The following is a 57245-nucleotide window of genomic DNA, read 5'->3' as shown; positions in this document are numbered from 1 at the left end:
ACCACCCCGGCGGCGGCCTCGAAGTAGATGTTCCCCGAACCGTCACCCCCGGACAGGGTGAACTCGAAGCCGTGCCGCATGCCCGGCATGCCCGCCGTGCCGAAGAACAGGGCCCAGAGCGACCAGGAGAAGGCGGCGATCGTCCCCAGCGAGACCAGCGTGTCCATGGTCGCGGCGCCGTGCCGCAGGTTGGTCCAGGCCGCCCGGTGGAAGGGCCACCCGCCGTAGACCACGACGGGACCGGCCAGGGCGAGGGAGAGCCACTGCCAGTGGTCGAACTGCAGCGCCGGGATCATCGCCATCGCGACGACCGGCACCGACAGCACGGCCGAGGTGATCAGGCGCTGCCTGAGGGGAACGAGCCCGCGCTCTCCCTCCTCCCCCTCCTCCTCGTCCGTCCCGTCCCGCTCGGCGGACACCGGCGGGGCGGGCGGCTCGGCGGTGTATCCGGCCTTCTCCACCTCCGCGACCAGATCGTCGGGGGTGACGCCGGCGGGGTAGGTGATCTTCGCCTTCTCGGTGGCGTAGTTGACGGTCGCGGTCACGCCGTCCAGCTTGTTGAGCTTGCGCTCGATGCGGGCCGCGCAGGAGGCACAGGTCATGCCGCCGATGGCGAGCTCGATCCCGCCGTGGACGGGCGCCTCGCCGGTGGTCGTGGTCGTGGACGTCACGGCATCTCCTCGTACCTTCTCCGTCGTCGTGTGCGGCCCGGCATCGGCCGGCGGGTCAGGACCGGGAACCTCGCCGCCGCCAGGGAACGGGCCCGTCCCTCGACCCGGCACGGGCCGTCGCCCCCGCGGTGGGTGTGTCCAGGCACGTGTCTCTCCTCGCTATCAGAACGCCTAACCCCTACGGGGTATTTCACGGCTGGTGGCTGTGCCCGTGGCCGTCTCCGGACGGTGCCGTGGCCCCGCCCCCCTCAGGGTCCGGGCTCGTGGCGGCGGTGAACACGGCGGTACGCACGGTCCCGGCGTGTTTGAAGTCCAGGTAGAGCCCGTAGGTTCCCGCGCTCGGCACCTCGGCGTAGAAGGTGATGTCCGGGCCGGGCGCGCTGCGCCCGTCACCGGGCGCGCCGTCGGGGTGCACGTGCAGGTAGGCCAGGTCGCCGTCGCGCAGCGCGACCAGGTGCCCGTACGCGGCCAGGTAGGGCTGCAGGTCGGTGACCGGCTCGCCGTCCTTGGCGATCGAGAGCGTGAGCATGCTCGTACGGCCGGGGATGAGATCACCCTTGAGGGTGACGGTGTAGTCGCCCACCTTGGCGGTCCCGGCCGGGACGGCGGGCGGCTCGGGCCGGTAGTCTCCGGCCACCGACAGGTCCATGCCGAGCGTCAGGGGCTGCGCCCCCTCGGGGGCGAAGTCGGCGAACGCGCGGTACTCCCCGGCGTCGGGGAGTTCGAGCGGGACCGACCAGACCCCGCCGCCCAGCTGGGTGGGATGCAGGTGCTGGAAGCCCGTCAGGTCGCGGCGGACCACGATGAAGTGCAGCTTCTTGTCGTGCTGGGTGGTGAACCCGGTGACGGGCGAGCCGTCGGGGCCGATCACCGTGAAGCGGAAGTCGGTCCGCTTGCCCGCCTTGACCTCGTCGGTCTCCGGCATGAGCATGTATCCGCCCTGGGAGACCTGGAGCCCCGCGGGAACGGCCGGCGCCTTCGCGGCCGCCGTCTCCCGCCCCGCCCCCTGCCCGGTCTCCTGATGTCCGCCGTGGTCCGCACCCGCCCCGGCGTCCTGATCCGCGCCCCGCTCGGTGCCGGTGCCGGGAGATCTCTCGGCCGCCGCGCTTCCCACCGGACCGGCCAGCCGGCCCGCCCCCAGGGCTCCGCCGAACAGCACGGCCAGCCCCAGCGCGTACGCACCCACCTTGATCGCGCCGTTCATCTCGACCATCCCTTCTCAATACCCATAGGGGGTATCCGTTCGCTCGACCACAGTGCCACACCACCACCTTTCCAGCAACCCCAGGGGGGTATATCTGACGCCGGTCTCCAGATCACAGGATGGCCGATATGCACGTCCGTGACGGGACCTATGGGAAATCAGGGACGGGTGCCGGCCTCTCACCACCGGGCCCGCAAAGGACCGCAAGAGGCCGCGAAGGGCCCTGAAGAGCCGCAAAAGGCCGCAAAGAGTCGCAAAAGGCCGCGAAACCAGGCGAAACCCAGCTGGCCGGTGGGGCCAGCGCCCGCCGGGACGGTCAGGACGGCAGGCGCCGGACCCGTTCCGAGGACGGGTCGTAGAGGGGTTCCGCGGTGACGACGGCGCCCGCCCAGGTGCCGGTGACGCCGACCTCCACGCGGTCGCCGGGGGCGGTGTCCCCGGGCAGGTAGGCGTAGGCGATCGAGCGGTCGACACGGTGGCCGTACCCGCCGCTGGTCACCCGCGAGGCGGGCAGGCCGCCGGCGCGGACCGGCTCCCCGCCGAGGCAGACCTGGCGGGGGTCGTCCAGGACCAGGCAGAACAGACGCCGTGCCGGCGCTCCGGCACCCGCGCCGGCCTCCAGGGCGGCGCGGCCGAGGAAGTCCTTGTCGCGGGCGACCGCGAAGCCCAGGCCGGCCTCGTGGGGGGTGGTCTCCGGGGTGATGTCCATGCCCCAGACGCGGTACCCCTTCTCCAGGCGCATCGAGTCGATCGCACGGTACCCGGCCGGGCGCATGCCGTGCGGCGTTCCCGCCTCCGTGAGCGTGTCCCACAGCGTCAGCCCGTACTCCGACGGGCAGTACAGCTCCCAGCCGAACTCGCCGACGAACGTCACCCGCTGGGCCAGTACCGGGACGTTCCCGACGCTGATCTCCCTGGCCTTCATGTAGCCGAAGGTGAGGTCGTCGCCGGAGACGGAACCGAGGATGTCGAGCGCCCTGGGACCCCACAGGCAGTAGCAGGCGTGCGCCGAGGTGACGTCGCGGACGTCGAGGCCCCGGCCGCGCAGCCAGGCGGCGTCGTGGACGCCGAAGGCGGTGCCGGTGACCAGGCGGAAGCGGTCCTCCGCCAGGCGGGTGACGGTCAGGTCGGCCTCGATGCCGCCGCGCTCGTTGAGGAGCTGGGTGTAGACGATCGAGCCCACCGGCCGGTCGAGCCGCCCGGCGCACGCCCGCTGCAGCCCCTCCAGGGCCCCGGGCCCCGACACCTCCAGCTTGGAGAACGAGGTCTGGTCGAAGAGACCGGCGGCGTCGCGGGTGGCCAGGCACTCCTCGCGCACGGCGGGCGACCAGATCCGGCCCGCCCAGCCGTCCGGGCGGGGGCTCCGGTCGTCCGGGGGAAGATCACGGCCGGGCTCGTACCAGTTGACCCGTTCCCAGCCGGACTTCTCGCCGAACGACGCTCCCAGCTCCACGTGCCGCACCCAGGCCGGGGAGCGGCGGAGCGGCCGGGCGGCGGTGCGCTCCTCGCCGGGGTAGACGATGTCGTAGTACTTCGAGTACGAGTCGAGGGCCTTGGCCCGGGTCCACGACGCGGAACGGGCATGGGCCCCGAAGCGCCGCAGATCCATGCCGAACATGTCGTACTCGGGCGAGCCATCCACGATCCACTCGGCCATGACCTTGCCCACGCCCCCGGCCGCGGCCAGGCCGTGGACGCAGAAGCCGGCCGCCGCCCACAGCCCGCGGACCGGGGTCTCGCCGAGGAGGAACTCGCCGTCGGGGGTGAACGCCTCGGGGCCGTGCACGACCTTCGTGATCTCGGTACGGCCCAGCTCGGGAACCCGTCGCACCGCCGATTCCCACGATTCCCGAAATTTCGGCATATCTGGGGGAAAGACGGTTCGCGGCTCGTCCAATGGAGCAACCGTGTCCCAGATTTCTGGATCGCGAATATATCCGCCCACCAGAATCCCGCCGTTTTCTTCCCGGAAATAGACAATGTTGTCCGGATCCCGCACCGTGGGCATGGACGACGGGACCCCGAATGATTCGGTGGTGACATATTGATGCTTGATTGGCACGACCGGAATATCGACACCGGCCAGCCGTCCGACCCGCCCGCTGGCCGCCCCCGCCGCGACGACCACGGTCTCCGCCTGGACCGACCACTCCTCGAAGCCGTCGGAGCCCCCGGCCCCCGACGCGAGCCGTACCCCGGTGATCGCGCCTCCCGCCACGTCGAGTCCCGTCACGCGGGTCCCGGTGTGAATCCGCACGCCCAGCTTCCGCGCCCCGGCCGCCAGCGCCCTGGCCAGCAGCGCCGGGTCCAGCCAGCCGTCCCCGGGCAACCAGAGCGCGGCCCGCACGTCGTCGGCGTGCAGCAGCGGGAGCATCTCCTTGGCCTCGGCGCCGGAGACGACCTCAAGGCCCAGGCCGTAGGTCTCCCCGGCCCCGGCCAGCCGCAGCGACTCCTCCACCCGCTCGGGCGTGGTCGCCAGGCGGAGGCCGCCCACCCCGCGCCATCCCGGGTCCAGCCCGGTGAGCTCGGCCAGCTCGGGGTAGAGGCCGGCCGAATACATGATCATCTTGGTCTGGGTGACCGTGGAGCGGAGCTGGCCCACGAATCCGGCCGAGTGCCAGGTGGTCCCCTCGGTGAGTTCGTGCTGCTCGACGAGGATCACCTCGGTCCAGCCGAGCCTCGCCAGGTGGTAGGCGACGCTGCAACCGGCCACCCCGCCGCCGATCACGACGGCCCGCGCGGAACTGGGAAGTTTCAAGGCGCGCAACCCCTCTGTAACACCTAGTCCACAGAATTGGATCAATGGTATGAAGGTAGGCCAAAGGAGGGCGGCATGCCAGATCCTCTAGCGGACGTCCGTAAATGGGCTGACCAGCCCGTGACCGAGACTCTGATCAAGGGTGGTCTCAGCCACCGGATCTCCCGGCTCACCACGGCCGACGGGCAGCGATGGCTGCTGCGCGTGCTGGATCCCCGGGTCTCGGAGGCCGGCCTGGGCATACCGCTCGACCAGGAGATCGCCAACACGCTCCACGCGGCGGACGCGGGAGTCGGCCCCAGGGTGCTGCACCGGCTGCCGGGCGCGCTGGTCCTGGAGTATCTCGACGGCGCCACCCTGGACGCCCACGCCGTACGGACGATTCCGGGCCCCATCGCGGCGGCCTGCCGCCGGCTGCACGCCGGACCCAGGTTCGTCAACGACTTCTCCATCTTCCGCAAGCTCGACGAGTTCCTCGCCCTCTGCCGTACCCACGAACTGAGCACACCCGACGGCTACGAGGACCGTCTTCCCACGGCGGCGGAGATCGAACGGGCGCTGGCCGCCGATCCGCTGCCCACGGTGCCGTGCCACAACGACCTGCTGCCGGAGAACTTCATCCGCTGCGGCGCCGAGGTCAGGATCGTCGACTACCAGCTCTCCGGGAACAACGACCCGGCCTTCGAGCTGGGCGACATCGCGGCCGAGGCGGACTACGACCCCGACCTGACCGCCCGGCTGGCCCGCGCCTACTTCGGCACCGACGACCGGCGCCTCACCTCCAGGGTCCGGCTCAACCTGATCATGTCCAACCTGACCTGGACGCTCTGGTTCGCCGTGCACCACGGGCTGCTCAAGGAGCAGGCGGCCGACGCCGACTTCGACTACAAGGCGGAGGCGGCCGACAAGTTCTCGCAAGCCGTACGGGACCTGGACGACCCCGGGTTCGGACGGCTCGTCGACGACGTCCGGGGCGCGAGCGCCGGATCTCCCCACCCCCCGCACCACCACGCAAGGAGGCTTGAGTGACCAAGCCAACATCGGTCGGCTCCGTCGACGAGGACGCGAAGCGCCTCGCGGAACTCGGTTACAAGCAGGAGCTCTCCAGAACCTGGAGCGGCTTCTCCAACTTCGCCATCTCCTTCTCGATCATCTCCATCCTGGCCGGCTGCTTCACCACGTTCGGCCAGGCCTGGAACAACGGTGGCCCCGTCGCCATCGCGTGGGGGTGGCCGCTGATCTCGATCTTCATTCTGATCATCGGGCTGTGCATGTCGGAACTGGTCTCGGCCTATCCGACCGCCGGCGGCATCTACTGGTGGGCCGCGAAGATGGGCAAGCCGATCCACGGCTGGTTCACCGGGTGGTTCAACCTCATCGGCCTGATCGCCGTGACGGCCTCGGTCGACTACGGCTGCGCCACCTTCCTGAACATCACCCTCAGCCGGTTCTTCGCCGGCTGGGACCCCAGCCTGACCAACGCGTTCATCCTGTTCGCGGTCATCCTCGTGCTGCACGCCCTGATCAACATCTTCAGCCACCGGCTGATCTCGACGCTGCAGAACGTCTCGGTGTGGTGGCACGTGTTCGGCGCGGCGGTGGTCGTGCTGATCCTGGTCTTCGGCCCCGACTCGCACCAGTCGATGTCGTTCGTCTTCACCGAGACGATCAACAACTCCGGCTTCTCCGACTCGTCGTACTGGTTCTACGTGCTGCCGCTCGGCTTCCTGCTGACCCAGTACACGATCACCGGGTTCGACGCGTGCGCGCACGTGTCGGAGGAGACCCAGGGCGCCTCCACCGCCGCCGCCAGGGGACTGTGGCAGTCGATCTTCTACTCGGCGATCGGCGGCTGGATCCTGCTGCTCGCCTTCCTGTTCGCGGCCACCGACGTGGACGCGGTCAACGAGGCGGGCGGCTTCGTCGGCGCCATCTTCGACAGCGCGCTCCCCGGCAACCTGGCCACGGCGATCTTCGCGATCTCCACCATCGGCCAGTTCTTCTGCGGGATGAGCTGCGTGACCTCGATGTCCCGGATGACCTACGCCTTCTCCCGGGACGGCGCCATCCCCGGCTGGCGCCTGTGGTCGAGGGTGGACGCCAACCGGACCCCCGTCAACGCGATCGTCTTCGGCTGCGCGTCCGCGCTGATCCTCACCCTGCCCGCGTTGTACGAGGCCCCCGGCGGCCTGCCGCTGGCCTTCTACGCGGTCGTGTCGGTGGCGGTCATCGGCCTCTACATCGCCTTCGCGATCCCGATCTGGCTCCGGCTGCGGATGGGCGACCGGTTCCAGCCGGGGCCCTGGACGCTGGGGCCGAAGTACAAGGTCATGTGCTGGATCGCCATCGTCGAGATCTTCATCGTCTCGATCTACTTCATCATGCCGCTGGTCCCGGCCGCCGTGCCGTTCAGCGACGACTTCACCTGGACCGCGGTCAACTACGCGCCGATCGTGGTCGGCGTGATGGTGCTGGCCGTGGGCCTGTGGTGGACGCTGTCGGCCAGGCACTGGTTCACCGGCCCGCGCCGCACGATCGACATGGCCGAGGCGTTCGACCCGACCGGCACGGCCGCCGACACGGCCGGCAAGGAGCCGATCGGCTGACCTAGGTCCCGAGATCCCAGAGGGCCCCCGAGAGCACGAGGTGACCGGCCCGCTCCCCGAGACCGGGCCGGTCAGCTCGCCTCGAAGGCCTCCGCCACCGCCGCGCGGACCCGGTCCATGGCCGCGGCGGCGGGGGCCTCCCGCCCCATGGAGGTCATGTCGACGTCGGGCATGCCACAGGCCACCGCCCAGCCCCACGGGGTCAGGTCGCCGTCGACGTTGAGGGCGAACCCGTGACTGGTGACGCCGCGGCTCTGCCGCATGCCGATCGAGACGATCTTGCGTCCCGTCTCGGCCGTCCACACACCGGTCAGCAGCTCCGAGCCCGGCGGGGTGTCGCGGCGCTCGGCCGGGACGCCCAGCGCGCCGAGCGCGCCGACGAGCCTCAGCTCGACCTCGCGGACGTAGTCGACGATCCCCTCGTCCTCATCGAGCTTGACGACCAGGTAGCCGACCAGCTGGCCGGGACCGTGGTAGGTGAGCTGCCCGCCACGACCCGTGCTCACGACCGGGATGCCGTGAGCGGGGTCGGGCAGGTGCTGCTCAGGGGTTCGCCTGCCCACGGTGTACACCTGCGGGTGGCTGAGCAGCCAGAGCGTGTCGGGGCGCTCGTCGCGCTGCCGCTGACCGACCAGGTCGGTCATCCGCTCCATCGCCTTCTCGTAGTCGACCAGGTCGTCCTGGACCAGGGACAGTGGGCGTCGCCTCATGCCCCCAGCTTATTTTCAGTAGCGGACTGCCGGCGCCTTGGGGACGAAGATCCACATGAGCACGTAGGCGACCCACAGAGGTCCCGGGATGAGCGAGAGCAGCAGCCAGAACACCCGGACAAGGGTGGGCGGCATGTTGAGGGTCTCCGCGATCCCGCCGCAGACTCCGGCGATTATCTTGTGGTTTCTCGAACGGTGCACGATACCTCTCCCCGAATCGGTGTTCTTCGTCTCTTCAAACGAACGACCGGAACTCACCCGTTCCCGAGACATCCCTGAGAAAACCCTGTCAGGGTCGGCTTGATAACTTTTCGTGCACCTGAGCGTCAGCGCATCTAGGCGAAACCAGCTGATCACGGTACGTTCCGCCATGTACGTAATAGGGGATCCCCCTCCGTTCCACCCCGAGGAGCGCTATGCGCCTGAGGTTACGACGCAGCATGGTCCAGGCCGCCACCCTGGTCACGGCCATCGCTCTCCCCCTCGCCTTCACCGTCCCGGCGAGCGCGACCATCGCGACCACGTCCCCCGGCGTCACCGACGTCCTCGCCAACGTGTTCGCGACGCAGATCAAGGGCGGCAACGTCAAGAAGCACCTGGACAAGTTCCAGGAGATCGCGACCGCCAACGGCGGCAACCGCGCCGCGGGCACGCCCGGTTACGACGCCTCCCTCGCCTACGTGCAGGACAAGCTGCGCAAGGCCGGGTACAAGACCTCCACGACCGACGTCGAGTTCCCGCTGGGCTGGGAGGAGGCGAGCCCCTCCGTCCTGCAGCAGACGGCCCCCGAGGCGAAGACCTACGCCAACCCGGCCGACTTCGTGACCGTGGTCTCCTCCAGCGGAGGCGACGTCACCGCGCAGGTACAGGTCGTCGACGCCGTCATCCCGCCGGCGCCGACCCCGAACACCTCGACGGCGGGTTGTGAGACCTCTGACTTCGCCGGGTTCGTCCCCGGCCGGATCGCGCTGATCCAGCGCGGCACCTGCCCGTTCGTCGACAAGGCCACCAACGCCAAGGCGGCCGGCGCGGCCGGTGTGATCTTCTTCAACGAGGGCCAGCCCGGCCGTACCGACCCGCTCGTCTTCGACATCATCGAGTGGCGCTTCGGCTTCCCCATCGTGATGGCGAGCACGGCCGTCGGCCTTGACCTGGCCGACAGCCCGAACACCACCGTCCGCCTGAAGGTCGACGCCGAGACCACGGTCGGCCGCACCAAGAACCTGATCGCCGACACCCGCTGGGGCAAGTCCGGCGAGATCGTCGCGGTCGGCGCCCACCTGGACAGCGTGCCCGAGGGCGCCGGCATCAACGACAACGGCTCCGGCAGCGCCGCCGTCCTGGAGACCGCGCTGAAGCTGGCCCACGTGCCGACCAAGTACAAGGTGCGCTTCGCCTGGTGGGGCGCCGAGGAGCTGGGCCTGCTCGGCTCCGACCAGTACGTCGCGGGCCTGTCGCAGGCCGAGAAGGACAAGATCAGGCTCTACCTGAACTTCGACATGATCGCCTCGCCGAACGACGGCACCTTCCTGTACGACGGTGACGACTCCGACGCCGAGGGCGCCCCCGCGGGCCCGGCCGGATCGCCGGAGATCGAGAAGCGCCTCGAGGCGTTCTACGCCAAGCGCAACCTGCCGTTCGAGGGCACCGACTTCACCGGCCGCTCCGACTACGGCGCGTTCATCGCCAACGGCATCCCGGCCGGCGGCATCTTCACCGGCGCCGAGGGCATCAAGACGCCCGAGCAGGCCGCCAAGTTCGGCGGGACCGCGGGCATCGCCTACGACCCCTGCTACCACTCCGCCTGCGACGGCATCGACAACATCAACGCCGCCGCGCTCGAGCGCAACTCCAAGGCCGTGGGCTACGCCACCGCGTACTTCGCCTACGACCTGACCGGCATTCCCGACCGCAACGCCGCGGTGGCCAAGTCCGCGGCGAGGACCGCGGCGGCACACGAGGGCGCCGCCCGCTAGGGACCGCTCCGCAAGCGCACCACCACGCTGTACGGCGCGCACCCGCCACGGGTGCGCGCCGCTCGGGGGACCCACACACCCTCAAACCCGAGGAGCATGATGCGCAGTCTGTGGACCATGGGCATGGCGGCGATCCTGGCCATCCCGTTGGCGTTCACCGCACCGTCGGCGTCGGCCGCCGTCCCACCGGACATCTCGCTGACCGCCCTGAAGGCACACCTCACCCAGCTCCAGTCCATCGCCACCGCCAACGGCGGCAACCGCGCCCACGGCCGCCCCGGCTACCTGGCCTCGGCCAACTACATCAGGGGCCTGCTGGACGGGGCGGGATTCACCACCTCCCTGCAGTCGTTCACCTACAACGGCGCGACCGGCTACAACGTCATCGCCGACTGGCCGGGCGGCGACCCGAACGACATCCTGATGGTCGGCGCCCACCTCGACAGCGTGACCGCCGGACCGGGCATCAACGACAACGGCTCCGGCAGCGCCGCCATCCTGGAGACCGCCCTGGAGGTCTCCCGCCAGTCGCTGGCACCCACCAAGCACCTCCGCTTCGCCTGGTGGGGCGCGGAGGAGCTGGGCCTGCGCGGCTCCCAGTACTACGTGAACAACCTCCCGGCCGCCGAGCGGGCCAAGGTCAAGGGCTACTACAACTTCGACATGGTCGGCTCGCCCAACGCCGGATACTTCGTCTACGACGGCGACAACTCCGACGGCGTCGGCTCGGGCCCCGGCCCGGCGGGTTCGGCGCAGCTGGAGTCGACGCTCCAGGCGTACTTCACCTCGATCGGCGTGGCCACCCGGGGCACCGACTTCGACGGCCGCTCCGACTACGGGCCGTTCATCGCCGTCGGCATCCCCGCGGGCGGTACCTTCACCGGCGCCGAGGGCATCAAGTCCAGCGCCCAGGCCACCCTGTGGGGCGGTACGGCGGGGCAGGCGTTCGATCCCTGCTACCACCGGGCGTGCGACACCACGTCCAACATCAGCGACACCGCGCTGAACCGCAACGCCGACGCCATCGCCTACGCGGTGTGGACGACCGCGACCGCCGTGCCTCCGACGGTCGTCTGGCAGGACACCTTCGAGACCTCGACCGGCTGGACGACCAACCCGTCCGGCACCGACACCGCCACCTCCGGCCTGTGGGAGCGCGGCGACCCCGAGGCCACCGCCTCCAGCGGCGCCAAGCAGCTCGGCACCACCGTCAGCGGCACCAACGACCTGGTCACCGGCAGGCTCGCGGGCACCGCCGCGGGCGACCACGACATCGACGGAGGCATCACCAGCGTCCGGTCGCCGGCGGTCACCCTGCCGTCGACGGGCACGCTCAAGCTGGCGTTCTCCTGGTATCTGGCGCACGGTTCCAACGCCTCCAGCGCCGACTTCCTGCGGGTGAAGGTCGTCGGCTCCACCACCACCCAGGTGTTCCAGCAACTCGGCGCGGCCTCCAACCGCAACGGTGCCTGGGGCGCGGCCAACGTCGACGTCTCCGCCTTCGCGGGGCAGAGCGTCCGGATCCTGGTCGAGGCCGGTGACGCCTCCGGCGCCTCCCTGGTCGAGGCAGGGGTGGACGACGTCAAGCTGACCCGCCAGTGAGCGGGACGGTGACCCGGCTGCGGTGAGCGAGACCGGGTGCGGCCCGCGCCTTCCCCTCCACGGGCCGTCCGGACCCCTCCGGACGGCCCGGCACGCGGGTCGCACCCCTCGCGGAAGAACCGCCTTCGAAAAGGACCGCTCGCGGAAGGCCCCTCCGGGGCCCGCGGTCCGTCAGCTCAGCTCGGATCGTCGAGCCGGGGCTCCTCGTGCGGGGCTCCCTTGAGCTCGTGGAACCCCGGGGTCGCGGCCACCAGCAGCGTCCCGTCCCACAGGCGGCCCGCCTGCTCGCCCACGGGAGTCCGGGAGATCACCGGGCCGAAGAACACCACGCGCTCGCCACCGGTGGCGGGGCCGGTGGCGGCGACCACCGGGGTGCCGACGTGCTCACCGATCAGGCCGATGCCCTCCGCGTGCGAGGCGCGCACCGCCTCGTCGTAGGCCGTCGACGTCCCGGCCTCGGCGAGTTCCGGCGGCAGGCCGGCGGCGACGAGGGAGTCGTGCAGGGAACCGGCCCAGTCATCCCCGCGAGCGCGCCCGACGGTCCACATCGCGGCGTGGAGCCTCCCGAGCGCCTCCTGGCCGTACTCCTGCCGCACGGCCATGCAGACGCGCACGGGCACCCACAGGTACCCCTCCGTGTCCCCCTCGGGATCCTCGTCGCGGCCCTCGTTGAGCACCGACAGGCTCATCACGTGCCGGCGCACCTCGACGGGCCGCACCCGTTCCACCTCCGCCAGCCACCGGGAGGTGATCCAGGTGTAGGGGCAGGAGGGGTCGAACCAGAAGTCCGCGATCGTCCTGTCCGTCATTTCCCGTTCTCCGATCGTCGCCCTCCGGACCGCGCCCAGGCAATATGCCACCTTCGCCGGGCCGCGCGCCACAACCGGCCCGCTTGCCTCCCCGTTCCCCGTCGTGACCCGTCCCTGTCGCCAAGAAAAATAAACCGGGTTTGCTTTTGAACTCGGTTCGCCTTTACCGTACTCGCATGGCAGGACTACGGGAGCGGAAGAAGGAGCAGACCCGACGGCGGATCGCCGCGGTGGCGCTGCGGCTGTTCGCCGAGCGCGGCTTCGACGCGGTGACCGTCAACGAGATCGCCGAGGCCGCCGAGGTGGCGAAGGTGACGCTGTTCAAGTACTTCCCGACCAAGGAGTCACTCGTCCTGCGGGGAGTGGGTCAGGAGGACCTGGCCGGGATCGTCGCCGCGCGGCCTCCCGGGCAGTCACCGCTGGAGGCATTGCGGGCGTACTACCGCGGATTCGCCACCGAGCCCGCGGAGGCCGTGGACAGGGACACGCTGATCGTCCAGATGCGAGTGATCTTCTCCAGCCCCGCGCTCAGCAGCGGGGCGAACGACCTGCTCCACGGTCAGCGCCTGGCGCTGGCGCGGGTGCTCGCCGAAGAGCGCGACGAGCTGACGGCCGCTCTGATGGCCGCCCAGATCACCGCTTCGGTGCTGACCCTGCAGGAGAGGTTCTTCCGCCACCTGGTCTCCGGCGCCTCGCTGGACGAGGCGGGCAGCCGCCTCTGCGGGGACGTCGAGCTCGCCTTCGACCTACTGGAACACGGTCTCGACCAACCGGGAGAGTAATGCGCGCGAAAGGGATCAACTATGACACCGGGTTCCTCCCCGGCCAGGACAACACCCGCAAGGTGTTCGACCCCGGCGCCGTCCGGCACGACATGGACGTCATCGCCGGCGAACTGCACTGCGACGCCGTACGGATCTCCGGTGGCGACCCCGCGCGGCTGAGCGTCGCCGCCGAGCACGCCGCCGCGGCGGGGCTCGAGATCTGGTTCGCCCCCTTCCCGGTCGATCTCCCGGCCGAGGCGATGCTCTCGACCTTCGCCGACGCCGCGGAGCGGGCCGAGGCCGTACGGCGCGGCGGGGCCGAGGTGGTGTTCGTGGCCGGGTGCGAGATCAGCGCGTTCGGCCCCGGGTTCATCCCCGGCGCCACGTACCGCGACCGCATGCGGACGATAGACGAGGCCGACCTGGAGTGGTGGTCCTCGCTCGGCCCCGTCCTGGAACGGCTCAACGGCTTCCTGGCCGAGAGCGCGGCCGTCGTCAGGCCCCGCTTCGGCGGCCGGATCACCTACGCGGCGGCCCCATGGGAGTTCGTCGACTGGGGCCCGTTCGACATCGTCGGCGCCGACAGCTACCGGGCCGCCTACAACGCCGGCACCTTCAGGGAGGAGCTGCGCGAGAAGTTCAAGCACGGCAAGCCGGTCGCGGTGACCGAGTTCGGCACCTGCGCCTGGCGGGGCGCGGGCGAGCGCGGCGGCATGGCCTGGCTGCCGCCCGAGGACGCCGTACGGGACGAGGGCGAGCAGGTGCGCTACTTCACCGAGCTGCTGGACGTCTTCGAGGAGGAAGGGGTGGACACCGCGCTCTGGTTCACCTTCGCGGGCTTCGGCCGCGTCGGGGACGGTGACCTCGCCTCCTACGGCGTGGTCAGGATGCTCGACCGGGAGCGCTGGGCGCCGAAGGAGGTGTTCCACACGATGGCGGCCAGGTACGCTCGCGGCCGAGCCGTCTGACGGGAGTCGTCCCGAGGGCCGGGGGATCGGGTCAGGAGGACGGGCGGTCGTAGACGCCGATCGCCCAGCGGCCGGGCCTGCTGCCCACATTCGCCAGCACCCGCTCGAGCACCCGCGTGTCCATCCGCGGGCCTATCAGGGCCCAGATCATGTAATGCCCGCGGCACATCCCCGTCCTCTCCACTTCCTTCTCCGGGCACTTCAGCTTTTTGAGCGCTTCACGGGAGATACGCGGCCTGGGGGGAAGCACCCAGACCGTGGCACTCTGCTCGCGCGACGTCCAGCCGGGGGGCACCGACCTCTCGTCGTGCTGCGAGATCAGCCCCGGCCAGCCGCTGCCGCATTCGCCGGCGGAGCCCGATCTGTGTTTCCCCGTCCCGATCACCTTGACCACCACTGCCCTCGGGTCCTCGCAGACGACCCGGAATCCGGTGAAGACACTGGTCGGGGTGAACTTCACGGTGCGTTTCACGCCCAAGGTATTCGACCGGTACGCGTGGATCAGCCGCATTTCATGACGGTTCCGCAGGTCGTTGACGGTCGCGGGAAGGTCCTTACCGGGGACGGCGGTGGGAACGGGCGGAGGAACGGGCGTGGGGTCGGCGGCGACGGCCACGATCGGCGCCTCCGCCCCGCCTCCGGCGGACAGCGACGGCGCCACCACGGCGACCGCGAGCGCCCCGGCGGTGACGACCGCCGCGGCCGTGGCCGCCGTCCGCCGCCGCCGGATCGCCCGGCCCCTGGCGAGGATCGCCTCCAGCCGGGCCGTGTCTCCACCGTCTCCACCGTCTCCACCGTCTCCACCGTCTCTGCCGCCTCTGCCGCTCCCGCCGCCTCTGCCGCTGCCCGCGCCGCGCTCCTCCAGGAGCGCCCTGAGGTCGTTCTCGGTGTTGCTCATCTGCGTACTCCCGTCGTCGCCTGGATCCCCTGATCCACCCTGAGCCGGGTGAGAGCCCTGTTGAGCTGGCTCTTCACCGTCCCGACCGAGCATCCGAGCACCCCGGCCACCTGGGTCAGCGGCATGTGCTCGAAGTAGTGCAGGACGACCACCGCGCGCTGGCGCCCCGACAGGGTGCCGATCGCCGTCCACAGCGCGTCCCTGTCGCCGACGTCGCTCGCGAAGTCCCGCCCGTCCGGCCGGTCGGGCAGTTCCCCCGTCGGGACCTCCCGCCGCCAGCGCCGCCGCCACCAGGAGGCGTGGGTGTTGGTGATGATCCGGTAGACGTACGGGTCGGGATCGCCGTCGATCCGCTGCCAGGCGAGCCAGGCCCTGGCCAGCGCGGTCTGCACCAGGTCCTCGGCGATCGCCCAGTCTCTGGTGAGGAGGTACGCCGCTCGCAGTAGCCGCTCGTGGCGCTGCTCGACGTACTCCGCGAACTCGGTCATCGTGCCTCCGCCTCGGTGTTCCGATGATGACTACCGTCTGGCGGGCGGGTTCGGTTTACGGCCGATCACGAAAGAAGCGCGGTCGGCATCGGCCGTACGGCCGGGTCACAGTTGCTCCGCCGCTCCGCTAGCCTCGCGTAGGTTACGCACGCGCTGGTACGGAAGGTGCTGAAGTGATCGGCTGGTTCGAAGCGGTGGTCCTCGGGCTGATTCAGGGATTGACGGAGTTTCTGCCGATCTCCTCCAGTGCCCACATCAGGGTCGTGTCGGCGTTCTTCGGCTGGCCGGACCCGGGGGCCGCGTTCACCGCGGTCGTCCAGCTCGGCACCGAGGCCGCGGTGGTCATCTACTTCCGCAAGGAGATCTGGGAGATCATCTCCACCTGGACCCGCTCCCTGTGGACCCCCGACCTGCGCGGCCACTACGCCGCCCGGATGGGCTGGTACGTCATCGTCGGCACCATCCCGATCGTGGTGCTCGGCCTGCTCTTCAAGGACTCCATCGAGGGCGCCTTCCGCGACCTGCGCCTGATCGGCACGACGCTGATCGTCTTCGGACTGATCCTGTGGTTCGCCGACCACACCGCCCGCAACAGGCTCACCCTGGAGCGGCACCTCAGCTTCACCCACGCCCTGATCTACGGCTTCGCCCAGTCGCTCGCCCTGATCCCCGGCGTGTCCCGCTCCGGCGGCACCATCAGCGCCGGGCTGCTGCTGGACTACCGCCGCGAGGAGGCCGCGAAGTACTCCTTCCTGCTCGCCATCCCGGCCGTGCTGGGCGCGGGCTTCCTGGAGCTGTTCAAGATCGGCGAGGGTGCGGCGCCCGAATGGGGCCCCACGATCCTGTCCACCGTGATCTCGTTCATCGTGGGCTACCTGGCGGTCTCGTGGTTCCTGAAGTACATCAGCACCCACCGCTTCACCGGCTTCGTGATCTACCGGATCGCCCTCGGGATCATCATCATCGCCCTGGTGAGCTTCGGGGTCCTCGACCCCTCGGCCTAGAGCCTGTCCGCCAAATGATCACGGCTGGTCCGGAGGGGCCGGCCGTCACCGCGCCCTTCTTGGCCATCTCCTCGCCCGGGAAAAGAATTTCGCTCGTCAAGTGAACGGTCTTGGTGAAAAGCGGGAAGAAACAGGGCAGAGCCCCTCCGCCCCCCGCCCGCCCGAACCACCCGGGCCACCCGAACCGCCTGGCTCGCCGCGAACTCCACGATCCTTCCCGGGGGAGGGACGAGGTGCCCATTGAGTACGCGACCGATCAACGACTACGCCCTGCTGTCGGACTGCCGATCCGCCGCGCTGGTCACCTCCGACGGCTCGGTGGACTGGCTGTGCCTGCCGCGATTCGACAGTCCGGCGCTCTTCGCCCGGCTGCTCGACGAGGACGCCGGATACTGGTCGATCCGCCCCACCGGCCCCACCGAGGTCACCCGCCGGTATCTGGAGCACACCCTGGTGCTCGAGACCACCTTCCGCGGCCGGGACGGAACCGTGGTGCTCCTCGATGCGCTCGCCCTGGGCAGCCGGGAACGCGGGCACTCGCTGGGCGCGTCCTCGCCCGGCCTGCTCCTGCGTCAGGTGACCTGCGTCGAAGGTCGCGTGCCCGTGGAGATGGCGTACGTGCCGCGACCCGAGTTCGGGCTCGTCCACCCCCTGATGCAGCCTGTCCGAGGCGGCCTGATCTCGCGTGGCGGGGCCAACGTCCTCGCCCTGTCCAGCCCCGTCGAGCTGCGGGTGAGCGGCTCGGTCGCGGACACCGCCGTCACCCTGCGCGCCGGACAGAGCCTGGGGTTCGCCCTGCAGGCCGGCTGGGCGTGGGCGCCCGACCCGTTGTGCCGCACTCCCCCGTACATCGCGCGCCGGGCGAAGGACACCGTCTCGGGCTGGCGCTCCTGGTCACGGCATCACGCCGACTACGAAGGCCCGTGGCGTGAACAGGTGAACCAGAGTGGCCGGGTGCTGCGTGCGATGACGTACTCCCCCACCGGGGCCATCGTGGCCGCGGCCACCACCTCCCTGCCCGAGAGCATCGGCGGGGAGCGGAACTGGGACTACCGCTACACCTGGATCCGGGACGCCAGCTTCACCCTGCAGGCCCTGTCCACCGCCACCTGCGAGATCGAGGAGACCGCCTTTTTCACTTTCCTCGCCAACGCCTGTGCCACCCAGCTCGACCGGGGCGTCGACCTGCAGATCATGTACGGCGTGGGCGGCGAGCGCGATCTGAGCGAACGGCACCTGCCGCACCTGCGCGGCTGGCGGGGCAGCGCGCCGGTGCGGGTCGGCAACGACGCCTGGCGCCAACGCCAGATCGACGTTTACGGGGAGCTGCTCGACGCGGCCCATCAGGTCTACTGCGACACCGGCCCTCTCGACCCGTTCACCTGCGCTTTTCTGGTCGGGGTGGCTGAGACCGCCGCCCGTCGCTGGCGAGAGCCGGACCAGAGCCTGTGGGAGATCCGCGGGTCCGGCCGCCACTTCACGCACTCCAAGCTGATGTGCTGGGTGGGACTGGACCGGGCCATCGCGCTGGCCCCGATGCTGGGGGCCGACGCCCGGATCGCCGACTGGACGAGCACTCGCGAGGAGATCCGCGCCGCGATCCTGGCTCAGGGCTGGAACGAGCGCGCGGGTGCCTTCACCCAGACGTTCGACGGCACCGACCTCGACGCCGCCGTGCTGGTGATGCCCATGGTCGGGTTCCTCTCCCCGGACGATCCGCGGGTGCGGTCCACCGTGCACGCCATCGCCACCCACCTGACCGACGATCGAGGCCTGGTGCACCGCTACCACGCCGCCGACGGGCTCCCCGGCCAGGAGGGCACGTTCCTGCTGTGCACCTTCTGGCTCGCGCAGGCCCTGGCCCTCATGGGGCAGGGCGCCGCGGCCAGGAGGGCGTTCGAGACCGCCGCGTCGTACGCCAACGACGTCGGTCTGCTCGCCGAGGAGGTCGACTCGGCCACCGGGGAGCCCCTCGGCAACTTCCCGCAGGCTTTCAGCCACATCGGCCTGATCAACGCCGCCCGCGCCATCGGCGACACCATCTGACTCCCGACGCCGGTGACGAGCCGGGTGTGCCGGCAGGTGCCGGCACACCGGAACGATCGAGATGACGGAGCGCTCCATCGGCTCGTGGGCCGATGCCCCCGCACTCCCCGGCCGGCATGCGGTCCTGCCCGGCGCCGCTGAATACAGCCCGGCGTAGACTGGGCACACGCAGGACATTCGCGACGCACCATGCGAGGGGATACCTGTATGAGAACGCGACCCACGACCGCCTGCAATCTCCAGATCGCGGGGGCCTCGACGCTTCGTTTCGGGCTGGCGCTCAACCTGGTGGTGATCGGGCGGCTCAAGTTCGAAGACTACGAGGTCGAGAACATCCGCCCCTTGATCACCTCGAGTCCGCCGTTCTCGCGACTTGCCACCAAGCTCGGTGAACAGCGGCTGGCCAGGCTCATCGGCGTGGCGGAGATCGTCATCGGATCGCTGATCGCAGCGAAGTCGTTCGCCCCCAGGGCCTCGGCGCTCGGCAGCCTGGCGGCGGCGGGGATGTTCACCACCACGCTCAGCTTCCTGATCACCACGCCGGAGGCCTGGCAGGAAAGGCGCGGGGAGCCGAAGCTCTCCCTCGCGGGCCAGTTCCTGCTGAAGGACGTCGTCCTTCTGGGAGCCTCCCTGTTCACCGCCGCCGAGTCCCTGCGATACGCCTCGCGCCCGTAGCCCTCGATTCCGGCCGGGGTCGATGATCGCGGATGGTTTCGTCCTCGATCGGCGCGGGATGGTCGCACGCGCCGTGGATACACCGAGGCGCATCGGCCGGTGCGCGCCCGCGACGCGGGCGATGTCGCGAACGAACGCGACCGGCCGGCTGATCGACCGGTCGGTCGCGTTCGGGTTCCCGCCGTCCGCGGGCTCGCTAGCACTCGCTGTCGGCGACGACCCAGTGGTTGGGACCGGTCTGCTTGAGACCGTGCGTGATGAGGGTGTTCCACAGGCCCATGGCGTTGTTGGACCCGTTGGCGTAGGTGTAGCCGCCGGACTGGTAGGCCCGTCCGGCGACGGTGTGGGCGTAGTTGCTCGCCCTGACGCAGGTCTGGGGCACCGTCGGGGTGGGGGTCGGGGTCGGGGTCGGCGTGACGGTCGGGTTCGGGGTCGGCTGCGTGCCACCGGTCAGGCCGAAGAACTGCGCGTCGTGGTAGGCCGAGCAGATGGTGTCGAGGAAGTACGCCGCCGCGCTGCCGCACTGGTCGGCGGCGCCGCCGGGATCGATCGGCAGGCCGTGTCCCATGCCGGCGATCTCGTACACGCGCACCACGTCGTTCCCGTACACCTTCAGCGAGGTGCCGCCGGTGAGGCTCCGCGTGGAGGTGGGGCTCTGCGAGACGCCCCGCACGTTCGTCCACTGGTCGCGCAGCTGGGCGGCGTTGACCGGGACGACGGTGGGGTCGGCCGTTCCCTGCCAGATCGCGACGCGCGGGTACGGTCCCGAGTAGCCGGAGTGGGCGCCGCGTACCAGGTCGCCCCACTGCTGCGGGGTCTTGCTGACCGGACCGCGCTGGCAGGGGGAGGCCTGGAGGATGCTGGTGGCGCACCGGTACGCCAGCCCGGCCCCGATCGAACCGCCCGCGAAGACGTCCGGGTACGTGGCGAGCATGACGGCCGACATGGCCCCGCCCGCCGACAGGCCGGAGACGTAGACGCGCGCCGGGTCGGTCCCGTAGGTGGAGACCGCGTAGGCGACCATCGCGCGGATCGAGGCGGCCTCGCCCTGGCCCCGGGTGGTATCGGCGGTCTCGAACCAGTTGAAGCAGCTCAACCCGTTGTTCGCGCTACTGGTCTGCGCCAGGACGAGGGTGAATCCCGACTGGTCGGCGTACTTGCGCCATCCCGAGTTGGCGAAGTAGCCGCTCGCGTTCTGCTGGCAGCCGTGCAGCAGGACGACCAGCGGGCGCCCGGCGGTCGATCCGTCGGGACGGTAGCTGAACATGGTGAGGTTGCCCGGGTTGCTGCCGAACGAGCCGACCTGGACGAGTGACGCGGCTCGCGCGGGAGACGTCGTCGCGGTCGCCGCGCCGAGCAGTCCGAGCAGTCCGAGCAGTCCGAGCGACAGGGTGAGAAGGATGCGGAGTAGACCCGCGGGAAGGGATGCGGTCATGACGTGCTCCTTTGTGGCCCTGTGACCCGTATCACCGGCCCTTACCAGCGCACGTTAAAACCGTCGTAACCCATTTGACATGTTCCCGAGACACACTCTTCGCCTCCGCGTTATGGATCACACGGTGGCGGGCGGGGCTCCCCGGTCCCGGACCTCACGAACTTTCCCGGCTTTCCCGGCTTTCCCTGCCTTCACGGGCTCCTGACCTTCACGGGCTCCACGGACTTCACGGACGCCCTCCGCGGGCGGCCCTGCGGCCCCCCTCGGCGACCGCCGCGAGGCGCCACTCCCCGAAGCAAGCCCGGCTCCGGCGGGAGGCTGCCGGTCGTCCGCCCGCAGCCGGGCGGCGTGTTGGTAGGCGGTCACAGCGGTGAGGAACATAGCGGTCAGACCGATCACAGAGGGATCATTCCCCCGCCCAGCACGACGAACACCACCGCAGGCGCGAACCCCCGGCCGTGTCCCCCGTCACCGTTAGCCGCCGCTCCCGCTCACGGTCCGATCTGTGTGAGCAGGGCGATGAGTTGGAGCATGCCGTAGGCGGCTGTCATGGTCTCGGCGGTGAAGACAACGGTGCGCCCGCTTCTGGTGACGCCGGGAATGAGGGCGGAAAGGTCTGCCGAGCGTGGCTGATGTAGATCGACCTCGACCTGCAGCGGTTGAGAAACCAGGGTCGGCGGATTGTCGGCATGGAGTTGCATCGCCTGGCCGGCGCCTTGACGCAAGCGGTCTTGTGCCTCCTGTGGGTGAAGAGTGTCGGCCGCGTGCTGGCCGAGGCCTCGTTTGACCGGCACGGTGACGGCCCGGGGCGCCAGCGCGCTGAACTCGTCGCATGCGGCCTCATCTCCGCTGGCCAGCACGACGGGTACGCCGTATGAGCCCGCCAACAGGGCGTTGATTCCGATCTCGCCGTACGAGCGGCCGTTGATGCGGACGTCAAGGATGGCATCGGCGATGGTGTGAGCGAGTACGGCGCCACTGGCACCCGCGCGGGCGTGGTACCCCACGAACATCGCTACCTGGGCTCCCACTTCCAAGCCCGCCAGCATGCCCATTTCACGAGGTTTGCCACGGATCAGCCGGGCTCGCTGGTCGAGTTCCTCGGGCAGGATGTTGCGGTAGGAGCCGTGGGAGTCGGCCACCAGCACCTCGGCTGTCGGCTCGGCACCAATCAGCCCCGCCACCACGGCGTTGGCCGCTGCCGTCATCAATCGCCGACCACGTTCATAGTCGTAGCGTTCCGGGGTGGTCTCCGCAGGGTGAACGATCCCGGCGATGCCCTCCATGTCCACCGAGATCAATACCTTGATTCCCATGGCTTGTTCCAGCACGCGAGCAAGGCGATGCCACGGCCACCGAAGAACGTTTCGAACACGTCGACGGGCAGGCTCGCCCGGCGAGCGCCGGGCGTGTGGCCGGAGGGATTATGCAGGTGAATCAGCCCATGGTCGTGGCCGGTGAGCAGGACCAGGTGGCCGCCCCGGCCGGGCGCGGGCAGATCGGGGCGGCGGATCTCCTTGTGAACCGAGGCCATCACCAAGCACCCGGCCGCCAGTAAGCCGGGGATCTCCTGCATGGTCAGGTGCGGATGGACGGTCGCGTCCAGGCTGTGCTCAGCGCGGACGTAGTCGGCGAACGGCTGGTAGTACAGGCCCTTGATCCGGCCCTGGCCGTCTTCGACGTAGCCGCCGTAGGGCAGCACCCCGCGCAGCAGCTCCATCATCGGCGGCGCGTAGCCGTCACGGTGGTCGAGGATCATCTGGAGGTCAGCCATCCCGCAGCAGTGCTGAGCCCACCGGGCGTACTCCTCGTGGGTAGCGGCGCCGGACTCCGCCCAGCGCGGATCGTCAGCGGGGTCGGCGCCCCGGTAGGCGATCGCCTCGATGAGATCGGGCGTCATGTACTGGGTGTAGATCCCGACGTCGTCATGAAGCGTCTGCTCGGGGTTGGCGGCCGTCGTCGGCCTGCAAGTCATGCAACCCATCGTTTCCGGGGATCGAACCACCCTTGGAGTTACGCTGACAACGGAGGTACATGCAGTGCCCGAGGCCCAGCTTCCGAGCATCGCCGAAGATCTCACAACCCTGGTATCCACGCTGATCAGTGAGATTCGCCCTCAGCTCATCGGCGCTGCCCTCTCGGGCAAGCACGCCGACCGCACGAACGCCCGGCACACCGGCAACTTCCTGTCCGACTACGACCTGCTCCTCCACGACCGCTATCGGGAACTGCTCTCAGAGATCTTCCCGTCCTTCGTCTACGCCAGCGAAGAGGCCGACCCGCAGGTCATAGGCGACGACCCTGACCCCGACCTGTGCGTCCTCGTGGATCCGCTGGACACGAGCGAGATGGCTGTTCGTTCCCTCTACGGCTACACGCACGTCATGGTCTACTCGCGAAGCCTCGCACGTCCGATCGCGGCCGTGGTGGGTGACATCTTCCACCACCTCCAGATCTACACCGCGGCCCGTGACGAGGCCGGCCAGGATCACGCGTTCCTGCGTGAGCAGAACGGCGTCACTCATCCCCTCCGGCCGAGGCAAGCCGTGCCCGTACAGGAAGCCCTCATCACCAACTTCCTGATGAAGCCCGACCGCTTTCAGGCACTGGCCCAGCAGAACCGCCTGATCGAGAAACTGAACCAGCCTGCCGGCAACGGGAACAGCCGTGGCCGTATCGGTGTGGACTTCGGCTCCGTCAGCTTGTGCCATGTCGCTGCCGGCTTCACGGACGCGACGATCGAGTTCTCAAAGGGCTTCGCAATATGGGACCTGGCCCCAGGCCACTACATCCTCAGCGCGGCCGGCGGGACCGTCATCGACCTCCAGGGCAAGCCCATCTCACTGAACTACCAGCTCGATACCTTGGGCGATATCGCCGAGGCGATGGATCGGCGCCAGATGTTCATCGCAGCCACCAACCCAGCGCTTGCCGACGAGATTGCTCATGTGCTGACAGAGCAATGAGAGCGCCGACTGTTCGGCCGAGCCGCCGGCCACGTCGTGGCACGCGCCCAGGAACGCCCCAAACGTGGAGTGTCCGATCGGCGCGGCCAGGTCGAGGACCCCGCGAGGTTCCGTTCAGCAACGTCCGGCGCGCAGGCCGCGACGTCGCGGACGTCGATCGGCTGGATGGGCCACTCGGGGCGGCCGGGCGCCAGAACCTCGCCGCCGGCATGGATCCGCGACAGCCACCAGGGGATGCGGCCGACGTACTCGTGCGGACCGAGGATGACGCTGGGCCGCGGCAGCGTGGTGCATTCCCCGAAGACGCTCGTGACGGCCTGCTCGCATCCGGCCTTGAGGCCCCCGCACTCGTCGGCGTCGCTTTCCCACTCAACGGGACGAGGCCGGGAATCGGCCGTCCCGGGCGGCGTCCCACCCGGTACCGGACTCGGGGACACTGGACGGGTGCGTTCCGACTGGTCCGGCCTGCCCGTACGTCACGTTCTGCCCGAGTTGCTCGCGGCGCTGGACGGGCGGGGCGTCGCCGTGCTCACCGCTCCCCCCGGCACCGGCAAGACCACGCTCGTCCCGCTCGCGCTGGCCGGGCTCCTCGACGGCTCGGCGCCCAGGCGGGTGATCGTGGCCGAGCCGAGGCGGATGGCGGTACGGGCGGCGGCGAGGCGGATGGCGTGGCTGCTGGAGTCCGAGGTGGGGGCGGAGGTCGGGTTCTCGATACGCGGCGAGCGCAGGGTGGGTCCGAGAACGGTCGTCGAGGTCGTCACCACGGGAGTCCTCCTGCAGCGGCTCCAGCGCGACCCCGAGCTCGAAGGCGTGGACGCGGTCCTGCTCGACGAGTGCCACGAGCGCCACCTGGACGCCGACACCGCGCTGGCGTTCCTCCTCGACGTCCGCGCCGCGCTCCGCCCCGACCTGCGGATCGTCGCCACCTCCGCCACCGCCGACGCCGCCCCCTGGGCCCGTCTCCTCGGCTCCCCCGGCGACGCCGTCCCCTCCGATGCCTCCGGTGAACCCGGTGAACCCGGTGAACCCGGTGAACCCGGTGAACCCGGTGAACCCGCGCCGATCGTGCACGCCTCCGGCACCATGCACCCGGTCACGCCCGTCTGGGCACCGCCCGCCGGGACCATCGCACCGCCCCACGGCATGCGGGTGGACCCGGCGTTCCTGGCCCACGTCGCCGGTGTCGTACGGCGCGCGCTGGCCGAGCACGAGGGGGACGTGCTCTGCTTCCTGCCGGGCGTCGGCGAGATCGGCCGGGTGGCCGCGATGCTCCCCGGCGTCGAGGTCCTCCAGGTGCACGGCCAGGCCCCGGCCCGCGTCCAGGACGCGGTCCTTTCCCCGGGCGACGGGAGGAGGGTGGTGCTCGCCACCTCGGTCGCCGAGTCGAGCCTGACCGTGCCGGGCGTGCGGATCGTGGTCGACTCCGGCCTGGCCAGGGAGCCCCGTACCGACCACGCGCGCGGTCTCGGTTCGCTCACCACCGTCCGCGCGTCCAGGGCCTCGGCCACCCAGCGGGCGGGGCGGGCGGGCCGCGAGGCGCCGGGCGTGGTCTACCGGTGCTGGTCGCGGGCCGAGCACGACCGGCTGCCCGAGCACGCGCGACCCGAGATCGCGCTCGCCGACCTGACCGGCTTCGCCCTCCAGGTCGCCTGCTGGGGCGATCCGGCCGCCACCGGCCTGGCCCTGCTCGACGCGCCGCCGGCCGCCGCGATGGACGCCGCCCGCCGCACCCTGTACGCCCTGGGCGCGTTGGACTCTCCCGGCACGCCGCGGCCACCGGGCGCGCCGGAGCACTCGCCGGGCCTTCCCCCCGTGGGCCGGGTGACCGACCGGGGACGGCGGATGGCCGGGGTCGGGGTCCATCCGCGCCTGGCGCGGGCCCTGATCGACGCCGGCACGGACGGGATCGGCGCAGGGTCCCGGGCCGCCGAGGTGGTGGCGCTGCTGTCGGAGCAACTGCCCAGGGACGCGGGCGACGACCTGGTGGCGGTCTGGCGCTCCGCGCGCCGGGGCGGTGACGGTTTCTCCGCCCGCTGGCGCCAGGAGGCGGGACGCCTGGCGCGGGCCGTGCCCGGCACCGCCCGGCGTACGGGCCGGACGGCGGGCGGTGCCGTCCGGCCGGGGAACGGCGAGACGGCCGGGAGCGACGACGCCGTGGCCGGGACGGTCGTGGCGCTGGCCTACCCGGAGCGGGTGGCGCGGCGGCGCGGCGGCTCGTACCTGATGGCCTCGGGAACGGCCGCGGAGCTGCCGCGCGGGTCGCGGCTGGAGACGGCGGAGTGGCTGGCCGTCGCGGTCGCCGACCGGCCCACCGGAGCGGCGTCCGCCAGGATCAGGCAGGCGGTGGTGATCGACGAGGAGATCGCCAGGTTCGCCGCGGCCTCCCTGTACGGCTCCGGTGAGGAGATCACCTGGCACATCCCGCCGGGAGGGCGGCGCGGCGACGTGTCGGCGCGGCGGGTGGAGCGGCTGGGCGCGATCGAGCTGTCCAGCGGCGCGCTCCGCGGCGCCGACGTGCGGCCCGCCGTCCTGGAGGGCCTGCGCGCGGAGGGCCTGTCGATCCTGCGCTGGACGCCCGAGGCCGTGGCCCTGCGCGAGCGGCTGGCCTTCTGCCGCCGCACGCTCGGCGACCCGTGGCCCGCGACCGACGACGACGCGCTGATCGGCGCGGCCGACCGCTGGCTGGAGCCCGAGCTGTCGCGAGCCCGCCGCCGGTCGGACCTGGAGCGCCTCGACGTGGTCTCCGCGCTGCACCGCCTGGTCCCGTGGAACGCCCGGCTGGCCGAGGTGGCCCCGGAACGGGTCGAGGTGCCGAGCGGGTCGCGTGTCAGGATCGACTACTCGGGCGAGCGGCCGGTGCTGGCGGCCAAGGTGCAGGAGCTGTTCGGCTGGGCCGAGGCCCCGCGCGTCGCCGGGGTCCCGCTGGTGATCCACCTGCTCTCCCCCGCGGGCCGCCCGGCCGCCGTCACCGCCGACCTGGCCTCCTTCTGGCGCGAGGGCTACCGCGCGGTCCGCGCCGAGCTCCGCGGGCGCTATCCCCGGCATCCCTGGCCCGACGATCCCCTGTCGGCCACCGCCACCCGCCGTACCAACCCCCGCCGCTGACTCCGGCGGGCCGGAAGCCCGGTCACGCCGGGCGAAATAACGCCGATGAGCCGGACAAGTCATCTGATTGAGACGTGGGGCGCTTCCCCTTACGCATTCGCCAGACCACACTCGGTGCATGTCGTGGGTGGGAAGTTCCGCAGTGGAGATCGCGGAGGCCGTGCGACGGGGGAAGGTCACGGCACCCGTGGTGGTCGCCGAGCACCTCGACGCCATCGCCGAGCGCGACGGGCGGGTCGGGGCGTTCCGCGTGGTCCTCGCCGAGCGGGCGCTGGCCGACGCGCGGGCCCTGCAGGAGCGGGAGGACCTGTCCGGGCTGCCGCTCGCCGGGGTGCCGATCGCGATCAAGGACAATGTCGCGACCCGCGGGGAGGCGTCGCGCAACGGTTCGGCGGCGACGTCCGACGTGCCCGCGGACGAGGATCACCCCGTGGTCGCCAGGCTGAGGGCGGCGGGCGCGGTGGTCGTCGGCATCACCAACGTGCCGGAGCTGTGCCTGGCCGGATTCTCCGACAGCGTGTACGGCGTCACCCGCAACCCGTGGGATCCGAGCCGCACCCCCGGCGGCTCCTCGGGCGGGAGCGCGGCGGCCGTGGCGGCGGGGATGGTACCGCTGGCCCACGGCAACGACGGGCTGGGCTCGCTGCGCATCCCCGCCGCCTGCTGCGGCCTGCTCTCGATCAAGCCGGGACACGGGCTGGTCCCGCCGCCGGAGCACGACTGGTACGGGATGTCGGAGAACGGGCCGCTGGCCACCACCGTGGCCGACCTCGCCCTCGCCCTCGCCGTCATGGCGGGCGACATGTCGCTGGCGACGCCCGGGGAGAGCGAGGCCCTGGGCGTGGGCCGCGCCATCGACGACTATCCGGGCGGGCTCACCCTGTCGGAGCCGCTGAGGCTGCGGGTCGCGGTCGCGCCGATGCCGCTGCCGCCGGGACTCTCGGTGGACGCCGAGTTCCAGCGGGCGGTGACCGGGGCGGCGGAGGCGCTGGGCGCGGCGGGGCACACCGTGGTGGACCACGCCGAGCGGATGTCCCTCCGGGTCGGCGCCGCCGCCGTGGCCACCTGGTTCGCGTGCGCCAGGGGCGACGTCGAGGGCCTCGACCCGCGCGGGCTGGAACGGCGCACCAGGTCCCTGGCGAGGATGGGCCGGCTGCTCGCCAGGTTCGGGGCGGACGGCGCGGCGGGCCGCGACCGCTGGCGCGCGTACGGCGCCGACCAGTGGTTCGGGAACGCCGACGTGCTCGTCACCCCGACGCTCGCCGCCGTGCCGCCGCCCGCCGAGCGCTGGGGCCGCCGGGGGCTGCTGGCCAACGTCCGCGTCAACCTGGCGTACGCACCCGCCACCGCCGCGTGGAACATGGCCGGCTGGCCGGCCATGAACGTCCCGTACGGCAGGCACTCCAACGGCATGCCGATCGGGGTCCAGCTCGTCGCGGCACCGGGCGGCGAGGCACAGCTCCTGGCTCTGGCCGGCCAGCTCGAGGCCGCCCACCCCTGGACCCGTCACGCCCCGCTCACCTGACCACCGGCCCCACCAGGCCCGGCGGGGCCGGACGTGGCAGGCCGGGCGTGGCGACGCCTGGCGCGCCGGACCCGGCGGACCAGGCGTCATGGACCGGACGCCGTGGAGCCCGGCGCGCCGGAGCCCGCGGGGCGGGCCTGGCGGGGCCCGGCGCGCGGCAGGCCGGGCGCGTCAGACGCCGGTGGGGTGCCAGACGGTCTTGGTCTCCAGGAAGGCCGTCAGGCGCCTGGTGCCGGGGTCTGCGGACCAGTCGGTCGCCGCGGGGCGGAAGACGCGCTTGAGGTTCTCCGCCGCCGCCTCCTCGCACGCGACCGCCAGGCCCTCGTCGGCGACCCCGGTGAGGTCGAGGGCGTTGACGTCCATGTGCGCGGCCAGCCAGGGGGCGATCTCGGCGACCGAGCCGGTGAGGATGTTCACCACCCCGCCGGGCAGGTCCGAGGTGGCGAGCACCTCGGCCAGGGTGATCGAGGGCAGCGGGGCCCGCTCGCTCGCGATCACGACGCAGGTGTTGCCCGTGACGATCACCGGGGCGATCACCGAGACGAGCCCCAGCAGCGGCTCGTCGGGGGCGACCACCGCGACCACGCCGGTCGGCTCCGGCGAGGAGATGTTGAAATAGGGCCCGGCGACCGGGTTGGAGGATCCGGCGACGGCGGCGATCTTGTCGGACCACCCGGCGTACCAGACCAGCCGGTCGACGGCCGCGTCCACGACCTCCCCGGCCTTCCTCGTCCCGGCCTCCGCCAGCTCGGCGACGAACTGGGCCCGGCGGCCCTCCAGCATCTCGGCGACGCGGTAGAGGATCTGCCCCCGGTTGTACGCGGTGGCGCCCGACCAGCCGCCGAAGGCCTTGCGCGCGGCCGTCACCGCGTCGCGGGCGTCCTTGCGGGAGGCCTTGGACGCGTTGGCGAGGAAGTCGCCCCTGGAGGAGGCCACGGCGTAGGACCTTCCGCTCTCGGAGCGCGGGAACGCCCCGCCGATGTACAGCTTGTACGTCTTGCGCACGGCGAGCCGCGCGGGCCCGCGGCTTGCCTCGTCCTCGCCGGTACGGTTCCCGGCGCCCTCGCCCGTACCGTCCGCCGCGGGGGCACCCGCCTGCTTGCCCGCCCGCGCCCGGCCCGGCCGCTCCGCCTTACTCATTTCCCAGCCCTCTCCACGAGCTCTCCTGCTGCGCCAGCCGGGCCGGCACGAAGATCTGACCGCAGCGGCTCACGCCGCACCGGTGGGCGAACCAGCCCCGCAGCACCGGCCGTCCGGCGCGGGCGAAGCCGTGGCCCCGGGTGCTCTGGGCACGGCGGGGACGGCGTCTGGCCCTGTGATGCTCACACATCGAGATACGCCTCCAGCCCGTGCCGTCCGCCCTCGCGCCCGTATCCGGACTCCTTGTAGCCGCCGAACGGCGAGGTGGGGTCGAACCGGTTGAAGGTGTTGGCCCAGACGACGCCGGCGCGGAGCTTGTCCGCCATCCACAGGATCCGCGAGCCCTTCTCCGTCCACACGCCCGCCGACAGGCCGAACGGGGTGTTGTTGGCCTTCTCCACCGCCTCGGCCGGGGTGCGGAAGGTCAGCACGGACAGGACCGGGCCGAAGACCTCCTCGCGGGCGATCCGGTGCGACTGGGCGACGCCGGTGAAAATGGTCGGCGGGAACCAGAAGCCCTTGTCGGGCAGCGAGCAGGCCGGGGACCAGCGCTCGGCGCCCTCGGCCTCCCCCAGGTCGGACAGCTCGCGGATCTTGGCGAGCTGGGCCGCGGAGTTGATCGCGCCGATGTCGGTGTTCTTGTCCAGCGGGTCGCCCAGCCGGAGGGTGCCGAGCCGCCGCTTCAGCGCGTCGAGCAGCTCCGTCTCGATCGACTCCTGCACCAGCAGCCGGGAGCCCGCGCAGCAGACGTGGCCCTGGTTGAAGAAGATCCCGTTGACGATGCCCTCGACGGCCTGGTCGAGCGCGGCGTCCTCGAAGACGATGTTCGCGGCCTTGCCGCCGAGTTCCAGGGTGACCTTCTTGCCGGTGCCCGCGACCGACCTGGCGATCTGGCGGCCGACCTCGGTGGAGCCGGTGAAGGCCACCTTGTTCACGTCGGGGTGGTTCACCAGGGCGGCGCCGGTCTCGCCCGCGCCGGTCACGATGTTGACCACGCCGGGCGGCAGGTCGGCCTGCGCGCAGATCTCCGCGAACAGCAGCGCGGTCAGCGGGGTGGTCTCCGCGGGCTTGAGGACGACCGTGTTGCCGCAGGCCAGCGCGGGAGCGATCTTCCACGCGAGCATGAGCAGCGGGAAGTTCCACGGGATGACCTGGCCGGCCACCCCGAGCGGGCGCGGGCTGGGACCGTACCCGGCGTAGCCGAGCTTGTCGGCCCAGCCGGCGTAGTAGAAGAAGTGGGCCGCCACCAGGGGCAGGTCCACGTCGCGGGACTCGCGGATCGGCTTGCCGTTGTCCAGGGACTCCAGCACGGCCAGCTCGCGCGAGCGCTCCTGGATGATGCGCGCGATCCGGAACAGGTACTTGGCCCGCTCCGAGCCGGGCATCGCCGACCAGACGCCGAACGCCTTGCGGGCGGCCTGGACCGCCCGGTCGACATCGGCCTCGGTGGCCCAGGCGACCTCCGCCAGGACCTCCTCGGAGGCCGGGTTGACGGTCTTGTTGCGGTTCTCACCCTGGGAGTCGACCCACTCGCCGCCGATGAACAGGCCGTAGGACGGCCTGATGTCGACGACGTCACGCGACTCGGGCGCCGGTGCGTACTCAAACATGTGAACGCCTTAGTCGAGAGTGAAGTAGTCGGGACCCGCGTACCTGCCGGTGGCCAGCTTCTGGCGCTGCATCAGCAGGTCGTTGAGGACGCTGGAGGCGCCGAGCCGGAACCAGTCGGGGTCGAGCCAGCCGTCTCCGACGGTCTCGTTGACCAGGACGAGCATCTTGATCGCGTCCTTGGTGGTCTTGATGCCGCCCGCGGGCTTCACCCCGACCTTGCGGCCGGTCGCGGCCAGGAAGTCGCGGACCGCCTCCAGCATGACCAGCGTCACGGGGAGGGTCGCGGCGGGCTGCACCTTTCCGGTGGAGGTCTTGATGAAGTCGCCCCCGGCGAGCATGGCCAGCCAGGACGCGCGGCGCACGTTGTCGTACGTGGACAGCTCGCCGGTCTCCAGGATCACCTTCAGGTGGGCGTCGCCGCACGCGGCCTTGATCGCGACGATCTCCTCGAAGACCTTGAGGTAGTCACCCGAGAGGAACGCGCCCCGGTCGATGACCATGTCGATCTCGTCGGCGCCGGCCGCCACCGCGAAAGTGGTGTCGGCGATCTTGACGTCGAGCGAGGAGCGCCCGCTGGGGAAGGCGGTCGCGACACTGGCCACCTTGACACCGGAGCCCTTCACGGCCGCCGCGGCCTCGGCGACCATGTCGGGGTAGACGCACACCGCGGCCACTTTGGGCACGGAGGGGTCGGCCGGGTCGGGGTGGACGGCCTTGGCGCACATCGCGCGGACCTTACCCGGGGTGTCGGCGCCCTCCAGGGTCGTCAGGTCCACCATGCCGATGGCGAGGTCGATGGCCCGGGCCTTGGCCGTGGTCTTGATGGATCGGGTGCCGAGCGTCGCGGCGCGCTGGTCGGCACCCACGCGGTCGACACCGGGCAGGCCGTGCAGGAAGCTTCGCAGCGCGACGTTGGACGTTGCCACGTCGGTGAGCGAGGTCGTCATAGTTGACACCTCTCCAGCATGCCTACTGGTGTGATTACTTCCAAACTGGACCCTGCCCAGCGGCCCCGCCGGTTTTCGTCAACATCCGCCGACCGCCCCCGCGCGGGAGCGCCCTGTCGCCCGGGGGCCCGGCGGTGACGCGGGGCCGTTCCGGGGGACACACAGGGACCGGGGCCCTGCCGGAGAGGCGAATCGGCGCCGTCTAGGTAGTGCCGGGACGGCCTAGGCGTGATCTAGGTAGTGCGGGGGCGAGAAGCGTCCGGGAGATAGGACATCCTCCCGATGTGGGACCGGGGGCCTTAGGACGAATCTTGAGTCTGTAAGGAAAGCGCGCCGCGAGGCGCCACACCAGAGAGGAACCCTCATGGGTCCCGAGCTCCACCTTGAGATGATCGCCCACCGGACCACCGAGCTCCGCGAGGAGGCGGACAGCTACCGCCGCGCCCGCGAGGCGCAGGAGGACAGGAAGGCCCACTCTTCCGAGAAGCGCCGCCGGGGCTTCTTCGGCAAGATCATCCCGGCATGACCCCGCCCCGAGAGCCCGGCCGCTCCCATCTGCCCGGCCGGGCCTCACTGCCCCCCTGAACCGCCGATTTCACCGAGCGAAAAATAAGGAGATCACACCTTTAAGGCATGACATGCTGGCAGACATGGTGGGTCGGGCGGTAAGTCCCGTCTTCGTGGGGCGGGAGCGGGAGCTCGCGGACCTGACCGAGGCGTTCGAGCAGGCCCGGAAGGACGCGGCGGTGACCGTGCTGCTCGGTGGCGAGGCGGGCGTCGGCAAGTCACGGCTGATCGGGTGTTTCGCGGAACGGGCCACGGCCGACGGCGCCCACGTGCTCAACGGGGGCTGCGTGGAGCTGTCGACCGAGGGCCTCGCCTACGCGCCGTTCACCGCGGCGATCCGCCAGCTCGTCCGCGAGTGCGGCGCCGAGGTGGTCGCGGCCCTGCTCCCCGAGGGCGGGGCGCGCGACCTGGCCCGGCTGCTCCCCGAGTTCGGCGAGCCGAGCGGCGACACGGAGAGCGACACCGCCCGCGCCCGGCTCTTCGAACAGATCCTCACCCTGCTGGAACGGCTCGCGGAGCGCCATCCGGTGATCCTCCTCATCGAGGACGTCCACTGGGCCGACAGCTCCAGCCGCGACCTGATCGCCTTCCTCAGCCGGAACCTCCGCACCGCTCCCGTGCTGATGGTCCTCACCTACCGCTCCGACGAGCTCCACCGCCAGCACCCGCTCCGGCCGGTGCTCGCCGAGCTCGGCCGGCTGGACGGGGTCCTCCGGATGGACCTGCCCCGGCTCACCCGGTCCGAGGTGGCCGCCCAGATGGCCGGCATCCTCGGCACCGCGCCCGAGTTCGCCCTGATCGACAAGGTCTTCCAGCGCAGCGAGGGCATCCCGCTGTTCGTCGAGGCGCTGATGGAGTGCGGCGGCGACTGCACCTTCCCCGACTCCCTGCACGACCTGATCATCGGCTCCGTGGAGCGGCTCCCCGAGGAGACGCAGCGGGTGCTGCGCATCGCCGCCGCCGGCGGCATCCGGGTGAGCCACGCCCTGCTCGTCGCGGTCAGCGCGCTGTCGGACGTCGAGCTCGACGACGCGCTGCGCACCGCGATCGCCGCCAACGTGCTGCAGGTCGCCGACGGCCGCGCCTACGTCTTCCGGCACGCGCTGATCCGCGAGGCCGTGCACGACGAGCTCCTGCCCGGCGAGCACGTACGGCTGCACGCGCGCTTCGCCGAGGAGATCGGCAACGACCGCACGCTGGTGCCCCCCGGCCGGGCCGCCATCGAGATCGCCCACCACTGGCACTCCGCCCGCGACGACCTCTGGGCCCTCATCTCCGCCTGGGAGGCGGCGGGCAAGGCCGCCAAGACCTTCGCCCACCGGGAGATGCTGCAGCTGCTGGAGCGGGTGCTCACGCTGTGGAGCAAGGTCCCCGACGCCGCCGAGCGCATCGGCGTGGACCACACCACCGTCCTGGAGCAGGCCGCCGAGGCCGCGAGCGCCTGCGGGGAGGTCGACCGGGGCAGCAAGTTCGTCAAGGCCGCGCTGAACGAGCTCGACGGGCGGACCGAGCCCGCCCGGGTGGCGAACCTGGTCGTACGGAGATCGCAGTTCAAGAAGGCCAGGCGGCGGCCGGGAGTGCTCGACGATCTCCGCTACGCCGAGCGGCTGGTCCCTGAACCGGGGCTGGAGCGCGCCGAGGTGCTGTCCAAGCTGGGCTCGTACCTGATATTCAGCGGCGAGCTGGCGGAGGGGACGGCGCTCACCGAGGAGGCGCTGCGGATCGCGCGCGAGCACGGCGAGGAGACCCTGGAGGCGGAGCTGCTGCTCAACCTCGCGCTGGGCCACTCGATCGCGGGGCGCATCGAGGCCACGATCGAGCTGAACGAGACCGCGCAGGCGATCGGCGAGCGCGTCGAGTCGGGCCGCAGCGTCCTGCGCGCCATCGCCAACAACGTGGACGCGCTGAACAACATGGGCCGCTCCACCGAGGCGATCGAGCTCGCGCTCGAAGGGGAGCGGCTGGCGAGGAAGTACGGCCGCTACCGGGACCAGGGCACGTTCATCGCCAACAACCGGGCCGAGGTGCTGGAGGCGCTGGGCAGGTTCGACGAGGCCGCCCGGCTGATCGAGCAGACCCTCGGCAAGGACCCCACCCTGCGCACCCGCCACCACCTGCGGCGGGTCCGCGGGGACGTGGCTGTCGCCCGCGGCGAGACGGACGTGCTCAGATCCGTCCTGGACGAGGTGGGCGCGTTCGGCACCGCCCCCGAGGAGTTCACGCAGGAGCTGACCGCCAACGCCCGGCTCATGATCGGCCTGCACATGCTCGGCGGGGAGCCGCTGGCCGCGCTGGAGGTCGCCGAGCGGGTCGCCCGCGAAGCGCAGATCACGAGCAAGCCCATGCTGGGCTGGCGGACGCTCGGCCTGCTCGGCGGCATCTGCGAGACGGTCGAGGAGCTCGCGCCCGAACGGGTGGCGGCGCTGCGCGCCCACGTCGGCAAGGCCGCGGCGACGATGGCCGTGGACAGTCCCGTCGCCGAGGCCTACCGGCTCGGTCTCACCCGCGACCACGACGCCGCGGCCGCCGCCTGGGAACGGCTGGGCCGCCCCTTCCCCCAGGCGAGGTCGCTGCTGCGCGGGGGACGGACGGCGGCCGGCGCCGGTGACCGCGACGGTGCCGCGTCCCGGCTGCGCGCGGCCCACCCGATCGCCGTGGCGCTCTCCGCCCGGCCGCTGGCCACCGAGATCGAGGCGCTCGCCCGCCGGATCGGGATCTCCCTCACCGAGCAGGCCGGAACCACCGGGCAGGCCGGGAGCGGAGAGTCTCCGCTGACCCCGCGCGAGCTGGAGGTGCTCCGGCTGGTCGCGCTGGGACGGTCCAACCGCGAGATCGCCGCCGAGCTGTTCATCTCGGCCAAGACCGTGAGCGTCCACGTCTCCAACATCCTCGGCAAGCTGGGCGTCTCCACCCGGGGCGAGGCGGCCGCGGCCGCCCGACGCCTCGCCCTGATCGGCTGACTCCCGCTCCCTCCCCGGAAGCGATCACCGGACGACGGTACGGCCGGGCGCCGCCCGTATCGGGGACCGGCCTCCTTCGGGACGGCGCGAGCGGCGGTGTCACGACCACTGGCGCCAACGGTCGTCCCGAAGGAAGCCGGAAGCCGTGACCGGCGAGGGGTTGCACAGGGCGGGTCAGGACGGGATCTTGCTGGGGTAACCGATTTCCCCCAGGAGACGATCATGTTGCCCCTCCATATGCGCCGCCGGGAGTTCGATCCCGATCCCGAACTGGCCGCCGTCCGCGAGCAGCCGGGCCTGCAACGGGTGCCGACGCCCTACGGCCGCGAAGCCTGGCTGGTCACCCGGTATGACGACGTGCGTGAAGTGCTCAGGAACGCCGAGCTGTTCAGCTACGCCAGCGGCATCACCCTGCCGCCCATGAGCGAGGAGCAGGCCAGGCGGTTACGCGCCGGCGCGCTGCTCCTGATGGATCCCCCCGACCACACCCGCTTGCGCCGCATGCTGACCCCCGAGTTCACGATGCGCCGCATCCGCCGCCTGGAGCCCCGCATCCGCGAGATCGTCGCCGACCACCTGGACGTGATGGAACGCACCGGTGCCCCGGCCGACCTGATCTCCGAGTTCGCCACACCGATCCCGTCGCTGGTCATCTGCGAACTGCTGGGCGTGCCCTACGAGGACAGGGAGGCCTTCCAGGCGCGCACCCGGTCGATCCTCGACTTCAACCAGCCACCGGAGGCACGCGGGAAGGCCCAGATGGAGGCCTCCATGTACATGGCCGAGCTGGTCGGCCGGGCCCGGGTCGAACCGGGCGAGGACCTGCTCGGCATGCTCATCCGCGAGCACGGCGAGGGGATATCGGACGACGAGCTGGCCGGCATCGGCGGCCTGCTGCTGGTGGCGGGCCACGAGACGACGGCCAGCATGATCGGCCTGGGCACGCTGGCCCTGCTGCGCCACCCGGACCAGCTCGACCTGGTGCGTGCCGCCCCGGACAGGGTCAAGGGCATGGTCGAGGAGCTGCTGCGCTGGCTGACGATCATCCACCAGGGCGCCACCAAGGTCGCCTCGGCCGACACCGAGATCGCGGGCGTGCCGATCGCGAAGGGCGACGTGGTGGTGGTCTCGCTCCCCGCCGCCAACCGCGACCCGACGCTGGCCGAGGACCCCGACCGCTTCGACATCCAGCGGCCCGACATGCCCCATGTCGCCTTCGGTTACGGCGCGCACCACTGCATCGGCGCGCCACTGGCCCGGATGGAGATGCAGATCGCCTTCCCCGCCTTGTTCGACCGGTTCCCCGGGCTGCACGAGGCCGGGGAACCGGAGTTCCGTTCGTTCAATGTCGTGTACGGCCTGACGACCTTCCCGGTCGCCTGGTGACACCCCGGCCCGCTCGGCCGCCTGGCTGAGCGGGCACGTCGGCCGCCGGCCGGTACGTGCCCAGGCCGGCGTACTCGCCAAGCGGGACACGGTCGCCGCCCCGTGCCTGACATCGCCGTACCGATCAGACGAACAGTGGTTCGAGCAGCAGGATCACACCGAAGACGGCGAAGGCCGCGGCGGCACCGTAGCGGATGATTCTCTCCGGCAGGTGCTTGCCGAGCATCCGGCCGACCACGATGGCCAGGGCGTCGGCGGCGACCATGCCCACCGTCGAGCCGACCCAGGTACCGAACCAGCCGTACTGGGTGGCGAGTGTGATGGTCGCGAGCATCGTCTTGTCACCCAGTTCGGCGAGGAAGAAGGCGACGGTCACGGCGATGATCGCCGACCGGGTGGTGCGCCGCGCCTTTCGCGACTCCTCCTCGGTCAGCTCGTCCCCGCGCAGCGTCCACAGCGCGAAGCCCAGGAAGGCGATGCCGGCGATGATCGTGATCGCCGTGGTGGGGAGGAAATCGCCGACCAGCCCGCCCAGGGCGACGCTGAACAGGTGAACCACCGCGGTGGCCAGGGTGATTCCGGCGAGGACCGGCCACGGTTTGAACCGGGTGGCGAAGGTCATCGCCATGAGCTGGCTCTTGTCGCCGAGTTCGGCGACGAAGATCACGGCGAGACTGATCCAGAACGCTTCCAACGAGGGTGCCCTTCCCGCATACGCAGCCGGGCGGAAGGGCGGAACCCGGGGAGTCTCGGGCACGTCTTCGGCCCGGCGGCATCCATCAATGCCTGCCAGGCCGAAGGTCTCGTCCGCCACGGAGCCGAGCCGAACCGGCCGGATCCGAGGCCCGCGCGACCGGGCGCCTCAGGCGCCAGCATGTCGATCACGCGATTGGGACTACTCCCCTTCGGGTCTTTCCATCAGACCATATCAGCAGAAATCGGATGCCCATTCTCGCCTCAGAGGACCGCCGAGATCCTCCTAGGTCCTCGGAGGATCTCGGAGGACGCCGGAGGACCTCGGAGGACGTCAAGGCGAGGAACCCCGGAGGGCTTTCGGGGAGCCTCGGGAGAATTTCGAAAGACCTCGGAACCCCGAGAGCCTCAGAGCCGGGTGCCGACCATCACGGGCTCGTTGACCAGGGTGACGCCGAACTTCTCCAGGACACCGTCCCTGACCTCGCGGGCGAGGTCGAGGAGCTCCTCCGTCGAAGCCACCATTTCCGGATTTGTCATGGCAAGGGTGTGCTTGGTGGAAATGCGGGCCGGGCCGCGCCGGTAGCCCTTCGGGAACCCGGCGTTCTCGATCAACCACGCCGCCGGGACCTTGACGGCCCCCTCCGGCATGTCCCAGCGGGGAAACCCCGGTGCCCGCAGCTCCAGCTCGGCGGCCTGCACGGCGGTCAGGACCGGGTTGGTGAAGAACGACCCCGCGCTGCGGGTGTCCGGGTCGGCGGCGTCCAGGACCATGCCCTTGCCCGCGCGCAGCTCCAGCACCGCCGCCCGGGCCTCCGCGAGCGGCACCCGGTCGCCCAGGCCGACCCCCAGCCGGGAGGCCAGCTCCCGGTAGGCGACCGGGCCGGACAGGGCGTCCCCGGCCAGCTCGTAGGTGACCGCGAGCACGACGTACCGTCCCAGGTCGTCCTTGAACGCGCTGTGCCGGTAGGCGAATCCGCACTCCCGCGCGGCCAGGTCCCGCACCTCAGCGGTCCGGCGGTCGTAGGCCCGGACGGCGGTGATCGTCTGGGAGACGTCCTGCCCGTAGGCGCCGACGTTCTGGATCGGCGTGGACCCGACCAGCCCGGGGATGCCGGACAGGCACTCCACGCCCGACCGGCCCTCGTTCACCGCGCGCTCGACCAGGGCGTCCCAGTCCTCGCCCGCCTGCGCGGTGACCAGGTCCCCCTCGACCTCGACGCCCCGGGAGGCGACGCGCACGACCAGGCCGTCGAAGCCCTCGTCGGAGACGACCAGATTGCTGCCGCCCCCCAGCACGAGCACCGGCTCGCCCGCCCGGTCGGCCGCCGCCACCAGCTCGACGATCTCCTCGGACGACCCCGCCTCCACGAACGCCCCGGCCGGTCCCCCCAGCCCCAACGTCGTGTACGGCGCCAGCCGCACCCCCGCCACCCGCTCCGTCATGCGCTTTTCCCCACCCGCGACCCGGCCGAAATCCGCGACCAGCCTACGGGGAGCGCAGCAGCTTCAGCACCCGGTCGTAGGTTCGCCGGGACTCCCCGTCGCGGTATTCGGGGTCCACGCCGTCGTCGCGGCGGTGCCTCTCCTGGTGGACCGGGAGATCCTTCCCCAGGGCGACGAGAGTGCCGGGCAGCCTGAGCGAGAACTCCAGGTCGGCGTTGCGGTAGTAGCGGGCGTCGGCGGGGAAGCCGCCCGCGGCGAGCGCGGTGTCGCGCCTGACCGCGAACAGGTGCCCGAGCAACCCCCGGACCTCGCCGGGCTCGGCCTCCAGCCATTCCTTGCCGTCCTCGCGGGGATTCATCCCCTTCCACCCGGCCGCGGTCACATCGTCGTCCAGCGCCTTGACCAGCGGGGTGACGGCGTCGCCGTCCAGGACCACGGAGGTGTCCATGACGACGTGCACGTCCGAGGTGTCGAGGCGCAGCAACCTGTCGCGGCTCTCGCCCCACCCCGCGGAGCCGCCCTGCCAGTGCGGCGTCTCGGCCACGTGCCAGGCCTCCACCCGGCGGGGGAACTCCTCCACCAGCTCCTGCAGGACCGCTCCCGCGCCGTCCACGTCTCCCAGGTCGAGGGCGAGGATCCTCGCCTCCGTACGGGCGACCAGGGCGCGTACGCACTCGCGCAGCTCGTCGGGGCGGCCGTCGACCAGCAGCGCGACGGTCACCGTCGGCCGCGCGGCCTTCGGTTCCTCGACGCCGGCCGGGGGAACGATGGTCTCGTCGAGCCGGGAGACCGACAGGCTGCCGTCCCACAGCAGCTGGGAGGAGACCATCCGCTCGGGATGGCCGTCGAGATCGTCGGCCCGGCCGACCAGCTCCGAACCCTCGGGCGTCTGCTGGGGCGCCGCCTCGGTCTCGGCGACCCGCTCGGCGTCCAGGCCACCGAGCCGTCCCGGGTGGCGTCCGGGATCCGCCGCCTCGGCGACCCGCCCGGGGTCGGCCGAGTCGTCCCGTCCGGTGGCGGTGTCCCCCGCGTCCCCGGCGTCCCCGCTCGTGGCGCTCACCCGCCCGGGGGCCGTGGACGCTCCCGGGGAACCCCCCTCGGGCAGGGAACTCACCGTGGGCCACACGTCGAAGGAGGGGGAGGGGATGAGCTCGAAGCCGTCCGCGGTGTCCCGGACGAGCCAGCCCTCGGTTCTGATCTCGTCACGGAGCGCGTCGGAGGCGGCATGATCGTGCTCGGCTCGTGCCTTGGCCCGCCGCTCGGCCAGGCCGGTCACGTTAGGAGGTACTTCGCTCATGCTGGGGAGCTACCCCCGGACGGGGAGAAGATTCGGCCCCGGCCCACGAGCATGCCGCGAACCACGACCAGGCCGGCGAACCGCACCCTGATCCGCTGCGAGCCCTACCGGCGAACCACGCCCCGACCCCGCCGCGGGCCGTACCCGCGAACCGGCGCGGGCCGCCCGGGTGAACCCCTCCCGCCCCACCGCACCCCGAACCGGCTCCGGGCCGGAGCCGGTTGGGCACCGGCGGCGCCCGCGACAGGGCGCCTACGACAGCTGGACCACCGCGCGGGCCTTGGACAGGACCCGGGAGTCGTTGGACCTGGCGGTCAGGGCGACCACCACGCGCTTGTCCTCGAGCTTCTCCTCGACGATCCCGCTCACCGTGATGACGGCGCCCTGGTCGTCGTCGGGGACGACCACCATGGAGGAGAACCGCACCCCGTAGTCGACGACCGCGCCGGGGTCGCCCACCCAGTCGGTGACGAACCGGCCGCCCTGCGCCATGGTGAACATGCCGTGCGCGATGACGTCGGGAAGCCCGACGGTCTTGGCGAAGCGCTCGTTCCAGTGGATGGGATTGAAGTCACCCGAGGCCCCGGCGTACATCACCAGGTTCGCGCGGCGTACCGCGTATTCGGCGGGCGGGATCTGCTGGCCCGTCTCGACCTCGTCGTACTTGACCGTCGCGGCCATGTCAGCCCGCCCCTCCACGCTCGACGATGGTGTTGTAGGTCGTGCACACGAACTCGCCGTCGACGGTGCTGACGTCGCTCCTGACGGTGATCAGCTCGTTGCGGCCGATGCTGCGGATGTCGGTCACGGTGGAGACACTGACCAGCTCGTCCCCGGCGTGGATCGGCCGCCGGTACTCGAAGCGCTGCTCGCCGTGGACCACCATGGCGAGGTTCAGACCGAGCTCGGGGTCGGTCAGGATCGACCCTCCGGCCAGGCTGAACACGATGGGGAAGGTCGGCGGCGCGATCACGTCGGGGTGCCCCGCAGCCTGGGCGGCCTCCCTGTCCCGGTAGATCGGGTTGTTGTCGCCGATCGCCGTCGCGAACTCTTTGATCTTCACGCGACTGACCTCGTACGGCAAGGAGGGCGCGGACGCCCGCCCGACGAAGTCACGGTTCAGAGCCATCGTGCTCCTTTGCGGATATCGAACCGGTGGGGCCGACACCGGCGGGTCGGACGAGACATTAACAGAACAAGATTCCAGTATGTGTCCTCGGGTGGGACATCGGGCGGCGAGCTACCGGAAAGCGGTTCACCGGTAGGCGAGCCACCAGGAAACCGTAGCCCGGCCCGTTCTCGCGCCGGATCTCTTCCGTGGTCAACGCTCGTGCCAGAAAACTGTATAGATACGACAAACCGGCGCCTCGTCTGAGGACGCCGGTTTTCGTGGAGTATGTGCGTGCCGAAGCACTCATCCCCCGCCGCGGCGGAAGGCTTCGCGCAGACTAACGAGTCTCGCGGTGCGCCTGATGCGTCTTGCAGTTCGGGCAGTACTTCTTCAGCTCAAGCCGATCCGGGTCGTTGCGCCGGTTCTTCCGCGTGATGTAGTTGCGGTGCTTGCACTCCTGGCAGGCCAGCGTGATCTTCGGCCTAACGTCGGTGGCAGCCACTTGGGAGTGCCTTTCTACGTTCTGGACAGTGGACAACCCACGGCAGGACCTCTCTGGTGGGAGAAGCCCCGGATGGGTAGTAGCGGAGGCCGGACTTGAACCGGCGACACAACGATTATGAGCCGTTTGCTCTGCCTGGCTGAGCTACTCCGCCTTGAGGCCGACGAAATCGACCGACCCCGCAAGGATACCCGACCCGCAGAGTGCCTGCGTACTTGTGCAGGTCAGGGCGATCTCTTCTGGGTCGCCCCAGTATGCCCGCTCGCGCGTCAGGAACCTTGAGTACTTTCTGGCCCGCCTTTACCTGTCTTCAAGGCCAACCAAGCCGAAAGCCCTAACCAGGAGGTTAGGGCCTTTAGGCTGTCGAGCCCCTTTACGGAATCGAACCGTAGACCTTCTCCTTACCATGGAGACGCTCTGCCGACTGAGCTAAAGGGGCCTGTCCGTGTCGCTCTCGCTTGCGGACAGGTGTAACCATACACGGCTCCGCAGCGGGATGCGAAATCAATTGAGGTCCACCCGGACCACCACACGTCCCCCCTCGAAGCACCCACGCCGTCCCCCCGCGCCGGGCCTCTTCCCGCCGTCCCTCACACCGGACCCCGCGACCGGCCCCGCCCAGGATCGGGAGGGACGGCCGCTCCTCCCGACCGCCGGGAAACACCGGCCCGTCGCCGACCGGCGGCGCGGCGGACGTCCGGAGCCGGGTACCCGCCGAGGGGTGGCCACGTAGGCCGGAAGGGCGGCCGACGGCCCGGGCGGCGGTCGCCCGCACCACAGGTCATCGATGAAACGATCGGCGGAGACCACGCGCCCGCCCGCCGCGCGAGCCTGGCCGCCGCAGTCCGCCACCGGGAGGCGCCCAGGTCCCCGTACGGCCGTCGATCTCCGCCTGGAGCGGTACCGAGAACACGCACCACAGCAAAAGGCAGGTTGTGCGCCTTTTAGCCTTTTTTGGCGACAGCATGCCTTTTGAGGAACACCGAGCCTTTTGCCGAACACCAAGGAGCATGATGCTGCAGGATCGTCGCAGGGACACGATCCGGGCGCTCGACGAGAGCGACCGGCCGCACCTGTACTGGCACGGAGTGGACGGCGACGGCCACGTGTGGTTGTTCGAGACCGTCCTCGACAGCGGCGGGGAGTACTGGCCCGTGAGGCACGCCGAACTGGGTTCGGACGGCCTCGCCCGCAGATACTCGTGGCGGCACATCGAGGACGAGCACGGCTTCCTGGCCGAGGGCCCGATCTACCCCGGCGACTTCGGCCTGAACGCCCTGACCTCCGAGGAGTTCGACACCCTGTGGGCCGCGCTCGACGGGTGAGGGTGCCCTCCGGACCCCCGTCACGCGCCCCGGCCACGCGTGCCTCGTCCCCCACCGGCAGCGCCCCGGCAGTGCCCCGGCAGCGCCCCGGCAGTGCCCCGGCCGCCCCATCCTCGATCCACGGGGACGGCCCGGCCACCGACCGTCCCGCACCGGCACGTGAATGGCATTCTTCATCCCTTCCCATCGATTTTCGACTGTTTTCGACCACTGGCCGACCCCTGTTTCGGCCGCGCCATAAGATCGCTGCATCCGGATGACAAAGTTGGTTATTTCGCATATATGCATAGGGGTAAGTTGCTCGCATGAGCGGAACGCCCGGCCTGAGGATGGCGGCCTCGGACATGACCGCGCTGAGCCTGTGGACCGCCGACGCGGTGGTGCTGTTCGACTGGCTCCTGAGCGTGGATCTCGACCAGCTTCCCGTCCAGCACATGGCACAGAAACAGGCCCTGATGGCTCTTCTCCAGCAGCTTGACCGGAGCGTTCCCGGCTACACCTCCGAGGACATCGAACAGGCGCACCTGCTGCTGACCCGCGAGATGGGCCTGTGATCACGCCCGGCCCGCCACACCGCGACGGTGAGCGCCCCCGGCGGAGCCCTGCGATCCGTGCCGCGGCCATGAGCGTCCACGGCGCGACCGCGTGATTCACGTCGGGACCGTGCGTCCCGGCGGAGTCACGTGGCCCGGGACAGACCGTGTGGCTCGGGACGGGGCGGGGATCGCTGTCTCAGGGACGCTGGCCTAGAGTTTGATCTGTAGTGGTTTGTACTGCTTTGTGAGGCACAATCGTCTGCCCCGGCTGATTCCGGTGGCTCCGGGTATGAGCGGCGTGATCGTGGATGACGTACCCGGAAGAAGGCAGTCGCGCACATGGGCGTTGAGATCCCGGCGGCGGTGTTCGATCCCAAACGCCTGTCGGCGGTGTGGGCCACCGGCCTGCTCGACTCCGAACCCGAACCGTCGTTCGACGACCTCGCACGTCTGGCCGCGCGGGTGACCGGAACGCGGCGGGCGTTCGTGACCCTGGTCGACGACCGGCGGTCGTTCTGGAAGAGCGCGATCGGAATGGGCGAGCCGTCCATGTCCGAGCGGCAGAACGCGGTGGCCGACAGCCCCTGTCACATCCTGGTCGCGACGAACGAGCCGTTGCTCGTGGGCGACGCCGCCACCGACCCCCGCGTGCGCGATCTGCCGGCGGTGGAGCGGCTGGGGATCGGCGGCTGGGCCGGATATCCCATCCACGGCCCGGACGGCGAGGTCCTGGGCGGGCTCTGCGTGGTGGACTCGGTGTCGCGCGCGTGGTCCGACACCGACGCGCAGACGCTGGCCATCCTGGCGCGCGCCGTGTCGGGCGAGATCCGGCTCCGGGACGCGCTGGCCCGGTCCGAGCGGCACGTGATGGAGCTGAAGGCCGCGGGAAAGGTGTCCGAGAGACTGGTCCGGACCCTCCAGGACAGCCTGCTGCCGCCGATGATGCCGACGGTTCCCGGCCTGCAGGCCGCCGCCACCTACATCCCCGCCACGGGCGAGGTGGACGTCACCGGTGACTTCTACGACCTGTTCCTGGCGAGCGGTTCGCGCTGGTGCGCGGTCCTGGGCGACGTGTGCGGGCACGGGGTGGAGGCCGCGCAGATCACCGCCCTGGCCCGCTACACGCTGCGGGCCGACGCGCCCCGCCACATCTCGCCCAGCAGGGTGCTGGAGCAGCTGAACCGGGCTCTGCTGGCACAGCGGATCAGGGACGGGCGGTTCCTGACGGTGGTGTGCGCGATCTTCCGCCCGGACGGGGACGGTTTCACGGGAATGCTGTCCACGGCCGGGCACCCCTCCGCCCTGCTGCGACGGGCCGACGGAAGCGTGGAGTCCCTGAGAACACCCGGCGTCGTGCTGGGCATCATGGAGGAGACGAGGCTCGGGAACATCCGTTTCGATCTGAGGCCCGGAGACACGCTGGTGCTGTACAGCGACGGCGTCACCGAGGCGCATCCGCCGAGACAGCAGGACCTGTTCGGCGACGAACGCCTGATCACCCTGCTGGCGGAGTGCCGTGATCTCGACGCCGGTGACATCGTGCGGCGGATCGGGGACGCCACGATCGCCCACAGCCGAGGACGCATGACCGACGACATGGCCATCCTGGCACTTCGCGTTCCGGCTCCATGACCGGATGTTTTTCGCCGGATGCCCGGCAGAATGTCGAGAACGCGGTCGCCTGCTTCTACCTGTGGGTGAGGGCGTCGACGAGGGCGCTCGAACATGAGGAGCGAAGACATGAAGTACATGATGTTGATGCAGTTCAGCGGGCAGACGCAGGACGAGTTGCCGCCGATCGACACCTGGCCCGTCGAGGACGTCCAGGCTCACATCCAGTTCATGCACGACACGAACAGGAAGCTCGTCGACGCCGGGGAGTTCGTGGACGCCCAAGGGCTGGCGGCTCCGGACCAGGTCAAGATCGTACGGGCCGGTGAGGGTGGTGCCGCCGTCGTCACGGATGGCCCGTTCCCCGAGACGAAGGAGTTCCTGGTCGGCTACTGGATCATCGACTGCGACAGCCCGGAGCGGGCGGTCGATCTCGCCGCGCACGTCTCGGCGGCGCCCGGCCCCGGCGGCAAGCCGCTGAACATGCCGATCGAGCTGCGCCAGGTGATGTCGGTCGCCCCGTCCGAGGAGCTGTGACCGCTGGATAGCCCGGCCGCCGACGACCTGCTGCGCCGGCTGGTGCCGCAGGTCGTCGGCGTGCTCACCCGGCGCTTCGGAGACTTCGCCGCCGCCGAGGACGCGGTCCAGGAGGCACTGATCGACGCCGCGGCCCAGTGGCCGGAGGAGGGCGTCCCCGCCAACCCGCGCGGATGGCTCATCCATGTCGCGTACCGCCGGATGACCGAGCAGCTCCGCAACGAGCAGGCACGGCGCCGCCGGGAGGAACTGGTGGCCACCCAGGCGCCCCCCGATCGGCGGACGGCGCCGCCGGCGGACGACGCGTACGAGACGGACCGGGACGACACGCTCACCACGCTGTTCCTGTGCTGCCACCCCGCGCTCACCCCGGCGTCGGCGATCGCCCTCACCCTGCGGTCCGTGGGCGGCCTGACGACGGCCGAGATCGCCAGGGCCTTCCTGGTGCCCGAGCCGACCATGGCGCAGCGGATCAGCCGGGCCAAGCAGCGCATCAAGGCGTCCGGTGTCCCGTTCCGCATGCCGGCTCCCCCGGAACGGGCACGACGGCTCGGCTCGGTGCTGCACGTGCTCTACCTCATCTTCAACGAGGGCTACGCCAGCAGCGCCGGTCCCGACCTGCAGCGCGTGGAGCTGGCCCGCGAGGCGATCCGGCTGGCCAGGATGGCCCACGGCCTGCTCCCCGACGACTGCGAGGTGGCCGGGCTCCTCGCGCTGATGCTGCTCACCGACGCCCGGCGCCCGGCCCGTACCGACGCGAACGGCACCCCGATCCCGCTGGCGGACCAGGACAGAAGCCTGTGGAACGGCGAGGCCGTCGCCGAGGGGATCGCGCTCATCACCGGCACCCTGGCCAGGGGCTCGGTCGGCCCCTACCAGCTCCAGGCGGCGATAGCCGCGGTCCACGACGAGGCGGCGACGGCCGGGGAGACCGACTGGCCGCAGATCCTGGCGCTGTACGGCCTGCTGGAACGCATGTCCGACAACCCCATGGTCTCGCTCAACCGCGCCGTCGCCGCCGCCATGGCGCACGGCCCCGCGACCGGCCTCGACATGCTCAAGGCGCTCGACGCCGACGGCCGGCTGGCGGGCCACCACCGCTTCTACACGGCCCGGGCCCACCTCCTGGAGATGGCCGGTGACCTGCGGGCGGCCGTCGACGACTACCGCGCGGCGGCGAGCCGCACGACGAGCGCTCCGGAGCGCCACTACCTCACCACCCGTGCCGCCCGGCTCGCCACGCCGGGCCCACCGGAGCGAGGATGACCGCCTTCCACCACCGCCGGATCGAAGACCTCCGCGACGCCCTCTCGCCCCTCCTCGACGCGGCGGCCGCGTACGCGCGGGAGGGGCTCACCTGATCACGGTCGGCGACCTCGTCGCCGCCTTTCTCCCCGTTCCGATCATCCGGCCGGCGCCGCGGCCGGGGTCTGGGCCAGCAGCTCCCTCACCCGCGGCACGACCTCCTCTCCGTAGAGGCGGATCGTGTTCATCAGCTTCTCGTGCGCGAGCGTCCCGGAGCTGTACTTGAGCTCGAAGCGGTCGACGCCGAGCGCACCGACGGTTTTCGCGATCTTCGTGGCCACCGTCTCGGGCGATCCGACGTAGAGCGAGCCCTCGTCGGCCTCCGACTCGAAGCGGCCGCGGGTCGTGGGGCCCCAGCCGCGCTCGCGGCCGATGCGGTCGTGCATCGCTCGATAGTGCGGCCAGAGCTCGTCGCGGGCCTGGCCGTCGGTCTCGGCGATGTGACCCGGCGAGTGCACGCCGACCGGCAACCGCGCAAACCCGAACTGGTCGAGAGCTCGGTGGTAGAGATCGACGTACGGCGCGAAACGCTCCGGCGGACCGCCGATGATCGCGAGCATGAGCGGCATCCGGTAGCGCGCCGCGCGCACCACGGACTCGGGACTGCCGCCGACGCCGATCCAGGTGCGCAGCCGGCCGGACTCCGTCTTCGGATACACGTGCTGGTCCTTCAGCCCCGGACGGAGACGGCCCTGCCAGGTGACCGGGCCCTCCCCCAGGAGATGGGAGATCAGGTCGAGTTTCTCCTCGAACAGCTCCTCGTACTGCGCCAGGTCGAAACCGAACAGCGGGAACGACTCCGTGAACGAGCCACGGCCGAGAATGATCTCCGCGCGGCCCTGGGACACCGCGTCCAGGGTGGCGAACCTCTCGAACACGCGCACCGGGTCGTCCGAGCTGAGCACGGTCACCGCGGTGCCGAGGCGGATGCGTTCGGTACGGCCGGAGATCGTCGCCAGCACGATCTCCGGCGCCGAGACGGCGAAGTCGTCCCGGTGGTGCTCCCCGATGCCGATCGCGTCGATCCCCACGCTGTCGGCGAGCACGGCCTCCTCGACGACGTTACGGATCACCTGCGCGTACGACAGCCGGTTTCCGTCCGCGTCGACGGTGACGTCCCCGAACGTGTCGATCGCGAACTCCAGCGATGCGGACATCATTTCCTCTCTTTCCAACGACTTCCCAACCGCTTCTCAACGGCGTCGGCAGTAGACGGAAACCATGGCGACGCGGTGAGAATTCCGGACACCTCGGAGGCGTCCTTCAGGGCGCCACCTCGGGAAAGGCCCGCTGTGCCGTACCGAAGGGATCGTCGACGAGGTGGCGCCGGAGGGCTGCTCATGACGGGCCGGGGTCCGGAAGCCGCGCTAGGTGTGGCGGCCCTGCCGTACCGATTCAGGATTTTCTTCGTGTAGGGCACAGCCGTACACGATGACCTGAACCATGCTCTGGACGACGTCTCTGCCGACGCTCCCCGGGGGCGCGGTGACCAGTGTGAACAGCGCACCCCCGTAGAGCGCGATCAGGGCGGGGATCTTCTCGCGCGGGATGGCGAGGCCGAGTTCGTCGTGGTGCCCGGCGGTGATCTGCACCGACGTGTCCCGCAGGCCCGCGAGCGCCGAGGCGAGCGGCGGCCGGCGCACGGCCTCCAGCTGGAGTTCGAAGATTGCCAGATAGCGGTTGCGCAGTGTGGTCGCCGCCGTGAGCAGCGATTCCGTCAGCAGGTCGACCAGTGTCGCGGGCTGCCCGGTGGCCCGGTCGGTGTCGGCGTGATGCAGCTCGGCGATGCGCTCCGCGGCGGCCACCAGCAGCGCTTCCCGGCTGCGGAAGTAGTTCGAGGCCGTTCCCGGCGGAAGGTCGGCTTCCTTCTCCACCGCGCGGTGGGTCAGTCCGTGCACGCCCGACGACGCCAGTAGCTCGATGGCGGTGTCGGCCAGGGCTCGGCGACGGGCCGGATTGGTGGGCGGCATGCGGTCACGCTATACCAATATCCGTACTAGTACTTTCGTAGTGAATCGACGAGGAGGTCCCATGAGGATCGTGGTGGTCGGTGCCGGGCTCGGGGGAGTGACGGCCGCGGCGGGGCTGCATCGCCTGGGCCACGAGGTGACGCTCTTCGAACGGGGCGCCGAGCTCCGGGAGGCGGGCACCGGGATCGTGGTCATGCCCAACGGGCTCCGCGCGCTGGGCGCGCTGGGGCTGGCCGAAGACGTTCGCGGGCACGTCATGCCCGCCGCCCGCGCGGGATTGCGGGACTGGCGCGGGCGCCCGCTGCTGGTCACCGATGCGGTCCAGGCGCAGCAGGAGGTCGGAACGCCCGCCATCATCGACCGGGCGGAACTGCACCGGGCGCTACGCGCCCCGCTGCCCGCCGGCCTGGTGCGAACCGCGACCCCGGTCGAGCGCCTGGAGCCCGACCCCACCGGGGTGACCGTGATCAGCGACGGCACCCCCGTCGCGAGAGCGGACGCCGTGATCGCGGCCGACGGCATCGGCAGCAAGCTGCGCGAACAGCTCATTCCCCGCCACCCCGGGCTACGGCGGACCGGCCGGATGGACCTGCGCGGTATGCTGCCCCGCCCTCCCGGCCTGGTGACAGACCTGCTCGCCAGCCAGCTGGTCGACCGCCGCAGCGGGGCGATGTTCGGCCTGTTCCCCGTCGGCGAGCATCGCCTGTACTGGTTCACCGACTCCGTCCTGCACGGCACGCCGCCCGGCGCGGACGAGGCACGCCGACAGATGCTGTCCCTGATGGCCGACTGGCACCCCCTCGTCACGGCACTGATCGAGGCCACCCCGCCCGCCGACGTCTACGTCGACCCGATCGCTCGCCTGGCCGAACCCCTGCCCTCGTTCACGGTCGGCAGGATCGCGCTCCTCGGCGACGCCGCGCACGCCATGCCACCCGACCTCGGCCAGGGCGCCAGCCAGGCCTTCGAAGACGCGGCCGCACTGACCCGCCACCTGACCGGCGCAGAGCCGGCAGACGTCGCCCAGCGGCTCCTGCGCTACGACGCCGAGCGCAGGCCCAGCGCCAACCGCATGATGCGGGCGGCGTCCCGGCAGTCGCGGCTGACCTCCCAGACCGGCGTCGCCGCGTGGCTTCGCGACGCGTTGCTGCGCGCCGTACCGTCCCGGCTCGCCACCCGGCGGCTTGCCGCCCTCTGGCACGCCTAGTCGGTGGCCGCGGGCAATCAGCGATCGGGTGATGGGCCGGCCGGTGTGGCGGTTGTGCCGGACGGCGGCGGTCAGGGCCGGGACGCGCTGGGCGATGCGGGCGCCGACGCCGGTGGCGGTGCGGGCACGTCCCGCCGCCGTCCCAGGCCGAGCCCGCCCGCTCAGCCGTACATCCCCTCCGCGTAGGAGGGGCCGTAGTAGCGCTCCAGCTCCTCGATCGGGTCCTCCGGCCGTTCCAGCGCCTGGGCGATGCGTGCCCGCGAGGGCAGGGCCTGCGGGTTCCAGCTCTCCGGGCGCCACAGCTCCGAGCGGAGGAACGCCTTGGCGCAGTGGTGGAAGATCTGCTCGATCTCGACCACGATCGCGAGCCGCGGCCGGTGCCCCTTGACCACCATCCGGTCGAAGAAGGGGGCCTCGCGCACCAGGCGCGCCCTGCCGTTGACGCGCAGGGTGTCGCCGCGGCCGGGGACGAAGTAGATCAGGCCGACGTGCGGGTTGCGCAGGATGTTGTGGAATCCGTCCGCCCTGCGATTGCCCGGCCGTTCGGGGATCGCGATCGTCGAGTCGTCCAGGACCAGGGTGAAGCCGGGCGGGTCACCCTTGGGTGAGACGTCACAGGCGCCGTCGGTGTCCGAGGTCGCGACGAGACAGAACGGCGAGGCGGCCAGCCAGGCCCGGTCCAGCTCGTGCAGGGTCTTCCGCTCCTTGGCGATCACGGCCGGTTTGGGAGTGCCGAGCAGTTCCCGCAATTCGTCGGCGGAGTCGATCGATTCCCAGTCCTCGGCCGCCATGTTTCTCCTTTATGCAGAAGGCACGGAAAGTCTATTTTGGTGCCGTCCACGTTGGCGAGCGCCGCACTCGGTCCGGCGGGCCTCGCGCGAGACCACCGGGTCCTGAGCGGAGGCCTGTCCGGCAATTCGGAGTGGCGAAGCCGTAGCGTGACGGATGCCAGGATGACGCCCACCTGCGTGAGGTCCTCCATCGGCTTCGTTCCTGGATCGAGAGCGTCACCGAACAAGCCCGTCACGGGGTGCCGTTAGGCGCGCGTGACGCCGCCGGGAACGGGCTTGCCGACGCCCACGCGAGCCGCCCCCTACTCCTCGCGGTGATCCGCTCGGGAAGCCCACCCCCGCACCTGCTCGGTGAGCCGTACGGCAACGCGTCAGGGCACTGGCGCGGTGACGGTGTCTTAAAACTCGGCGGACCACCCGACACGCGGATCGGAAAGTCGATCTGACACCTACTCCACCCACCACCAGCCATCTCCAAGCTCGCGTGTGGCACTGCCGAGATCACCGCTCGCCGTGCGGACCGTCGCACCTCGACCACCGGAACCCGGGACATAGGCGATGCCCCTGCCGCTCTCCGCCCGCCAATCCTCGAACACCGGCAGGTAGAGCGCGTCGTCCTGTGACCGTACCCGACCGTCTATCGACAGATATTCCATCCACCCGGGCACGGTGAGTGGGCGGTGGTTGTCATAGTCGGAGGCAAGTTCGGCGAACGCGTCCCGGTGCAGCCATACCTGGCCCTCCGCATACAGGGGCTCCCAGTCGGCGGTTCTGACCACCGCTCCGGCACCGAGGGCAAGCAACAGCACGGCGACACACCGGCCGTAGTCCTTGAGGAACAGACAGGTCACCACCACCGCGACCGACCGGCTGATCACCCATAACCAGACCGCCATGATCGCAAGCCAGGCGAACAGCTCGGACACCCTGAACACCGGAATCCAGAAGTACTCCAGCGCCACCAGCGTGAGCCATGCGAGTGACACCACCTTGAGCACCGGACGGCTCAGGGGCTTCTTCTCGCTGGATGCGGTCGACACGGCGTGAAGTTTTCTGCAGCGACGAGCAACTACGCCACACCCGGACAGATAACTTCACACTTTTTACACAGTTTCCCTCCATATTCACCATGTCCAGTGGGCTCGTGCCGAGGCACCAAAGCCCCGGACCGTCGATCGCACCCACTTACGGCGTCCACCCATCACCGGGTGATCATTAGGCCAACGTCCGCGCGGCGACATCATGGCGTACACCAGACCGCATCAGCAGTTCTGATCTTGCCCGTCCCGATCGGCTCCACCTGGACCGGCGGGCACGGCCGGCCCCTGCGGAACGGAGTTGAACGGGGCTGGACCGCGACCAGGAACTCATCGTCACGAGCGGCGTGATCTCGATGATGCGTGCCGTCCGGCGGCCGGTCGCACCTTGTCCGGGCTCATATCTCACCCTCGTCCTGCCCACCCTGAACGGCCATCACGCGGTCGTGAGAGCGGTGATCCAGTGGATCGAATCCGGAAGGCGGCTTCTCAGCGTGCGATCATGAATTCCATGACGTCGACCAGAAAGGGCCATGCCGCGTAGGCGCCCTTCCGCGGTCCGCGCACGAGGACCGGTGTGCGGAACCCACAGAACCTCGATCCATCATGTCCCCGGCCTCGGACGCCGAGCCATGGCCGCGGTGATCACACTGGAACACACTCGCATGTGGCCAGGTGAGGTGGCTGCGGCATTGCTGGCCTGGACGCAGGCGGTAGTGCCCGGCACCGCCGACCGGATCGCGCCTACGTGCATGTGCCCCGAATGTTGTGGAGACGGGCCACGCCGGCGACTCGAACAGGCACTCATCGCACTGCCGCGCTGGGCCAAGCCCTGCCTGTACGCCTTGGTCCTCCCCATCGACAGACGCTTCGTCGCTCGAACGTTCCCGAACCCGCATGCTTCGCCTGAATGGCCGTGGTGGCAGCGACGGCGCTGAGCACTTCGAATTCTTGAGAGCTTGCCCGCAAAGACGTACACCGATCTCGCGCAACCTGCGAAGAAGCGGCTCACAGCACTACCAAGCCGTTCAGGGGGCTCGGGGACGGACGACCTTGCTCCAACGACGACGCGCGTACGACGCGAGCAACCGTAGAGCGCCGTTGACGACCATGAACAGCCGAAAATACGAGAAGAGCCGCCATACCGCGTTTCCGCTGGTGTGGGGTTGTCAAGCGAACTGGATGGCCCGAAGCTTGAAGATCCTCGAGTCACGTAAGCAAGTACGCTGACCGCGATCGCCCGCGACGGTGAAGGAGCCGCCAATGACCGCCGACCCGACGATGGCCCGGATCGGCCAGGGAGTGGAGTTACATCACCACCGAGGTCAGCGTGAAGCCGCTCGCGACTTGTTCGCGCAGATCTGGGACGACATCGGCGGCGAGCAAGGCGAACCACTGCATGTTTGCGTCCTTGCCCATTCGATGGCCGACGTGCAGGACGACGTGCACCAGGAGCTGATGTGGGATCTGCGGGCGCTCACCGCCGCCGATCTGGTCACCGACGAGCAGGTGGCGCAGGCCGGGGTGCCGCTTTCAGTGGCCGGCCTGTATCCGTCGTTGCACCTCAATCTGAGCGACTGCTATCGCAAGCTGGGCGACCTCGGCCGCGCCCGCGAGCACCTCCAGCAGGCGCGAGCCGGGATCGGCGCACTGGGCGACGACGAGTACGGGAAGCTCATCAAAGGTGGCCTGGAGCGGCTGGCCGAACAGCTGGATGACGCCACCTGACCGCGTCCCGGCGAATTCTCCGCATCAGTTGTTGATCTTCTCCGTGGATGCTTTGAGCCGGGGTGCCCTGGGTCGGGAGGCCCAGGGTTTCGAGCGTTTCCCAGGCTGTCAGCTGCCGTGCTGACATGCCTGAAGCCCCCTGAACACTGGTGAGGCGAGTACGCCCTCGCCTCACTTGCCTCACGTGACTTCTCCGAACCGGCGACAGCCCGGGCGAACGGGCGGGAGGGAAGATCGTGATCCTCCCGCTCGCCTCGGGGCCGGGAACTATTGTCGCGAGCATGGTCGAACACGATGTCCTCAGTACCACCCGCGAGGCTTACGACGCTGTTGCCCTCACCTATGCGCAGCTGTTCCGCGACACGCTGCGTGACAGTCCCCTGGACCGCGCGATCCTGGGTGCCTTCGCCGAGGTCGTGAGTGCGAACGGGGACGGTCAGGTCGCGGACCTGGGGTGTGGGCCTGGCCATGTCACCGCTCATCTGGACGAGCTGGGGCTGGCGGCGTTTGGTGTCGACGCCTCTCCCGCGATGATCGAGTTGGCTCGGCAGGCCTATCCGGGCCTGCGGTTCGACGTGGGCTCGATGACCGCGTTGAACATCGCTGACGGCGTGCTGGGCGGCGTACTCTCACGGTGGTCCATCATCCACACTCCGCCGCAGGAGATCCCCGTCATCCTGGCCGAGTTCCATCGTGTGCTGGCACCTGGCGGCCACCTTCTGGTCGGCTTCTCGGCAAGCGATGGTCCGTCTCACCCGACGCAGGTCTTCGATCACACCGTCGCGCCGGCCTACCGGTGGTGGCCTGATCACCTCGCCGCGATGCTGCGCGAGTCCGGGTTGTCCGAGGTGGCCCGGATGGTTCGCGAGCCTCAGCCCACCGACCGACGGCAGTTCCAGGAAGTTCACCTGCTCGCCCGCAAAGCCTGAACAGGGGCTGTCTGACCGAGCACATGACCGCGTCCAGCCTGCCGCACGGGGAGCCTTCAGGCTCCAGACGTCGACTCGTGATCAGGGCTCACCGACCGTTCGAGCTCCGATTCGGCCGCCGGGAGCCGGTTCCCCCTGCCTACGGCTTGCCCCGCTCCAGGGCCTCCTCCGGGAGGACACAGCCGGCGGTAGCGGTTTTCAAGAGCGCCGCGTTCTCGGCGCCGATACTATTTCTGACCTGCAGATTGATTCTCATCAGGCGTGCGGCCAACGAAAATCATCCCGCGCATATCCCGTATGTGTGGCTGCTCTGTCCGTCCACCCTCCGAAAAGGTCCGGTTCACCATTCGCGATAGCGTCGGACCGTGTCGTATGACGTCTGCGTGTACGGTCCTGCCGACGAGCCAGGGGAAGGCCAGGAACTCTACGAGGCGGCCCTGGGGAGCCACAGGTCGATCAACCACTACTGGGTCAAGCCGGCGCAGTTGCTCGGACTTCCTCTCCTCTCCCTCCTACCTGGCGAAGACCTTACGGTCCGGCATGAGGAATTGGCCGCGCTCTCGGCTGAACTGCAAGCGCTCGTCAAGCACTGGATCGACACCGTCCCCGATGACGAAACCATCATTTACCATATTGGACATCGAAGATTTCGCGTACCTCTGCTCATCGATCTGCTCGATCGAGTTGACCACCTGCGAGCAGCGATACGGATCGCTGAGTTGACCGGAGGTCACCTCTACATCTAGCGGTGGCTTCTGGAGAGCTTCCAGACCACCTGCTGGCGAATCGGTCTGATCTCGGGCTGTGCTTAGGGTCGGCGATCACACGAGCATGCTCCGACTGGATGATCGCCGTCTCACGATCCGCGGCCCGGCAGTACTCGTAGAAGCCCACGCGAATGATCGTGGTCCGGCACGCGCAACAGGGCAACTCTCGTCAACGACGTCGTCGTATTCCTGGCATCCTGCTTGAAAAGACGCATGCCGATGTCCACTTGGCCGGCGTCGGCGTACTTCGCAACGAGTTGAAAAGTCCTGCTACGTCGCGATCTTTGAGGATTTCTCTGCCGTCTTCGTGGTCCCGTACTTCGACTGGGGTCTCGATCGGTTCGAAAGCGCTCCCGTGCATTCCGCCCCCCCGGCTGCTGGTTCCCAAGGGGATGCGTCGCTACATGTCGAGACCCTAGATGCCTCGGTGGAATATACGCGTGGGATGGGGCTGAGAAGTTCTTCCGTATGGTCACCGACGTCGCCCTTTTCCGGCTCCTCGCCACATCGCCCGTCTTCTCGGCATTGAGGACAGGACCCCGGTGATCTCGCGTCGGCGGGTGGCCAGACAGGGGGTCGGCTGTCTGCGGTGGAGACCCTGTGGTTCCCGCTGGAGGGCGCATCGGGCACCGACGTCGACAAGCCCGAACCGCCGGTACGCGGGGTGCGCCATCACCTCCGGGCGGTCAAGCACCTGTGCTCCGATCACGTCACCGAGCGACTGACCGCGCGCGACCCCACCAAGGAAGAGGCCGAGCCACTCGCCTCTTCCAAGCCCGTCATGGGGGTGCCGGCCAGCGTGCATGACGCCGCCGGGGCCGTGATCCTGGTGATGGGCGTGGCCTTGCCAGCTGATCTTCACGAGCTGCGAATGTGGGTCAACGACGCGAAGCTCGACGCTCTGATCGATCGATTCGAGAGCCATCCCCTGCCGCCCAAGACCTATATGGTCGATGGTCACGCGGAAGGCTCCATGGCGCTTCGTGGCAACGGCAACCACTGCGACCACCGTGTTCGGTTGACACTGAACACGGAGTTGTCCGTCGACGAGCTCATCGACTATTACGATCGGGCCGACATCACAGGCGTCGACGGCGACCGGCCGATCACCACCGTGTGGACCTATCAGCCGTCGAAGCACGCGATCTACGGTAACCGCGCGGTGATCGTGGAGCTCAACGACAGCACCGGCGCGGGCTTGGGCCTTCGCTGTCACCGAGCAGCTGAGGTACGTCGCCGGATACTGGCCCCCGCTCGCCGCATCTCCTACCCACTCGTGCGGACGCGTTGAAGAAACCAACCTCGTCTCAGCCGGACAAGTGGACGAGCGCACACATAGCCGTCTCGCTTCAAAGGAGCCTCAGCAACGGCCATCTGAGGCCCCATCCCGATCAGCTTCCACCAGAGCCTCCCCGCGCGGCTGCTTCGTCGTCGGCAAGGTCGAGCAGGTCAAGGACTTCGACGCCTCGTCCGGGACGCCGCCAAGCCCTGAGAACTTGGGCACGTATTCGGCACAGCCCCCCGTGGACGCCCGGCGACAGCCGTAGACGGCCGGGCATGCGAGAACAGCCCCTCACCGCGTTTCCGCTGGCGAGAGGGCTGTTTCTGCTGGTGTGGCAGGTGCGGGAGTTT

49 protein-coding genes, 2 tRNA genes and 1 pseudogene (1 of these 52 only partly in view) are annotated in these 57245 nt (G+C 70.3%); 25 read left to right on the top strand and 27 right to left on the bottom strand.

All coding sequences use genetic code 11. The features are described from left to right. The 3 genes from ACVCAG_RS34490 to ACVCAG_RS34480 form a co-directional block, all read right to left on the bottom strand. Positions 1–602 carry the start of a heavy metal translocating P-type ATPase gene (locus ACVCAG_RS34490; RefSeq protein WP_447191124.1) on the bottom strand. It extends 1579 nt beyond the left edge of the window, so 602 of the gene's 2181 nt are visible here — the first part of the coding sequence; the start codon lies at positions 600–602; its stop codon lies beyond the left edge, outside the window. Positions 603–861: 259 nt separating this feature from the next. Then, entirely contained in the window at positions 862–1884 is a 1023-nt protein-coding gene (locus ACVCAG_RS34485; protein WP_447191106.1) for a hypothetical protein, read from the bottom strand. A gap of 307 nt (positions 1885–2191) precedes the next feature. After that, the gene (locus tag ACVCAG_RS34480; RefSeq protein WP_440082657.1) at positions 2192–4633 is read right to left on the bottom strand and encodes a GcvT family protein; all 2442 of its coding nucleotides are present in this window, start codon (positions 4631–4633) and stop codon (positions 2192–2194) included. Positions 4634–4708: 75 nt separating this feature from the next. Here ACVCAG_RS34480 and ACVCAG_RS34475 point away from each other — a divergent pair, with 75 nt between their 5' ends. Both ACVCAG_RS34475 and ACVCAG_RS34470 read left to right on the top strand, forming a co-directional pair. Beyond that, positions 4709–5662: a phosphotransferase gene (locus ACVCAG_RS34475; protein ID WP_447191105.1), complete on the top strand. Its 954-nt coding sequence runs from the start codon at positions 4709–4711 to the stop codon at positions 5660–5662. After that, positions 5659–7239: an amino acid permease gene (locus tag ACVCAG_RS34470; RefSeq protein ID WP_440082655.1), complete on the top strand. Its 1581-nt coding sequence runs from the start codon at positions 5659–5661 to the stop codon at positions 7237–7239. The genes ACVCAG_RS34475 and ACVCAG_RS34470 overlap by 4 nt, the downstream gene beginning before the upstream one ends. Positions 7240–7310: 71 nt before the next feature. On the opposite strand, the gene lipB is transcribed toward ACVCAG_RS34470, so the two are convergent. Together lipB and ACVCAG_RS34460 are read right to left on the bottom strand one after the other, a co-directional pair. Next, complete coding sequence (gene lipB / locus ACVCAG_RS34465; protein WP_440082654.1) at positions 7311–7949, bottom strand: lipoyl(octanoyl) transferase LipB; 639 nt, start codon at positions 7947–7949, stop codon at positions 7311–7313. A gap of 15 nt (positions 7950–7964) precedes the next feature. Next, positions 7965–8150 carry a PspC domain-containing protein gene (locus ACVCAG_RS34460; protein WP_344743060.1) on the bottom strand — a complete coding sequence of 62 codons (186 nt, stop codon included), beginning with the start codon at positions 8148–8150 and terminating at the stop codon, positions 7965–7967. 215 nt (positions 8151–8365) lie between these two features. Here ACVCAG_RS34460 and ACVCAG_RS34455 point away from each other — a divergent pair, with 215 nt between their 5' ends. Beyond that, positions 8366–9925: a M28 family peptidase gene (locus tag ACVCAG_RS34455; protein ID WP_440082653.1), complete on the top strand. Its 1560-nt coding sequence runs from the start codon at positions 8366–8368 to the stop codon at positions 9923–9925. 96 nt (positions 9926–10021) lie between these two features. Beyond that, complete coding sequence (locus ACVCAG_RS34450; RefSeq protein ID WP_440082652.1) at positions 10022–11527, top strand: M28 family peptidase; 1506 nt, start codon at positions 10022–10024, stop codon at positions 11525–11527. Between the two features lie 176 nt (positions 11528–11703). On the opposite strand, the gene ACVCAG_RS34445 is transcribed toward ACVCAG_RS34450, so the two are convergent. Next, complete coding sequence (locus ACVCAG_RS34445; protein ID WP_440082651.1) at positions 11704–12336, bottom strand: mycothiol-dependent nitroreductase Rv2466c family protein; 633 nt, start codon at positions 12334–12336, stop codon at positions 11704–11706. 176 nt (positions 12337–12512) lie between these two features. Between ACVCAG_RS34445 and ACVCAG_RS34440 the strand changes: the two genes are divergently transcribed. Beyond that, a complete protein-coding gene (locus ACVCAG_RS34440) occupies positions 12513–13118 on the top strand; it encodes a TetR family transcriptional regulator (protein ID WP_440070524.1) in 606 nt (201 codons plus the stop codon). Then, positions 13118–14068, top strand: coding sequence for a hypothetical protein (locus ACVCAG_RS34435; RefSeq protein WP_440070525.1), 951 nt, complete (start codon positions 13118–13120; stop codon positions 14066–14068). Before ACVCAG_RS34440 ends, ACVCAG_RS34435 begins: the two co-directional genes overlap by 1 nt. 31 nt (positions 14069–14099) lie before the next feature. On the opposite strand, the gene ACVCAG_RS34430 is transcribed toward ACVCAG_RS34435, so the two are convergent. Then, the gene (locus ACVCAG_RS34430) at positions 14100–14966 is read right to left on the bottom strand and encodes a hypothetical protein (RefSeq protein WP_440082650.1); all 867 of its coding nucleotides are present in this window, start codon (positions 14964–14966) and stop codon (positions 14100–14102) included. Then, complete coding sequence (locus ACVCAG_RS34425) at positions 14963–15454, bottom strand: SigE family RNA polymerase sigma factor (RefSeq protein WP_440082649.1); 492 nt, start codon at positions 15452–15454, stop codon at positions 14963–14965. The genes ACVCAG_RS34430 and ACVCAG_RS34425 overlap by 4 nt, the downstream gene beginning before the upstream one ends. Positions 15455–15627: 173 nt before the next feature. On the opposite strand from ACVCAG_RS34425, the gene ACVCAG_RS34420 reads away from it, so the two are divergent. The 3 genes from ACVCAG_RS34420 to ACVCAG_RS34410 all read left to right on the top strand — a co-directional run bounded on the left by ACVCAG_RS34420 (position 15628) and on the right by ACVCAG_RS34410 (position 19179). Continuing rightward, positions 15628–16458: an undecaprenyl-diphosphate phosphatase gene (locus ACVCAG_RS34420; RefSeq protein ID WP_440070528.1), complete on the top strand. Its 831-nt coding sequence runs from the start codon at positions 15628–15630 to the stop codon at positions 16456–16458. A gap of 240 nt (positions 16459–16698) precedes the next feature. Beyond that, on the top strand, positions 16699–18504 hold the full coding sequence (locus tag ACVCAG_RS34415; RefSeq protein WP_440082648.1) for a glycoside hydrolase family 15 protein: 1806 nt from the start codon (positions 16699–16701) through the stop codon (positions 18502–18504). Between the two features lie 207 nt (positions 18505–18711). After that, positions 18712–19179, top strand: a complete 468-nt coding sequence (locus ACVCAG_RS34410; RefSeq protein WP_440082647.1) for a DUF417 family protein — start codon at positions 18712–18714, stop codon at positions 19177–19179. A gap of 196 nt (positions 19180–19375) precedes the next feature. On the opposite strand, the gene ACVCAG_RS34405 is transcribed toward ACVCAG_RS34410, so the two are convergent. The 3 genes from ACVCAG_RS34405 to ACVCAG_RS34395 all read right to left on the bottom strand — a co-directional run bounded on the left by ACVCAG_RS34405 (position 19376) and on the right by ACVCAG_RS34395 (position 22589). Beyond that, positions 19376–20614, bottom strand: a complete 1239-nt coding sequence (locus ACVCAG_RS34405; protein ID WP_440082646.1) for an extracellular catalytic domain type 1 short-chain-length polyhydroxyalkanoate depolymerase — start codon at positions 20612–20614, stop codon at positions 19376–19378. 491 nt (positions 20615–21105) lie between these two features. Then, a complete protein-coding gene (locus tag ACVCAG_RS34400) occupies positions 21106–21945 on the bottom strand; it encodes a M55 family metallopeptidase (RefSeq protein WP_440082645.1) in 840 nt (279 codons plus the stop codon). Continuing rightward, entirely contained in the window at positions 21912–22589 is a 678-nt protein-coding gene (locus ACVCAG_RS34395; RefSeq protein WP_440082644.1) for a peptidase, read from the bottom strand. The genes ACVCAG_RS34400 and ACVCAG_RS34395 overlap by 34 nt, the downstream gene beginning before the upstream one ends. A 64-nt stretch (positions 22590–22653) precedes the next feature. On the opposite strand from ACVCAG_RS34395, the gene ACVCAG_RS34390 reads away from it, so the two are divergent. The 3 genes from ACVCAG_RS34390 (at position 22654) to ACVCAG_RS34380 (ending at position 28210) form a co-directional block, all read left to right on the top strand. Next, positions 22654–23580, top strand: coding sequence for an inositol monophosphatase family protein (locus ACVCAG_RS34390; RefSeq protein WP_447191104.1), 927 nt, complete (start codon positions 22654–22656; stop codon positions 23578–23580). A 444-nt stretch (positions 23581–24024) separates the two neighbouring features. Then, positions 24025–26685 (top strand): ATP-dependent RNA helicase, encoded by a 2661-nt coding sequence (locus ACVCAG_RS34385; RefSeq protein ID WP_447191103.1) that lies wholly within the window; start codon positions 24025–24027, stop codon positions 26683–26685. A 118-nt stretch (positions 26686–26803) separates the two neighbouring features. Further along, the gene (locus tag ACVCAG_RS34380; RefSeq protein WP_440082641.1) at positions 26804–28210 is read left to right on the top strand and encodes an amidase family protein; all 1407 of its coding nucleotides are present in this window, start codon (positions 26804–26806) and stop codon (positions 28208–28210) included. A gap of 171 nt (positions 28211–28381) precedes the next feature. Here the strand turns inward: ACVCAG_RS34380 and ACVCAG_RS34375 are convergent, their stop codons facing one another. The 3 genes from ACVCAG_RS34375 to deoC all read right to left on the bottom strand — a co-directional run bounded on the left by ACVCAG_RS34375 (position 28382) and on the right by deoC (position 31908). Then, on the bottom strand, positions 28382–29350 hold the full coding sequence (locus ACVCAG_RS34375; RefSeq protein WP_440082640.1) for an aldehyde dehydrogenase family protein: 969 nt from the start codon (positions 29348–29350) through the stop codon (positions 28382–28384). A gap of 182 nt (positions 29351–29532) precedes the next feature. Continuing rightward, complete coding sequence (locus ACVCAG_RS34370) at positions 29533–30960, bottom strand: aldehyde dehydrogenase family protein (protein WP_440082639.1); 1428 nt, start codon at positions 30958–30960, stop codon at positions 29533–29535. 9 nt (positions 30961–30969) lie between these two features. Further along, the gene (gene deoC, locus ACVCAG_RS34365) at positions 30970–31908 is read right to left on the bottom strand and encodes a deoxyribose-phosphate aldolase (RefSeq protein ID WP_440082638.1); all 939 of its coding nucleotides are present in this window, start codon (positions 31906–31908) and stop codon (positions 30970–30972) included. A gap of 364 nt (positions 31909–32272) precedes the next feature. On the opposite strand from deoC, the gene ACVCAG_RS34360 reads away from it, so the two are divergent. The 3 genes from ACVCAG_RS34360 to ACVCAG_RS34350 all read left to right on the top strand — a co-directional run bounded on the left by ACVCAG_RS34360 (position 32273) and on the right by ACVCAG_RS34350 (position 36821). Next, on the top strand, positions 32273–32434 hold the full coding sequence (locus ACVCAG_RS34360; RefSeq protein WP_440082637.1) for a hypothetical protein: 162 nt from the start codon (positions 32273–32275) through the stop codon (positions 32432–32434). A gap of 124 nt (positions 32435–32558) precedes the next feature. Next, on the top strand, positions 32559–35435 hold the full coding sequence (locus ACVCAG_RS34355) for an AAA family ATPase (RefSeq protein ID WP_440082636.1): 2877 nt from the start codon (positions 32559–32561) through the stop codon (positions 35433–35435). 222 nt (positions 35436–35657) lie between these two features. Beyond that, positions 35658–36821 (top strand): cytochrome P450, encoded by a 1164-nt coding sequence (locus ACVCAG_RS34350; RefSeq protein ID WP_447191102.1) that lies wholly within the window; start codon positions 35658–35660, stop codon positions 36819–36821. A 124-nt stretch (positions 36822–36945) separates the two neighbouring features. On the opposite strand, the gene ACVCAG_RS34345 is transcribed toward ACVCAG_RS34350, so the two are convergent. The 8 genes from ACVCAG_RS34345 to ACVCAG_RS34310 form a co-directional block, all read right to left on the bottom strand. After that, a complete protein-coding gene (locus tag ACVCAG_RS34345) occupies positions 36946–37515 on the bottom strand; it encodes a TMEM165/GDT1 family protein (RefSeq protein ID WP_440082634.1) in 570 nt (189 codons plus the stop codon). Between the two features lie 407 nt (positions 37516–37922). Further along, positions 37923–38960, bottom strand: coding sequence for a UDP-N-acetylmuramate dehydrogenase (locus ACVCAG_RS34340; RefSeq protein ID WP_440082633.1), 1038 nt, complete (start codon positions 38958–38960; stop codon positions 37923–37925). A gap of 43 nt (positions 38961–39003) precedes the next feature. After that, positions 39004–40257: a CysS/YqeB C-terminal domain-containing protein gene (locus ACVCAG_RS34335; protein WP_440082632.1), complete on the bottom strand. Its 1254-nt coding sequence runs from the start codon at positions 40255–40257 to the stop codon at positions 39004–39006. Positions 40258–40509: 252 nt separating this feature from the next. Next, positions 40510–40938 carry a MaoC family dehydratase gene (locus ACVCAG_RS34330; protein ID WP_440082631.1) on the bottom strand — a complete coding sequence of 143 codons (429 nt, stop codon included), beginning with the start codon at positions 40936–40938 and terminating at the stop codon, positions 40510–40512. A 1-nt stretch (position 40939) separates the two neighbouring features. Then, the gene (locus ACVCAG_RS34325) at positions 40940–41386 is read right to left on the bottom strand and encodes an FAS1-like dehydratase domain-containing protein (RefSeq protein ID WP_440082630.1); all 447 of its coding nucleotides are present in this window, start codon (positions 41384–41386) and stop codon (positions 40940–40942) included. A gap of 319 nt (positions 41387–41705) precedes the next feature. Further along, positions 41706–41870 carry a 50S ribosomal protein L33 gene (gene rpmG / locus ACVCAG_RS34320; RefSeq protein WP_030921771.1) on the bottom strand — a complete coding sequence of 55 codons (165 nt, stop codon included), beginning with the start codon at positions 41868–41870 and terminating at the stop codon, positions 41706–41708. 80 nt (positions 41871–41950) lie between these two features. Continuing rightward, positions 41951–42024 (bottom strand) — tRNA-Met (locus tag ACVCAG_RS34315). Positions 42025–42236: 212 nt separating this feature from the next. After that, positions 42237–42309: transfer RNA gene (locus ACVCAG_RS34310), tRNA-Thr, on the bottom strand. 571 nt (positions 42310–42880) lie between these two features. On the opposite strand from ACVCAG_RS34310, the gene ACVCAG_RS34305 reads away from it, so the two are divergent. From ACVCAG_RS34305 to ACVCAG_RS34285, 5 genes are all read left to right on the top strand, one after another. Then, positions 42881–43195 carry a hypothetical protein gene (locus ACVCAG_RS34305; RefSeq protein ID WP_440082629.1) on the top strand — a complete coding sequence of 105 codons (315 nt, stop codon included), beginning with the start codon at positions 42881–42883 and terminating at the stop codon, positions 43193–43195. Positions 43196–43500: 305 nt separating this feature from the next. Then, complete coding sequence (locus tag ACVCAG_RS34300) at positions 43501–43749, top strand: hypothetical protein (RefSeq protein WP_440070545.1); 249 nt, start codon at positions 43501–43503, stop codon at positions 43747–43749. A gap of 321 nt (positions 43750–44070) precedes the next feature. Further along, positions 44071–45363: a SpoIIE family protein phosphatase gene (locus ACVCAG_RS34295; RefSeq protein WP_440082628.1), complete on the top strand. Its 1293-nt coding sequence runs from the start codon at positions 44071–44073 to the stop codon at positions 45361–45363. A 108-nt stretch (positions 45364–45471) separates the two neighbouring features. Continuing rightward, complete coding sequence (locus tag ACVCAG_RS34290) at positions 45472–45879, top strand: YciI family protein (RefSeq protein WP_440082627.1); 408 nt, start codon at positions 45472–45474, stop codon at positions 45877–45879. Between the two features lie 3 nt (positions 45880–45882). Continuing rightward, positions 45883–47145, top strand: a complete 1263-nt coding sequence (locus ACVCAG_RS34285) for a sigma-70 family RNA polymerase sigma factor (protein ID WP_440082900.1) — start codon at positions 45883–45885, stop codon at positions 47143–47145. 137 nt (positions 47146–47282) lie between these two features. Here ACVCAG_RS34285 and ACVCAG_RS34280 read toward each other — a convergent pair whose 3' ends face one another. Both ACVCAG_RS34280 and ACVCAG_RS34275 read right to left on the bottom strand, forming a co-directional pair. Further along, positions 47283–48344, bottom strand: a complete 1062-nt coding sequence (locus ACVCAG_RS34280; protein ID WP_440082626.1) for an Atu2307/SP_0267 family LLM class monooxygenase — start codon at positions 48342–48344, stop codon at positions 47283–47285. 207 nt (positions 48345–48551) lie between these two features. Next, entirely contained in the window at positions 48552–49154 is a 603-nt protein-coding gene (locus tag ACVCAG_RS34275; protein ID WP_440082625.1) for a TetR family transcriptional regulator, read from the bottom strand. A gap of 61 nt (positions 49155–49215) precedes the next feature. Between ACVCAG_RS34275 and ACVCAG_RS34270 the strand changes: the two genes are divergently transcribed. Beyond that, the gene (locus ACVCAG_RS34270; protein WP_440082624.1) at positions 49216–50361 is read left to right on the top strand and encodes an FAD-dependent monooxygenase; all 1146 of its coding nucleotides are present in this window, start codon (positions 49216–49218) and stop codon (positions 50359–50361) included. Between the two features lie 3 nt (positions 50362–50364). Here the strand turns inward: ACVCAG_RS34270 and ACVCAG_RS34265 are convergent. The 3 genes and pseudogenes from ACVCAG_RS34265 to ACVCAG_RS34255 all read right to left on the bottom strand — a co-directional run. Further along, positions 50365–50484: pseudogene (locus ACVCAG_RS34265) on the bottom strand (IS982 family transposase); the annotation flags it as partial. A gap of 38 nt (positions 50485–50522) precedes the next feature. Next, on the bottom strand, positions 50523–51152 hold the full coding sequence (locus tag ACVCAG_RS34260) for a pyridoxamine 5'-phosphate oxidase family protein (protein ID WP_440082623.1): 630 nt from the start codon (positions 51150–51152) through the stop codon (positions 50523–50525). Between the two features lie 449 nt (positions 51153–51601). Next, positions 51602–52192 carry a hypothetical protein gene (locus ACVCAG_RS34255; protein ID WP_440082622.1) on the bottom strand — a complete coding sequence of 197 codons (591 nt, stop codon included), beginning with the start codon at positions 52190–52192 and terminating at the stop codon, positions 51602–51604. A gap of 1260 nt (positions 52193–53452) precedes the next feature. On the opposite strand from ACVCAG_RS34255, the gene ACVCAG_RS34250 reads away from it, so the two are divergent. The 4 genes from ACVCAG_RS34250 to ACVCAG_RS34235 all read left to right on the top strand — a co-directional run bounded on the left by ACVCAG_RS34250 (position 53453) and on the right by ACVCAG_RS34235 (position 56904). Further along, positions 53453–53917 carry a hypothetical protein gene (locus ACVCAG_RS34250; protein WP_440082621.1) on the top strand — a complete coding sequence of 155 codons (465 nt, stop codon included), beginning with the start codon at positions 53453–53455 and terminating at the stop codon, positions 53915–53917. Between the two features lie 281 nt (positions 53918–54198). Next, entirely contained in the window at positions 54199–54846 is a 648-nt protein-coding gene (locus tag ACVCAG_RS34245) for a methyltransferase domain-containing protein (protein WP_440082620.1), read from the top strand. A gap of 365 nt (positions 54847–55211) precedes the next feature. Beyond that, on the top strand, positions 55212–55592 hold the full coding sequence (locus ACVCAG_RS34240; protein ID WP_440082619.1) for a hypothetical protein: 381 nt from the start codon (positions 55212–55214) through the stop codon (positions 55590–55592). Positions 55593–56202: 610 nt separating this feature from the next. Further along, entirely contained in the window at positions 56203–56904 is a 702-nt protein-coding gene (locus tag ACVCAG_RS34235) for a hypothetical protein (RefSeq protein ID WP_440082618.1), read from the top strand. The last annotated feature ends 341 nt before the right edge of the window (positions 56905–57245 follow it).

It is taken from the genome of Streptosporangium sp. G12 (assembly GCF_052983175.1).
Note: the sequence above shows the minus strand (reverse complement) of the source record. Positions and strands in the feature narration are given on the sequence as shown.

What these genes read in the sequence shown, in the direction of transcription:
- ACVCAG_RS34485 (WP_447191106.1), bottom strand. Translation starts at nt 1,884, where the DNA reads ATGGTCGAGATGAACGGCGCGATCAAGGTGGGTGCGTACGCGCTGGGG.
- ACVCAG_RS34475 (WP_447191105.1), top strand. Translation starts at nt 4,709, where the DNA reads ATGCCAGATCCTCTAGCGGACGTCCGTAAATGGGCTGACCAGCCCGTG.
- lipB (WP_440082654.1), bottom strand. Translation starts at nt 7,949, where the DNA reads ATGAGGCGACGCCCACTGTCCCTGGTCCAGGACGACCTGGTCGACTAC.
- ACVCAG_RS34455 (WP_440082653.1), top strand. Translation starts at nt 8,366, where the DNA reads ATGCGCCTGAGGTTACGACGCAGCATGGTCCAGGCCGCCACCCTGGTC.
- ACVCAG_RS34450 (WP_440082652.1), top strand. Translation starts at nt 10,022, where the DNA reads ATGATGCGCAGTCTGTGGACCATGGGCATGGCGGCGATCCTGGCCATC.
- ACVCAG_RS34445 (WP_440082651.1), bottom strand. Translation starts at nt 12,336, where the DNA reads ATGACGGACAGGACGATCGCGGACTTCTGGTTCGACCCCTCCTGCCCC.
- ACVCAG_RS34440 (WP_440070524.1), top strand. Translation starts at nt 12,513, where the DNA reads ATGGCAGGACTACGGGAGCGGAAGAAGGAGCAGACCCGACGGCGGATC.
- ACVCAG_RS34435 (WP_440070525.1), top strand. Translation starts at nt 13,118, where the DNA reads ATGCGCGCGAAAGGGATCAACTATGACACCGGGTTCCTCCCCGGCCAG.
- ACVCAG_RS34430 (WP_440082650.1), bottom strand. Translation starts at nt 14,966, where the DNA reads ATGAGCAACACCGAGAACGACCTCAGGGCGCTCCTGGAGGAGCGCGGC.
- ACVCAG_RS34425 (WP_440082649.1), bottom strand. Translation starts at nt 15,454, where the DNA reads ATGACCGAGTTCGCGGAGTACGTCGAGCAGCGCCACGAGCGGCTACTG.
- ACVCAG_RS34410 (WP_440082647.1), top strand. Translation starts at nt 18,712, where the DNA reads ATGAGAACGCGACCCACGACCGCCTGCAATCTCCAGATCGCGGGGGCC.
- ACVCAG_RS34405 (WP_440082646.1), bottom strand. Translation starts at nt 20,614, where the DNA reads ATGACCGCATCCCTTCCCGCGGGTCTACTCCGCATCCTTCTCACCCTG.
- ACVCAG_RS34395 (WP_440082644.1), bottom strand. Translation starts at nt 22,589, where the DNA reads ATGACTTGCAGGCCGACGACGGCCGCCAACCCCGAGCAGACGCTTCAT.
- ACVCAG_RS34380 (WP_440082641.1), top strand. Translation starts at nt 26,804, where the DNA reads ATGTCGTGGGTGGGAAGTTCCGCAGTGGAGATCGCGGAGGCCGTGCGA.
- ACVCAG_RS34375 (WP_440082640.1), bottom strand. Translation starts at nt 29,350, where the DNA reads ATGAGTAAGGCGGAGCGGCCGGGCCGGGCGCGGGCGGGCAAGCAGGCG.
- ACVCAG_RS34370 (WP_440082639.1), bottom strand. Translation starts at nt 30,960, where the DNA reads ATGTTTGAGTACGCACCGGCGCCCGAGTCGCGTGACGTCGTCGACATC.
- deoC (WP_440082638.1), bottom strand. Translation starts at nt 31,908, where the DNA reads ATGACGACCTCGCTCACCGACGTGGCAACGTCCAACGTCGCGCTGCGA.
- ACVCAG_RS34360 (WP_440082637.1), top strand. Translation starts at nt 32,273, where the DNA reads ATGGGTCCCGAGCTCCACCTTGAGATGATCGCCCACCGGACCACCGAG.
- ACVCAG_RS34355 (WP_440082636.1), top strand. Translation starts at nt 32,559, where the DNA reads ATGGTGGGTCGGGCGGTAAGTCCCGTCTTCGTGGGGCGGGAGCGGGAG.
- ACVCAG_RS34350 (WP_447191102.1), top strand. Translation starts at nt 35,658, where the DNA reads ATGTTGCCCCTCCATATGCGCCGCCGGGAGTTCGATCCCGATCCCGAA.
- ACVCAG_RS34340 (WP_440082633.1), bottom strand. Translation starts at nt 38,960, where the DNA reads ATGACGGAGCGGGTGGCGGGGGTGCGGCTGGCGCCGTACACGACGTTG.
- ACVCAG_RS34335 (WP_440082632.1), bottom strand. Translation starts at nt 40,257, where the DNA reads ATGAGCGAAGTACCTCCTAACGTGACCGGCCTGGCCGAGCGGCGGGCC.
- ACVCAG_RS34330 (WP_440082631.1), bottom strand. Translation starts at nt 40,938, where the DNA reads ATGGCCGCGACGGTCAAGTACGACGAGGTCGAGACGGGCCAGCAGATC.
- ACVCAG_RS34325 (WP_440082630.1), bottom strand. Translation starts at nt 41,386, where the DNA reads ATGGCTCTGAACCGTGACTTCGTCGGGCGGGCGTCCGCGCCCTCCTTG.
- ACVCAG_RS34305 (WP_440082629.1), top strand. Translation starts at nt 42,881, where the DNA reads ATGATGCTGCAGGATCGTCGCAGGGACACGATCCGGGCGCTCGACGAG.
- ACVCAG_RS34300 (WP_440070545.1), top strand. Translation starts at nt 43,501, where the DNA reads ATGAGCGGAACGCCCGGCCTGAGGATGGCGGCCTCGGACATGACCGCG.
- ACVCAG_RS34295 (WP_440082628.1), top strand. Translation starts at nt 44,071, where the DNA reads ATGGGCGTTGAGATCCCGGCGGCGGTGTTCGATCCCAAACGCCTGTCG.
- ACVCAG_RS34290 (WP_440082627.1), top strand. Translation starts at nt 45,472, where the DNA reads ATGAAGTACATGATGTTGATGCAGTTCAGCGGGCAGACGCAGGACGAG.
- ACVCAG_RS34280 (WP_440082626.1), bottom strand. Translation starts at nt 48,344, where the DNA reads ATGATGTCCGCATCGCTGGAGTTCGCGATCGACACGTTCGGGGACGTC.
- ACVCAG_RS34275 (WP_440082625.1), bottom strand. Translation starts at nt 49,154, where the DNA reads ATGCCGCCCACCAATCCGGCCCGTCGCCGAGCCCTGGCCGACACCGCC.
- ACVCAG_RS34270 (WP_440082624.1), top strand. Translation starts at nt 49,216, where the DNA reads ATGAGGATCGTGGTGGTCGGTGCCGGGCTCGGGGGAGTGACGGCCGCG.
- ACVCAG_RS34260 (WP_440082623.1), bottom strand. Translation starts at nt 51,152, where the DNA reads ATGGCGGCCGAGGACTGGGAATCGATCGACTCCGCCGACGAATTGCGG.
- ACVCAG_RS34250 (WP_440082621.1), top strand. Translation starts at nt 53,453, where the DNA reads ATGACCGCCGACCCGACGATGGCCCGGATCGGCCAGGGAGTGGAGTTA.
- ACVCAG_RS34245 (WP_440082620.1), top strand. Translation starts at nt 54,199, where the DNA reads ATGGTCGAACACGATGTCCTCAGTACCACCCGCGAGGCTTACGACGCT.